Genomic DNA, 57,671 nt, shown 5'->3' with positions numbered 1-57,671 from the left:
ATACACCCTTTATTTTTCGAGTCAATACTTAGTTTTAAACTTTCTTTCGATAATTTAAAACCGAAGTTTTATTTAACTCTCTGAGTAGTTCGTGCCTCGCTATGCTTCGTCCGCTGCGCGTCGCCATATCCCGTCTCAGTGGGGTCGCATTATAGGGAGCGGCGGATTTTACGCAAGCGTTATTTACATAAAATAGTAATTAAAATTAAGCCCCAAGCAAGCACACATGATAAGCACAAGTTACCCACAAAACCCTGTTGATAACTCTGTTTTTGAACTTTAAAACTAAACACTTTTATCTTGATGTGATAAGTTGCGGTCACTTTTTTTAACTCATTTATTTAGGCAGTATCCATGACAGACATAATAAATAGTATAAGTGCCCTTCTATGGGGGCAAGTTCTCGTCTACTTATTAATAGCAGCGGGCCTCTTCTTTACTTTTCGACTAGGCTTTATTCAATTTGTGCAATTTCCACATATGTTCAAAGTTATGTTTGGCTCTCGTAAATGTGCCGACAACGAAATTTCATCTTTTCAGGCTTTTTGTACTTCATTAGCTGCACGTGTTGGCACGGGTAACATGGCTGGCGTTGCTGTTGCTTTATATTTGGGTGGCCCAGGTGCTATTTTTTGGATGTGGACTATAGCCTTAATTGGTATGGCTACAAGCTTTGCCGAGAGTACCTTAGCACAAGCTTATAAAACAAAAGACGCCGAAGGCAATTTTAGAGGTGGCCCTGCTTATTATATGCAAAATGGTTTAGGTAAACGCTGGATGGGCGTTTTATTCTCGTTATGTTTAATTTTAGCCTTTGGTTTAGTATTTAACGCCGTACAATCGAACTCTATTGCTGCAGCATTTGAAGTCGCGTTTGATGTACCTAAGTATATAGTAGGCATTTTGTTGGTTATTGGTTCTGGCATCATTATTTTTGGTGGCCTAAAAACCATTTCACGTTTTGCTGAAATGGTTGTGCCATTTATGGCATTAGCTTACCTGCTGGTTGCTCTTTATGTATGCGCCACTAACTTTACTGCACTACCAGATGTGCTAGTGCTTATTATAAAAAGTGCTTTTGGTATTGAACAAGCTGGTGCTGGTGCTATTGGATACGGTGTCACACAAGCGATGATCCAAGGTATAAAGCGTGGCTTATTCTCAAACGAAGCCGGTATGGGTAGTGCAGCTAACGCCGCAGCTACTGCGACGCCTTACCCTCCTCATCCTGCATCACAAGGTTATGTGCAAATGTTAGGTGTATTTATCGATACTATTGTTATTTGTACAGCGACTGCTTCTCTTATATTACTATCTCAGCAATTAGTACCTGAATCTGGTGTTATGGGGATTGAACTTACACAAGCAGCATTACAAGAACATGTTGGCGATTGGGGTACTTACTTTATTGCTATTGCTATATTGTTTTTTGCTTTTACTTCTATTGTGGCTAATTACTCTTACGCTGAAACAAATTTAATGTTTTTAGAGCACAACTCTAATAAAGGTATGTTTATCTTTAGACTGGTGGTTTTAGGTATGGTGATGTTTGGTGCTGTTGGTGAGCTTGGTTTAATTTGGACGCTGGCAGATATATCAATGGGCTTAATGGCCATTGTCAACGTTATAGCGCTATTTATGCTTTCAGGTGTTGTTGTATGGCTTTCAAAAGACTATAACGAACAACACAAAAAGGGCTTAATACCCACCTTTGACAAAAGTAAGCATCCTAAACTTGCTAAAGAGGTCGATTCTGAGGCCTGGAAATAAACAACAACCAGCGAGCTACGGCTCGCTTTTTTAGTTCTAAAATAAAAAGCACTTACATTAAGTCACTCTACCCTTTATAAATGAAAAGCAGTTACGGACGATATGTACTATATAGATATTATCTAATTATCAGCTTAGATAAGACAACCTACAAAAAATAGGTGTTCAATGCCAATAATTCTGCATAAGTGCTTTATTGATTGCCTATTTGGAGTTTTCACCATAACTCTAGACTTACTATTACCCGTGATTTTTAACTTCCAATGAACATGTATTACTAACCAATTCGGTAATTATACCAACCTGCATAAATCTTTGAGCAATTTAACAAATTAAATTGCACTATAACGTCGTTAAAAATTTTTATTTAGAACAACCAGATACAAAAACTTTTGCCTAGTTCTAGCGTAATTTTCTTAACGTTAAATAGATCCTATATATAAGCGGATTGGTATTACTTTATGCTATCAGTACATGAGTGCGTGATCTTTGCTTTCAAGGCTGTTTGCTCTAGATATGTAAATTGCTTTACTGTTTTAAATTATCTAAAGCTCACGGTCTATTTTACGGGTTGACATCATAAGCCTATGACGATTAGCCCAATTCAAAGTGCACAATTAGTATTAGGTGCCATACGTCACTAAGGGTTGTGTGGCTGGTTTATTTGAGACGTTATAAGATTGGGTTTAGAGATATTACATTATGCATATCAAGATAATATAAATCATAGAAATAGTAAATCAGGTTCTTGCTGGGTATTTTTTATATATTAGAAGGTGTATTAAATTTTTTTTAAGCGGAGTACTTAATATAAAGATGGTGCCCGAGGCCGGACTTGAACCGGCACGACTTGTTAGTCGAGGGATTTTAAATCCCTTGTGTCTACCAATTCCACCACTCGGGCATCGAGTTTGCTAATTAAAGCGTGTGGAGTAAATTATATGGAGGCGGAACCCGGAGTCGAACCGAGGTAAACGGATTTGCAATCCGGTGCATGGCCACTCTGCCATTCCGCCTAAATGTGTCCAAATAATTTGGAGCGGTACACGAGGCTCGAACTCGTGACCTCGACCTTGGCAAGGTCGCGCTCTACCAACTGAGCTAGTACCGCAAAATACTGTTTTATCAACTTTAAATTATCTTGGTAAAATAATTTAAAGTGGTGCCCGAGGCCGGACTTGAACCGGCACGACTTGTTAGTCGAGGGATTTTAAATCCCTTGTGTCTACCAATTCCACCACTCGGGCATCGAGTTTGCTATTAAAAGCAAGTGGATAAAACTAATATGGAGCGGTACACGAGGCTCGAACTCGTGACCTCGACCTTGGCAAGGTCGCGCTCTACCAACTGAGCTAGTACCGCATCATATTAATTCTAAATTAACTATTTTATAAATTACACTTGGTAATGCAATTAAACCACAAAGTGGTGCCCGAGGCCGGACTTGAACCGGCACGACTTGTTAGTCGAGGGATTTTAAATCCCTTGTGTCTACCAATTCCACCACTCGGGCATCGAGTTTGCTAATTAAAGCGTGTGGAGTGTTGAAATGGAGGCGGAACCCGGAGTCGAACCGAGGTAGACGGATTTGCAATCCGGTGCATGGCCACTCTGCCATTCCGCCCCTGTACGGGGTATTAACCTTAAGATAAACTTGGAGCGGTACACGAGGCTCGAACTCGTGACCTCGACCTTGGCAAGGTCGCGCTCTACCAACTGAGCTAGTACCGCATTTTATTTATCAGTTATTTTAATTATCACATGATTACTTATGTGAATCATTTAGGTAACTGATTAATTACCGTTTTGTTTATCTCGGGGGCTATGCCCTCTCAACACGGACGCATTCTACAGAGATTATTAAACGCGTCAATACAAAAAATGCTAGTTTTGAACTGTTTGCTTGTTTTTTATCTAAAACGGTGCGTTATTATACATTTAGAGTTAATTTTTAGTCAATTCACCCCATGCTGCACGTAAATATTGCATCATAGAACTCAAGGTTAAAAAGGTCGCAATGTACAGTAGTCCAAAACTTAAATAGTTCATCCACGTATCATATTGCCAAATCAAACCGATAATGGCTAACATTTGTGCAGCTGTCTTTATTTTACCCATATTTGATACAGCGACGTTACCACGCTTACCTTGCTCTGCCATCCATTCACGAAGTGCAGATATGATAATTTCACGACTTATTATAATAAGAGCGGGTATTGTCATATACATTGATTGGTACTGATCAGATAACGCTACAAGTGCAGCACATACCATTACTTTATCAGCAACAGGATCTAAAAAAGCACCAAAAGGAGTTGATTGCTCAAGCTTTCTTGCTAAATAACCGTCGAGTATATCGGTTATTGATGCAAGCCAAAAAATAAAAGCGGCAGCAAAAAAAGCCCAGCTATAAGGCAAATAAAATATCACCAAAAAAACGGGGATAAGAAAAAGTCTAAATGTTGTGAGTGTGTTTGGAATATTCCACATAACTACTTGGATATGTCTTTTTTTCTATATTCGCATGTAGGGCTAGCCCTTGTCATGCAAATGGTTAAATATCTTCTCAGCCATGTCAGGGCTGATCCCAGGAACTTTCTTTAACTGTTCTATATTAGCAGCTTTTACTCCCTGCATGCCCCCTAAATATTTTAATAATGTTTGGCGACGTTTAGAACCTACTCCATTTATTTCTTCTAATAGTGATTGTGTTCGTTGTTTTTGACGTTTATTACGATGCCCTGCAATAGCAAAGCGATGAGATTCGTCGCGTATATGCTGAATCAAATGCAGTGCAGGTGCATCAGAATCCATTGGGATAGTTTTTCGACCACCGTCAATCAATAGTGTTTCAAGACCAGGTTTACGACTCGTTCCTTTTGCAACACCGACCAATAATGGCATTTTAGTGTGCGGCCAATTAGAAAAGTACTGCTCCGCACGCCCCAGTTGCCCTTTACCACCGTCTATAAAGATAACGTCTGGAATTTTGTCTTCATCTACTAATTTGTTGTAACGCTTATTAAGCGCAAACTCCATTGCAGCGTAATCATCACCACCGGTAATACCCGTTACGTTATAGCGCCTGTACTCTTTAGTATTTGGTCCTTGAGAATCAAACACAACACAACTTGCAACAGTGTTCTCTCCCATGGTGTGGCTTATATCAAAACACTCCATTCGAGTAATATCGTCAAGTCGCAGTGTTGCTTTTAATTGTGCATAACGTTTATTAATAGAGTCTTGGGTACTTTGCTTAACTGCAATACTGTTTAATGCATTTTTGTTGGCCAGTTGTAAGTATTGAGCACGCTCACCACGGGTAACTACTTTAAGTATTACTTTGCGCTCACTTACTTGTGTGAGTGCTTCGCCGAGTGCATCGCTCTCTTCTATTTCAAACGGTAATATGATTTCTTTTGCAATACGCCCTGTAGCTCCAGGCGCTAAGTAGTATTGGCCTAAAAATGAGGTTAGGATTTCTTGCTCACTTGAATCTTTAGGTACTTTAGGAAAATACGTTTTACTGCCCAGTACTTTATGATCGCGGATCATTAATAAATGAATGCCATTTAATCCGTTTAAATGGGCAAAACCAACTACGTCCATTTCAGCAAAATTACCAGATATAGACTGTTGCTCCTGCATTTTACGAAGTAGCATTATTTGGTCGCGAACTTTTGCCGCCAGTTCAAAATTTAATTGTAGGCTGGCTGCTTCCATTTTTTTTATTAAATCAGCAATAACTTCGTGAGATTTACCCGTTAAAAACTTACGGACATAGTCAACTTGCTCGCTGTAATCATCATCCGTGACTTTATTTACACACGGAGCTGAGCAACGCTTAAGCTGATATTGCAGACATGGGCGGCTTCTTGCGCGGTAGTAGGCATCTTCACATTGACGAACAGGAAATATTTTTTGCATTAAGCGCAAGCTTTCAGATACAGCTCCTGCACTAGGGAATGGCCCAAAGTATTCGCCTTTAATTTTACGACTACCACGATGAAACGCTAAACGAGGGTGTTTATGGCTCGTTAGTAAAATATAGGGATACGACTTATCGTCGCGTAATAATATGTTATAGCGAGGCTGATATTTTTTTATTAGATTATTTTCAAGCAGCAGCGCTTCGGTTTCAGTATTAGTAAGTGTGACGTCAATATCACAAATATTACTCACTAAAACGCGTGTTTTACTGTCGGTAATGTTACTTCTAAAGTAACTGCTGACACGCTTTTTTAAATGCTTGGCTTTACCAACATAAATAACTTGGCTATCACTATCAAGCATACGGTAAACACCAGGCTCGCTTGATAGCGTTTTGAGGAAATGTACGTGATCAAATTCAGACATAAATTATAGGTTAGTACGACACGTCTATATCAATCATTTTATGACGAATAGCTAAGTGGGTAAGCTCAACATCACCACCTACATTAAGCTTTTCAAACATACGGTAACGATAGCTATTTACTGTTTTAGAACTTAGGTTCAAACGTTCAGCTATATCTTGTGCTTTTTCACCTTTGGTGATCATAAGCATAATTTGCAGCTCACGTTCAGATAAGCTCTGAAAAGGGTTTTCATCTGTACGGCCGGTCACTTGCGCTAGCGCTATTTGCTGCGCTATTTCAGGAGCTATGTATCGCTGACCTGCATGAACACAGCGAATAGCACGCACCATTTCGTCAGAACCTGCACCTTTAGTTAAAAAGCCATGCGCGCCAATTTGCATTACTTTACTAGGAAATGGGTCTTCGCAATTAACAGTGAGCACAATAATTTTTACATCGGGACAGTAACGACAAATCTTTTTAGTCGCTTCTAATCCGCCCATACCTGGCATGTTCATATCCATTAATACGATGTTTGGCGCATGCTGACGGCAAAACTGTACAGCCTCTTCGCCGGTTTTAGCTTCGCCAATTACTTTAAACCCTCGTACGTCATCAAGAATACGCTTGATGCCTGTTCGTACAAGTTCATGGTCATCAACTAAAAGTACATTAATCAATGGAACATCCTCATTTACCTAACAACATGCAATTTAATAAATTAATTTGCCACAGTAACATATATAAAGCGAGACAATAACTAATATTATTGTCTCAACCTAATAGTTTAAGATGATTTTTTATCGCTAAAACGATCAACCCATAATGCAATGATACCATCACCGGTTACATTACATGCAGTACCAAAGCTATCTTGTGCTAAATAAAGAGCAATCATTAATGCAACAGCTCCTTCATTAAACCCAAGCATGCTTGTTAATAAACCAAGCGCCGACATAACTGCACCACCTGGAGCACCCGGTGCTGCTATCATAACGACACCGAGCATCATAATAAATGGCAATATCCCCATTAATGAAGGTACTTCCATGTTTGGCGATAAAAACATAACAGCCATTGCACACGTTACAATAGTAATAGTTGAGCCAGATAAATGAATGGTTGCACACAGTGGTACGGTAAAGTTTGCTACATCTTCTTTTACGTTGTTTGCTTTACTTGATTGTAGCGAAACTGGAATTGTTGCCGCACTCGACATTGTCCCCAGTGCAGTAAAGTAGGCAGGTAGCATATTTTTAACTAATTCGATTGGATTACGTTTTAATAGTATACCTGTCGCTATATATAAAACGCTTAACCATAACCAGTGCATAACAAGCGCTGCAATTAGTACTACACCAAATGTTTGCAATGTATCTACCACTGTGCCTGCCACCGTCATTTCGGCAAATACACCTGCAATGTAAAATGGTAAAGCAGGAATAATTACCTTTGATAGAAGCCCATCAATAACATCACGCCCCTGATCAGACACTTCTTTCAGTGTACCTAGCTCTAATTGGCTCATGCCAATACCAAATACAAAAGCAGTTACCAACGCGGTCATTACCCCCATCAATGGTGGAATTTCTAAATCAATAAAGCTACCTATTTCAGTAGCAACTTCTGCTTCAAACGTAATGCTTCCACTTAAAAAAGGAATAACGGCACTCACTAATAAAAATGCAAGTGTACCGGCAATAATTGTAGAGCTATAAGCAAAGCCGACGGTTTTGCCAAGTAAGTGCCCTGACCCTTTTGGTAGGCCTGCAATACCCGATGCAATAAAAAATAAAATAATAAGTGGAATGGTAAAGGAGATAATTTGACCAATCAGCTCTTTTACTGTGAATAAAAGTTCAACACCCGTTATAGGTACGTAAAGTCCGACTAAAATACCGGCCACAATACCGGCAATTAATTTTAAGATTAACTTCATTGTGATTGCTTAATTGAATTTAGATACGTGTTTTTATCATGTTTTACCTAGCTTGTGTCATAAAACTGTTCAAGTGAAGTTCATTTGCACAAATAAACATCAATTGCACTTATTTTAAGTTAATTTTTAACTTAAATTACTCAACTAATCATCTCTCACTTACTTTAAAAATTTAGTACACACCTTTAATAACTAAAGTATCAGCTATTGTGGATTTTAATTTCACTTAGTTATAAGCTCAATAGATATATGTTATAGCCAAACTTTACTTTAGTTTTTTTAAACTCTCAGTAAAGTGTGTCTATATAGTTAGTGGCAAAGGCTATTAACACGTTGATCAGATTGTATCCAAAGGAACATTATGTCTACTATTTTTGAAGATAACTCACTAAGTATTGGTAATACGCCGCTAGTAAAACTTAACCGTGTTACAGGTGGGAATGTATACGCTAAAGTTGAATCTCGTAATCCTAGCTTTAGCATCAAATGCCGTATTGGTGCATCAATGATTTGGGAAGCTGAAAAATCAGGTCAGCTTGTTGAAGGTAAGGAGCTTATTGAACCAACATCGGGTAACACCGGTATTGCACTTGCATTTGTTGCAGCAGCACGCGGTTATAAGTTAACGCTTACTATGCCTAATACTATGAGCCTAGAACGTCGCAAGCTATTAAAAGCATTAGGTGCAAATCTAGTGCTTACCGACGGTGCTAAAGGTATGAATGGCGCAATTGAAAAAGCAAAAGAAATTCAAGCAACGGCACCTGATAAATATATTTTATTACAGCAATTCGAAAACCCTGCAAACCCTAAAATTCACTTTGAAACAACAGGTCCTGAGATTTATGATGCGCTTGACGGCAAAGTAGACTTTTTTGTAGCGGGTGTAGGCACTGGTGGTACTATTACAGGTGTTAGCCGCTTCCTTAAAACAGAAAAAGGTGTAAACGTTAAGTCTATTGCTGTTGAGCCAACTAACTCTCCTGTTATTAGCCAAACGCTTGCCGGTGAAGAAATCAAACCAGGCCCTCATAAAATCCAAGGGATTGGTGCAGGCTTTATTCCTGGCAACTTAGATATGGATTTAATTGATGGTGCAGAGCTTGTATCTAACGAAGACGCAATAGCTATGGCGCATCAATTAATGAAAAAAGAAGGTATTTTGGTGGGTATTTCATCAGGTGCAGCGGTTGTTGCAGCTAAACGTATCGCAGAAAAACCTGAAAACGCAGATAAAAATATTGTTGTTATCCTACCTAGTGCAACTGAGCGTTACTTATCAAGCCCAATGTTTGATGAAGAGTTTAGTGAACAAGAGCTAGTACAGTAATCTACACATGTTTAAAAAGGATGCTTATGGCATCCTTTTTTATTATTTATCGAAAGATCAGCCCTTAAATATTGCCTCCCTCTTTACATATTCATAATTTAGCCACACACTTTAAAAAGCTTAATCAACAACAATAATGATAACAATGAAAAAACTACTAACTATTCTAAGTGTCATAACTTGCCTATTTATTGTAGGTTGCGGCGACGATGCCAAAATATCTAGCGATAGTCCAGGTGATACAGCAACCGCTTATTTTGATGCACTTTATAACCAAAAAGACCTTCAAAAAGCCAGCAAAATGGCAACACCTAACCTAACTCGCATAATGAAATCTTACGGAACAGCTAAACAATTCTCTCGTAACTTGATAAACATGCAATATGATGAGGTAGTTATTGAAGTCGACATGTCAAATATGAGTTTACGAGAACAATATGGTGATAAAGCTAAAATAAATTTGATTTTTACTGGCACCCTAAATGGCGGGAAAATTGATGAAATGCGCAGTGTTAAAATGCTTCGTAAAAAAGGAAAATGGTACGTAGATAAAATAGTTGCCGACCCGTACGCTCGTTAAAATAAATGTATTACACATAAAAAAGGCCTTACATTTGTAAGGCCTTTTTCGCTTTAGCTAGGGCGTGTTGATCTTTGTGGATTGAAGTTTGTTCAATCTAGGGGCGATTTAATCGCGGCGCGAGGTTTGTAACCTAGTGGGCTAAGTAAAAACCGAGCAACAAAGAGTTAATCGTCCCTAGAAAGAACCCAAATGGCAGCGCATGTTTGGCATTTATGCTGCGTTATCGCCCATTTATGGGGAATAACCACACTACATAGGCTCTGCCTTGCCTAAAAAACAAACAGCCTGCTGCAAATTCAACCACGAAGGGTCAACACGCCCTAGTATTTAAAGTACTGCGCTACAGCTCACCTGGTTGAAAGTTATCAACTGCAATGGCTTTCATTCGTAACTTATTAGCATGATGCATAGCATCAGCATCCGTTTGCTCTAACAACTTATTTTCAAGTGCATAATTTATAGCGCCTTCAATATCAAGCGTTGCAGGTACACTGCCCTTACGCTGCCATTGTTTTAGGTCTTTAAACTGCGCTTGCATATCATGCATAGCTAAAAATGCACTTTCCATTACCCCTGTACCTGCATTTTCATCTACATAACATAAATGCGTTAAGCGGTTTCTAAATACTCCAGGTTGAGTCATACGCTCGCAAATACTTTGCGCTATTTCATCACTTGGTCTGTGGTAATGATTTCCAAGCGGGAACACGATACGTTTAAGGGTAAAATTAACAACCGGATTTGAAAAGTTTTTAAAGAAGCCATTAAACGCTTGGCCAATTTCAAATAATGAGTTCTCAATTGCATATTTTACAAATGGTAAATCAGCTTGTTGGCGCCCTTCGTCTTCATAACGTTTTAAAACAGTTGATGCTAAGTACAAATGACTTAATACATCACCCAAACGTGCCGATATCATTTCTTTTCGTTTAAGCTCACCGCCAAGCATTAACATAGCCACGTCTGTGCAAATAGCTAAGCCTCGGCTCATTCTGCTCAGTTGCTTATAATAAACAGCCGTTTCACCACCTACAGGCGCTTTAGCAAAATAACTACGTGTTAAGCCATGCATAAATGCCATACCTGCATTACTTGCTGCAAATATTATATGGTTCATTAATAAACCATCAAATTGTTCAAGTGCTGCGTCGTCATCTTCCATTGCAGCGGCTTCCATTTCTTTTAAAACAAATGGATGACAGCGTGTTGCACCTTGGCCAAATATCATTAAATTACGCGTTAAAATATTCGCGCCTTCTACCGTAATTGATACCGGAATCCCCATATAACCATGCGCCAAATAGTTATTAGGCCCTACTTGAATTCCTTTACCTGAATGAATATCCATTGCATCGTTCATTACCGTACGACCCATTTCAGTCATATGGTATTTAGCAATCGCTGTTACAACCGACGGACTTAATTTTAAATCAATCGCACCTGCGGTCATTAATCTGCACGACTCCAGTGTGTAAGTTAAACCACCAATACGCGCAAGTGCCTCTTGCACACCTTCAAATTGCCCTATAGATACACCAAACTGCTGGCGTACCATGGCGTATGCCGATGTCATTTTTGAAGCTAAGTGCCCGGTTGCTGCACTTAATGCTGGTAGCGATATACCACGCCCTGCACTTAAACACTCAACAAGCATTCTCCAACCACGTCCTGCGCACTCTTCTCCACCAATAATCCAATCCAGTGGTATAAATACATCTTTACCGTACGTTGTGCCATTCATAAAGGCCATATTAAGCGGATAATGACGCTCACCCGTTTCAACACCCGGATGATCGGTTGGTATAAGCGCACACGTAATACCCAGCTCTTTTTTATCACCTAATAAAGCATCTGGATCATACATTTTAAACGCTAAGCCTAGTACAGTAGCCACTGGTGCAAGTGTAATGTAGCGCTTTGACCAATTTAAACGCAGGCCTATTACTTGCTCGCCATTGTGCTCCCCCATACACACCACGCCTGAATCAGGAATGCTGCCAGCATCAGAACCCGCCTCTGGGCCCGTTAATGCAAAACAAGGCACATCTGTGCCATTAGCTAAACTTGGCAGCCAACGATCTTGCTGCTCTTTAGTACCATAATGAAGAAGCAATTCGCCTGGACCTAAGCTATTAGGCACCATAACAGTGACGGCGGCAGTTAGACTTTTAGTCGAAATTTTTGACACTATCGTTGAATTAGCAATTGCGGAGAACTCACGCCCCCCAAATTTTTCAGGAATGATCAGTGCAAAAAAACCTTCTGTTTTTAGGTAATCCCACACTTCTTTTGGTAAGTCTTTGTCTTTTTGTACAATTTGATAATCATCAAGCATCGCCAATAAGGTTTCTACTTGGTTAGCCATAAATGCGTATTCTTTATCGCTAAGCTCTGGTTTAGGAAAACGGTGCAGTTTTTGCCAGTCTGGGTTACCACTAAATAACTCACCATCCCACCAAACATCACCTGCTTCCATCGCCTCTCGCTCTGTTTGCGATAGCGGCGGAAGTACCTTTTTGAACATTTTAAACGTGGGTCTACTGATCAGATTAAGGCGTATATCTTTAACTGCAAAAATAACCACCACCACAACCAGTAAAATAATAAATACTGACATGCGCACATTCCTTACACATTGAATTAAATAGTAGCTCAATTATGACCCATCTTAGTTTAAATACAATCCTTGCGCAGTGACTCTATTGCCTCAACGCATTCATTCTATTATTCAAAAATTCACTACTATTATCTTTGATCTAAATAAGCTGGGTTATGGATAATAAATCTATCTCAAGCAGCTATTTTCAGCGCTAACTGTGTTGAATTTACTTGCAATAGGCCCGCTGTTGACGCGTAAATTCGCCTTGTTTTCACTGAAAACCTCTGGCTAGAGAAAATAAATTTAAATATCACCATGATTCAATACGTTACTAAATCTCTTAACCAGAGTTCAGGTTAAATAATAAATTAAGGAATATCATAGATACGAGAGATTCAACACAAATTAAAAAGCCGTAACTGCTTAAGATGCAAATGCATTTATAATAAAAAACAGAAAAAGAACTGAACCGTGCAGTGCGATACCAATTCCATTAAGTATGTGATCTAAATTTTACGCCGAAAAATAATTCAGTTCTAGGCGTAAATTGATGTAAATGGTTGTTCCCTTTGCGAAATTTACAACAAAGAAATGGGTTGTTTTTAGCAAGTAAAATAGATCAGCTATTTATTGGAATTGGTATGAATATACGCAAACTTGAAAAACTCAAAAGAAGTACACGCGAAGCAAAATGAAGGCCGTAACTGCCGCTGATAAATAGTGCTAAACGCAAAAGCCCGCTCAATTGAGCGGGCTTTTAGTATTATATTACTAATTTACAGCTGAATTAGAACTGTAAGCTTACATTTGCAAAGTAAGCATCATAATCAGAATCATCCCAGTTATTGCCATAACCTACTTCTAAACCAACATTGTTGTTGAAAAAGTGTTGAGCACCAAGAGTGTAATCATCATTTTTATTAACTGTAACAAAAACCGATGTTGCTTTGCTGAAATAGTAGTTAGATGCTAATTCCCAGTTACTTGAACCGCCATCAACATCTTCAAATTTACCTTCAACAGTTAAGTAGTTACCTTGTTGTAAATCAACAAAGTACTTTGCTGCTACTGCACGGTAATCAAACTCATCATCTGATGTTACTGTAAAGCCGATGTAATCAGTGCTGTTTAATTCGTGGTTATATGCTAAGTCAAACATAAAATGATTGTCAGCATCTTCGAAATCTACAAACGTTGCTTTTAGTACAAGGTTTGGATTAAAGAAGTAACCAGCAGAAAGTTCAATTACATCCGTGCTTGAGCCAAAATCACTATCGATATTATTGTACTGTGCACCTAATACAAAATCTTCTACAAAATACTCACCGCCAACGCGAGTAACATCTCCAAAGTCATTATCACTGTATGCACCATAAACATTTGTTTGCTTATTGATGTACTCAAATTGATCGTAAGGACCTAAAGTCGCTTTTGGAGAAAAATAATAAGTTGAGTCAACGCTCACCGTGTCATTACCATCAGTGTCCATGTATCCTACATGGCTGATTGATTGGTAAGTATCTGCGGCCATTGCAGTGGTTGCAGCGCTTGATAATAAAATGCTCGAAATAATAACGGCTAACTTTTTCATTTTTAATTTCCCTATGTATATTACTTTTTACGCTCTAGCTGTGTTGCTAAAGTCGGGGCACATCCTAGCGCCTAAAAACTGAATCAAAACTGAACGGCAGCTCAACTAACCACCTGTATTTATTAGATAAATTATAAATTATTGTTACTAAATGTTAACTTAGAGTAGTTGCTACATTTAGTCAACAACTACTTAAAATATGCATCAATGAAAAAGCCAATAAATACAATGCAATTTGTACCTAAAGTGCATGTTGACTAATAATTCGATAAACATCATTAATGTTATCGCCAGACTTAAATTCTTTACTAATTGGTGTAGGATCAGAGCCAACCCATATTTTTAGCTCGGCATCTAAGTCAAAATGGCCTGCACTTTCTTTACTAAACTTCGTTATTTTAGAGTAAGCAATGCTCACCATTTCCATTTTAGAGCCGGTCATACCTTGCTTATCAATTAAAATTAAGCGCTTATTAGTAAAAATAAACATATCACGTACTACTTTATATGCTTTTTCTACTTGCTCGCCGTCAATTAATGTATTGGCGAGGATTTTTTCTAAATCAGAATCGTCAACTTCACTTGCATTACCCATAAGTCCGCTAAGTAAACCCATTATACTTTCTCCTGTTTAAATATTTGATTCTCTAATGTATGACCATTAACTAACTGCCTGTACTGCCAGTGTTGTTGATGACAAAAATTCAGTAGTGCAATATCAAGTGGATCGCTCGTTGGCTGATACTCAACTACATATTCTTTATGTTGGCTCATATACACACGACTCACACCTGCAATTGCTTGAAGCTGTTGCTCAACATTTTGATAAGCCTCGCTTAGCATTAATGTATAAAAGTGTTTATCTGTATTATTAGTTTTTGTTTGATGTTCGCTTAGTACGCCTTTATCTAAATGAAGTACCTGTGAGCATAGTCGCTCAAGCTCTGTTAAATCGTGAGAGCTTAAAATAAATGTAGCCTGCTCACTTAATTCAGATACAAGCTCACGTACTTCTCTGGCATGAATCGGATCAAGCCCTGCGGTTGCTTCATCAAGCATTACAATTTGTGGCGCGCCAATAAGTGCTTGCGCTATCGTAACGCGCTTGCGCATACCGTGCGATAAGTCCCCTGCACGCTGCTTTGCAATTTCTTTTAAGCCAACCAAATCAAGTACACGTAGCGCCTCAGTTTGGCTTTGCTTTGCCCCCATACCTTGTAGCTTTGCATAAAAGGCGAGTTGCTTGTCTATGTTAAAGCGGGGGTCAAGTTGTGCGTCTTGCGGTAATGCACTTACTTTATTAAATAAAGCAGCACTACCAGGTTTATGCCCTAATATTTCAAGGCTGCCTTTACTTGGTGCTATATAGCCGCACAACAAACTAAATAAGGTAGTTTTACCCGCACCATTTGGCCCAACAAGCGCCACTGGCGCGCCTTTGTTAATTTCAAAGTCCACATTATTAAGCGCAAGTTTTGCACCATACGATTTACTCAAACCGCTAGCTGTAATTAATGGTCTCATAGTGAGCTCCTTGCAAAAATACGTTGAGCAACGCTTAGTAGCACTGCAGTTTGCACAAGGGGAATAGCCACAGCGCTCAATAATGGTAAATTTTGCCCCGCTAATAGCTCTATTTGCACACCCGGAAATAAATAATCAAGCAAGCCTAATGCGGGTATTTGCCATTGTAGTATTCCCACAACAATACCGCCTGCTGCAAAATATAAAATTGCCAATACAATAGATAAACGCGATGAGCGAGCAAAGGTATTAATTAACGTCATAAGTGCTACAAATGGGCACAGAGTAATCACTAATATTAAAAAGATAGAAAGCGCACGAGCAAAACCACCAGCCAGTAAACTAGGATCTCTAAACCCTAGTACCGCGAGCGTAGCCACAAGCGTTATACCCACTAAGCAGGCTAATACTCCTAGCTGCCCTAAAAAACGGCCAAACAGTATTTCAAAGCGAGTGGAGCGCAGTGATAAAAACCTTAGTGTGCCGCGCTCTCTGTCGCCTACCGTTTGGTCGCTACAAATAAATAAACCAAAAACAGGAAAGCTATACAGGGCTATTAACCAGTACATAGCAAATTCGGCCTCAGGCCAATCCAATAATTTACTTAAACCAATAGAACCTGATATATCACGGGCTATTTGCTCAAAATCGGGCGCACTTACAATGCCTACTGCCTGCCCTATTGGGTAGCGCAGTATTATTAGCCACACCAATGCAAAGGCAGCTAATGCAATAAGTCCACGTTTAGTTAAAAACATACGTACAAGCTCAAATCCCGCTATTTGCGTTAATCGCCCTACGTTTATCGGTAATGGTGTTGCCATTGACTATCCTTAATGACTTTTTATTTTCTGTGTATTTATCCACACTAAGTGTAAACACCTTGAATTACCAGCAAAAAAAAGCTCACCTGTGGTGAGCTTTGTAACAATACATTTAAATGTAACAACATAAATTGCGATATAAATTATAAATACTGCTTATAAACCTCAAGTGCTTGGCTTAAATCGCTAATTAAATCTTCAACATCTTCAAGGCCTATGTGCAGGCGAATAACCGGCCCTAAATCCCAGCCTGTATTTGAGCGCAGCCCTTTCATAGTTAAATTAGCCGTTACTAAGCTTTCAAAACCGCCCCACGAAAAACCCATTTTAATATGCTCAAGGCTATCTAAAAATGCATCAATCGCTTTTTGATTGCCGGTTTTCATAACAAATGAAAACAACCCATTACTGCCATCAAAGTCACGTTTAAAGAACTCATGCCCTGGGCAGCTTTCAAATGCAGGGTGTCGAATATGATCAACAAGCTCATGTTGCTCAAGCCATTTAGCTACTTCTATTGCTGCTTTTTCATGTTGATTTAAACGCACACCCATTGTACGCAGCCCTCTAAGTGCTAAATACGCATCATCGGCACTGGTACATTGCCCTAATAAGTATGAGTTTTCGCGCAAGGTTGGCCAATACTTTTTATTAGCAACAGCCACCCCCATCATCACGTCTGAATGGCCAACAATATACTTTGTTGCAGCTTGAATACTAATATCAACACCGTGCTCTAACGGGCGATAATGCAAGCCATTTCCGTAGGTGTTATCAAGCATGGTCATTACATTATGCTCATTGGCTACTTTTACCATAGCGGGTACATCTTGCACTTCCATCGTAATAGAACCTGGAGATTCTAAAAACAACACTTTGGTATTTGGCTGAATGTAATCTTTAATACCTGCGCCAATAGTTGGCGGGTAGTAGGTTGTTGTAATGCCCAGTCCCACTAAAATTTTATCGCAAAAATCGCGAGTTGGTTCGTACACGTTATCAACCATTAAAATATGATCACCGGTTTTTAAAAACGATAAAAATACTTGGCTAATCGCCGCTGCGCCACAAGGGTATAGTGCACAGCCTTCGCCGCCTTCAAGTTCTGTAATCGCTTCTTGTAGCGCAAAGTGTGTTGTTGTTCCTCGGCGCCCATAAAATAACGTTTTATCGCCACGGGTTTTAGCTGCTTCTTTTAAATCGGCTACAGTATCAAATACAATGGTAGATGCACGCTGTACAACGGGATTTACTACGCCATGTGTATAGGCTTTTTTTCGCCCTGATGATACCAGCTGAGTGTTTTTATTACTTTTACTCGACATTGTTAATCCTTAAGGGTTTGTGCGCCAATGCTCAATTAAATAACGAGAGATAGAATCGGTTCTAGGCAGCTTTAAATGCTCCCCTTCTTCGTGCCAATTACCAAATTGCGCTAAGTCTTCACGGCTAAACCATTTTGCATCGTCTAGCTCTTCTTTATCTACGTTAATTTGCTCAGATGTCGCCTGTGCAAAAAAGCCAAGCATAATTGACGATGGGAACGGCCATGGCTGAGATGCAACATAACGTACGTTATCAACCTCTATGCCTGCCTCTTCTTTAACTTCACGCGCAACAGCTTGTTCCAGTGTCTCCCCTGGGTCTACAAATCCAGCAAGCGACGAATACATACCAGTGGGCCACGCAGCTTGGCGACCTAATAAACAGCGTTCTACTCCGTCAGCAAAGACTTTAGTAACGACCATAATTACCGCAGGATCGGTACGCGGGAATGTAGGATGCTTACAGTTTTCGTTTTCACATATACGAGAATGCCCTGCTTCCACTGAACGGTTTTTACTACCGCAGCGCCCACAAAAACGGTGCGTGGCGTGCCAATAACATAACCCTCTCGCAAGGGCGGCTATTGAGGCATATTTAATGGTTACTTGAGGCCCATATTGGCGAATATCAAAAAACTGAGCGCCCTCTATTAAAGGCGAAAGTACGCTTTCATCCAGATCAGAAACATCCAATGCAAACACACCATGTTTAGCATTGTTTAAACCAACAAAAATAGCACTCGTTAAATCTAAATGTGCCACTTGCTGATACGTTAAATAGCTTACTTTAGGGGTATCTTTAATAAATAGGGTTTGATTATTTTTAACTAAAACCCATTTACTTTGCGCCGACATTTGCGCTTTAAGCCACGATGGGTCTTTACGAAAATTTGAGCCTCTATCTAGTGGCATGTTGCTGTAATGAAGCATGTAAGTCCTTGGTAACTCGTTATGCTTTAAAATTACCATAATCATTTAGCAAACCCAATTGATTACAGTAATAAAAAAGCCTATATAAGGCTTAATTCATCTATTACGGCTTTGTATTAAAATCTCTCATGTTGCAGGCACTTAGCTTGCACTTTTTTAACTATTTTTTACTGTTAAAGTAGCAAGGTATTATCAATTAAATGAAATTGCTCAGCGCTTTGTTTTAATACCTCTGCAGTTAATCGGTCAGCACCGTATACATCGCACGGTACATTATATTGATTTTTTAAATGCCCAAGTAACAAAGCAAAGTCACCATCGCCAGAGAGCAAAATAACTTTATCAAGATTTTTACCCTGCTCTAACATGTCTATTGTTATGCCTACATCCCAATCGCCTTTAGCACTTCCATCACGGCGTTGAATAAATGGCTTTAGCTTTACCTCAAAACCAATCGCACGCAAAATATTTTGAAACTGATTTTGCTTTTCATCTCCTCGATAAATTGCATACGCAAAAGCACATTCAATATTATATTGCGCCTGCATTACCCGCCAAAACGCATTGTAGTCAAAGTTTTTTCCGTAACTCTCGCGGCACGTGTAATAAATATTTTGCACATCAACAAAAATACCGACCCGTGGTTTAGTGCTCTGCTGCTCGTTTTGTAAAGTCATTTAGTGTCCTAGTGAGGATTAATAGCAATTAAAGTAACGTTATAAAATAAGTGTACCTTGCAATTTATATTTAAGTAACCTAAATTAGTTACTTGGCTTTATGTAACCAATATTGGTTACATATTAAAAAGTAACCATTTTGAGGTTTTTATGATTGGTGTGATCAGCGGCGATATTATTAAATCGCAAACAATCCCTAAGCAGCAATACGATGCCATGCTTTATCAACTAGAGCAAAGTTTACGAAACATTTCGGGGGAGCAAACACTTTGGAATATATACCGAGGCGATGCCTTTCAGTTACAAGTTAATAATCCTGAGCTCCTTTTTAAAAATGCCTTACTTGTATATTTACACCTTAAATCGTCAGGTTATGAACTACGACAAAGCTTGGCGCTTGGGCAAATAGATAACCCACGCAGCGATATAAAAACAGCAACGGGTTCAGCTTTCACTCTTTCGGGACAAGGCCTTGATAAAATAGGCAATCAACGCTTTGTTTTTAATATTAACGAGCAGCAGCTCGATGAAAGCTTAAATCTTAATTTAGCTTTTGCCGACGTATTGCTCACTAAAATCACACAAAAACAAGCAAATGCCCTGTATGTCTATTTAACATCACCAGACAACAGCCACGCGGCACTGGCTAAAGAGCTTAAAACAAGTCGCGAAAACGTAACCAAACTACTAAATTTAGCGCACTACCAACTTATAGAGCGCTTTATTAAGCACACACAACACGTTATAGAAAATATAATTAAAGGAGGTGAATAATGGAATTTTCACTTTTACTGGTCGCGCTTATTATTGGCCACTTACTCGCTGATTTTTACTGGCAACCTATGAGTTGGGTAAACGACAGAAATACCCGTCACTTTAAAGCCAGTAAGCTTTATTTTCATGTACTAGTGCATGGTATAACAAGTGCACTCATCATTACCGTGTGGGAATACACCTTTGGGTGACAACAACTAAGCAGTGTTTTAATTACCACGGCGAGCATTATGTTGAGCCATTACTTTATTGATATAGCTAAATCGTATTCTAATAAAGGCGTGGTGCCTTTTTTACTAGATCAAATAGCGCACATACTCGTTATTATTGCGCTCAGTATTTGGCTAACTGATAACAATAGCTTTATGGCTGCAATTAATAATATGCTCACTGATCCCAAAATACTGTGGGTGGTATGCGGTTATTTAATTATTTTTAGCCCCTGCGCCGTATTTATAAGAATGATGTTAGAGCGTTTAACAAGTAACTTTTCAAGTACTGGTAGTTTACCGCTTGCAGGGCAAAGCATAGGTATGCTTGAGCGCGTACTTATGCTGAGCTTTATATTGCTTGACCAATTTGCAGGGCTTGGTTTTTTACTTGCGGCAAAGTCGGTATTTAGGTTTGGTGATTTAAGTGCAAGCAAAGATAAAAAACTTACCGAGTACGTTATGCTCGGCACATTACTTAGCGTAAGTGTGACTTTATTTGTCGGCTTGGGTATTAACTATTTAATCAGGTAGGCAATACAGTAAGTACAAATTACAGGCAATAAAAAACGCGCTACTTCTATTTAATTAAAGAAGGGAGCGCGTTTTTTGTATCAGCATTTAACTAAATTAATTATACCAATTCGCTTAATTAAGTGATCTATTTTGAGGGTGGAAAAACGTGTTGATAGCTAGGCAAAAAAATCGCTATTTAGTTGTTCTAAATGAGAATTTTTCAACGCAGGTAGCGACACGTTTAGCCCCGCAAAATGATTAAGTATTATTGCGGATTGGTATAAACGCCAATATGATCATTAATTGTTATTTGTGCGACGACGGCGTTGGCCATTACCGCCAACAGATTCACGCTTTGCCCATGGGTTTTGCGCGCTGTCATCTGTTTTAGCAGCTGGCTTTTTAGAACCACCACGGCGTGGGCCGGTACCATTACCACCATTGTTCGGCTTTTTACTGTTAGGCTTGCTGCTATCAGATTTAGGCTTATTAAAAGGCTGCTTTTTCTTAGGCTTTTTAGCCGGCAGTGGGCGAGCATCTAATGCGCGTTCAGCTACTGGGTTAATAGGCTCAAAACCGTCTTCCTCAGCACGTGGAATAAGCTCACCAATAAAGCGTTCAATACCGTATAAGTCAACAGCATCATCAACCGTTACAAACGAAATCGCATGACCCGACGCACCAGCACGGCCTGTACGGCCAATACGATGAACATAATCTTCATATACATTTGGTAAGTCGTAGTTAACAACATGCGGTAATTCAACAATGTCTAAACCACGTGCAACAATGTCTGTTGCTACTAGTACGCGTACTTCACCACTTTTAAAACCATCAAGTGCTTTAACACGTGCGCCTTGCGATTTATTACCATGGATAGCCGCGCCTACAATGTCATCGCGCTCTAGTTGTTTAACTAAGCGGTTAGCACCGTGCTTTGTACGGCTAAACACTAATACTTGTTGCCAATCGTTAGTGCGAATCAAGTGGCTTAGCAATGCTGTTTTACGTGTTTTATCTACCGCGTAAACGCACTGAGTAACACTTTTAGCTGTAGTATTTTTTGCAGCAACTGAAATTTCAACAGGGTCATTAATTAACCCTTTTGCTAGTGCACGAATTTCATCTGAAAATGTAGCCGAAAACATCAAGTTTTGACGTTTAGCAGGCATTTTAGCAATTAAGCGTTTAATGTCATGAATAAAGCCCATGTCTAACATGCGGTCAGCTTCATCGAGTACAAGCACTTCAACGCTATCAAATTTAACTGCATTTTGATTATGTAAGTCGATTAAACGACCCGGCGTTGCTACTAAAATATCAACACCTTTACGAAGACGCTGCATTTGTGGGTTAATTTTAACGCCACCGTAAACTACAAATGAGCTCACATCTGAATGCTTAGCGTACTCTTCAACGTTTTCGCTTACTTGCAAAGCAAGCTCACGCGTAGGCGTTAAAATAAGTGCACGTACGTGGTTACTTTTAGCTTTAGGGCCAGACGACAAGCGCTCAATAAGGGGTAATGTAAAACCTGCTGTTTTACCTGTACCTGTTTGCGCTGCTGCCATAACATCACGGCGTTCAATAATTGCAGGAATTGCTTGAGCCTGAATCGGCGTTGGCGTTTCATAGCCCTTTTCTAAAACCGCATTAACCAAAGACTGTGATAAACCTAAACCTTCAAAACTCATATAAACTCTCTTTTAAATAAGGCTACATTAGCCAGTTGCGCGCATTATACCTGTAGTAGCTAAGAATGCATGCCATTATTTACGTTGCAGGCAATTGAGCATAGTTTATTAAAATTAAACCTGTGATCAAGTTGCTCAAAAATGCAAAAAACGGCCATAGGCCGTTTTATATTTATACTTAATTACTCTAAGCATTAGAGTTACTTAACACCTAACTCACGCAAACGTTCTTGCAAGTAGCTATCTGCCGTGTAGCGCTCTGAAAGCACAACATCTGGATGCGGGTGTAAAAATAACGGTAGTGAAATACGCGATTTAGTAGATGCTTTACCCGTTGGGTTAATTACACGGTGAATTGTCGATGGGAAATACCCGCCCGACGCTTCTTGTAGCATGTCGCCGATATTAATAATTAAGCTGCCAAAATCACATGGCACGTCTAACCAACCGCCATCTGTTTTTTGAACTTGTAAACCAGGCTCATTAGAAGCTGGTAATACAGTCAATAAATTAATATCGCCATGGGCTGCTGCGCGAATAGCACCAGGCTCTTCATCACCCGTCATTGGTGGGTAATGTAGGATACGTAACAATGTTTGCTCAGAATCGGCAATCATGTCTTTTAAATCAATTGAAAACTTAGCACGCACATCAGCTGGTGCTTCAGCCTGAACCCAGCTCAACAATGTGCCAGCAAATTCACTTGCTAAACGGTAGTATTCACGTACGTCAGCTTCAAGCTGGGCAGGAACGCGACCTTTAGGATACACATGGAAGTACTCTTTAATGTCTTTTATTGTAAAGCCTTTCGCTACTTCTGATACTGAAGGCGGAAAGTAACCGTCTTGAGTTTCTTTAGAGAATAAAAAGTCGTGCTTTTGCTCTGAGTTAAAAAAGTCTTGCCAATTTTTGTAAATAGACTCAACTAAAGACTGTGGGATTGGGTGGTTTTTTAAAACGCCAAATCCAGTATTTCTTAACGATTCAACAAATTGTGCAGCCGCATCGGGAGCTTTATAATCAACAGTAGGTAATTGCATTGTACGTTCCAGTGAATAGGTTGTGTGAAGTGAGTTGCTTTTAATAGTGCTAAATTACTTATATAAAGTAGCAAAGCCTTCATTATAGCGCTATGCGAGGATAGACAAATGACCTCAAAAACATAAGGACATATGTCCGCAAAGCATAGTCAACGCCACTTGGCTTGATCAAGATCAACTCATAAAAAAACGTTGAATTTGCAAGGTTTAGTACTTATATCTGGTCTACTATTGTAATGTATTTTATTTGTGTAAATAAGGCCCCCCATGCGACAAAAAGTATCTTTTAAAAGCGGCGATTTAGAACTTGCCGGCCAACTTGAACTTCCCTCTGGTGACGTTAAGTTTTACGCGCTATTTGCACACTGCTTTACCTGCGGTAAAGACATTGCAGCAGCTACACGGATTAGCCGTGCACTCACACAACAAGGTATCGCCGTGCTACGTTTCGACTTTACCGGTTTAGGTAATAGTGATGGCGATTTTGCTAACAGTAACTTTTCATCAAACATTCAAGATTTAGTATCTGCGGCAAATCATTTACGTGAGCATTTTGCGGCGCCACAACTACTCATTGGCCACAGTTTAGGTGGGGCAGCCGTTCTTGCTGCTGCTGAGCATATTCCTGAAGTATCGGCTATTACAACCATTGGTGCACCGTCAGATGCGCAGCACGTAGCGCATAACTTTGAAGCACACCTTGATGAAATTAACGCAGCAGGTGAAGCAAAAGTTAACTTAGCTGGTCGTGAATTTACCATTAAAAAGCAATTTATTGACGATATAGCCAAGTACGATAAAAGCCACATTAGTAAGCTTAAGCGCGCATTATTAGTAATGCACTCCCCTATTGATGCAACGGTAAATATTAGTGAAGCTGAAAAAATTTATGCATCAGCTAAACACCCTAAAAGCTTTATTAGTCTAGATAACGCCGATCACCTTTTAACAAATAAAAACGATGCTGACTACGCTGCACAAATAATTGCAACGTGGGCAAACCGTTATGTTAAGTACGACAAAACTAAATACACAGCAAGTTTAACGGGTGGCAATGTACTCGTTGAAGAAAAAGACCATGTATTTACTCAGCACGTGAGCACTAAAGATCATACTTGGCTTGCAGATGAGCCAATAAAAGTAGGCGGTAAAAACTTAGGTCCCGATCCGTATCATCACTTATTAGCGGGGCTTGGTGCCTGTACGGCCATGACACTGCGTATGTACGCTACACGTAAAAACTTACCACTGGAGCATGTAAAAGTAGAGCTTGATCACACTCGCGATTACAACAAAGATTGCGACGATTGTGAGCAAACCGGTAACCTTGAAGCCATTACCCGTAAAATCACCTTACGTGGCGACTTAACAGAGCCAGAGCGTCATCGCTTACTCGAAATAGCCGACAAATGCCCAGTGCATAAAACACTACATAATAACCCAGTTATTGTAAGTGAACTGGTAGAATAACTGCCGTAAAATTAATATAGCGCAGGTAACACTGCGCTATGATTTAACTTTTATAGACCTAATTTTTACTATCTAAAAATCCCTCTACCTCTTTACTCATTCTATCCACCAGCCATTTTGGCCCGCCATCGTACATATCGTTATGGCGCGATTTTTCTATTAGAGTTTGTGTAATAGGAAACTTATCCAGCTCTAAATCATTTAACAACACATTCGCATCAGCTGGGTAATCACTACCGCGTAGAGTAAGTACGCGAATGTTTTTATTGCGCGGGACCAACATGCGGCGATGATCGAGCGTAATAATAGTGCTTACTTCATTGGGGTAAATAGAGCCATATAATGCGGAAATATCACCGCCATTAGAATGCCCAAATAAGGTGAGCTTTGTAAAATCATACGCTGGGTATTTACTCGATATCTCATTAACTAAAAACTTAAGCGTTACTACGCCACGATGCCAGTTTTCCATGCGAGTAGTTAAGTAAGGCTGCTCACGATTAAGACCAGGGTCGCTTTTTAGTTCATGTGCAACTGCTATTGTTAAATATCCACGCTGATTAAACGCATTACTAGCAAACGTATATTCGTTATGGCTAATACCGTAGCCCGCATTAATAAACGCTACAGGGCATTTTACTTTTTCAGTGCACTTAGCATTGTTACTTGGTAGTGTGATATTTATAGGAATAGTGCGATTACGGCTTTGATCAGTTATAAGGCCATCGTTTGCATAGCCTGTTGCGCCGATTACTGATTTACTTATTACTGGTGTACTTAGAGCTAGTGCACTTAATATAAAAAGCTTTTTAAGTGTTTTTTGCATATTTAAACTTATATAAATTATTGTTTTTAATTAAAAATAACTTTTACTTTATAGGTTTGCATTCTCTATTGTCAAACTATGCGATAATAGCCGCCATTGTTTAAATATATTTAGTAAAAGATCCAATAAATGAAATCATACAATAGCATTCAAGAACGTATAGAAATCCTAGAAGGCAAACTAACGGCAATACATGACGAAATCGAAACACTAAAAACCCCTGCTAAAAACAACAATGAACGTATTATTTTTAAGTTCATCGAAACAGGCAGCACAGGTAAAACGAAGGATTTTGTTCGTGAGTTAGGTATTAAATCACCACGTGACGGTTTGTTTTCATCAGGTGACGTTACAAAACTAATTAAAGACGGCGCTGAAGATATTTCACCCGCGTTATTAGCAATCGCAAGACAGCTTGCCAGTGCACGTAATAAAAATGGCCCTAGCCGTTAATTACGAAGTCACGCAGTATCTAGAAGCCCAGCTAAGCTGTCGCTTCTAGTTAGTAATCATATTAAACTAAATTAATCACAAAGCTCTATATTAAGGCTGGTAAGCAAATTAAGTGCTTCGAAGCGATCAAACTTAGCATTCGCTAACATATTATTATTCAAATCTATATTAAATGCTGTCGCACCTACAAAATCACATTTTGTTAGGTTAGTTTGAAAAAACTCACTATCGCGAAAATCTGTTCCTGTAAATTCACTACCGCTTAAATCAGCATGTCTAAAATCAACATTTTTGGCAAAGCAGTGTGTTAGTTTGAGGCCTTTGAGGGTTAATTCAAAAAAAGAACTATTACTGAGCTCGCAATAATTAAAGCTCACCGGTGCGTTAATACTAAGCGTTGGCCAATCCACGTCAGTCCATTGCAGACTATTTAATTTGCAGTGGCTAAAACTTACATCTTCAAGCGAGCTGTAGTTCCATTTAAGTGACGATAAATTACAGTTTTTAAAGTTGCACTGTATAAATCGGCAATTTTTAAACTGCCCGCCTGAAAAGTCGCAATCGGTAAATGTGCACTCTTCAAACTCAGAATTTTCAGTTAGTTGCTCTTCGTGCTGCAAAGCATTAAATTGCTCGTCGAAGTAGTGATTATTATTTGAAATTGACACTATTGACCTAGTTTTTAATGGGCGTAGACGTTATTTTTAGGTAAATCTTTTTTAAGCGCAAGCACTGCAATAAAAATCAAAGCAAATAGTGGAAATAGCGCTAAACAGCCACCCACAAAAGCTAAAACTCCAGGCATAGTACTTTTACGCTTACCTATTTTGTAGCTAATTACAGCAAAAATAGGAATACTCAGCACAATAAAAAAAACTAAAAATTCACCAAGTAAGGTAGCATTGATCGACATAATAATTCCTTTTTCGTCTATTCGATTAAAATACATGTTGCTGTAAATTTAACCACAAAAAAACCCTTAAGCATATAACTTAAGGGTTTTTAAATTTAGCTCAATGAGCTAAACAAAAATTACTCTTCGCTAGGTATCGCTTTTTCAACAACACTAATTGCAAGCTCAGCTAACGAATCCATATTAGGCTTACTAGGCGCGTTAGTTAATAAACACGACGCTTGTGTTGTTTTTGGGAAAGCAATAACGTCACGAATGTTATCGGTACCACATAAAAGCATTGCTAAACGGTCAAGGCCAAATGCTAAACCAGCATGTGGTGGTGTACCGTATTTAAGTGCATCAAGTAAAAAGCCAAATTTGTCTTGTTGCTCTTGCTCGTTAATACCTAAAATTCTAAATGCAGTTTCTTGCATATCTGCATTATGAATACGTACCGAACCGCCACCCACTTCGTAGCCGTTTAATACCATATCGTAGGCATCTGAAATAGCTGCAGCAGGGTTTGCTTCAAGCTCACTTGCAGTAATATCTTTTGGTGCAGTGAATGGATGATGCACAGCATGTAATGTGCCCTCGTCATCTTCTTCAAACATTGGGAAGTCTACAACCCAAAGTGGTGCCCAACTATTAAGGTTAGTGATTTCTAAGTCAACACCAATCTTAACGCGCAGTGCGCCCATTGCTTCATTTACTGTGTTGCGCTTATCGGCACCAAATAAAATGATATCGCCAGACTGTGCATTAGTACGCTCAAGTAATTTTGTGATTACGTCTTCGCTTAAAAACTTAGCCACTGGTGATTGAACACCCTCAGCGCCTGCAGTGTGGTCGTTTACTTTCATCCACGCCATGCCTTTAGCGCCGTAAATACCAATAAACTTAGTGTAATCGTCAAGCTGTTTACGAGAAAGCTTAGCGCCACCCGGTACAGTTAATACAGCAACACGACCTTTTTCGTCATTAGCCGGACCTGAGAAAACATTAAACTCTACGTCTTTAACTAAATCTGCAACATCAACTAATTTCATTGGGTTACGTAAATCTGGCTTATCAGAACCGTAAAGGCTCATTGCCTCGCTGTAAGGCATGATTGGAAAATCGCCTAAATCAACGTTTAGTAATGTTTGCCACATTTCACGGATCATTTTTTCAGTCATACCACGGACTTGATCAGAGCTCATGAACGAGGTCTCTATATCTATTTGGGTAAATTCTGGTTGGCGATCGGCACGTAAATCTTCATCACGGAAACATTTAACAATTTGGTAGTAACGGTCAAAACCCGACATCATCAACAATTGCTTAAATAACTGTGGCGACTGCGGTAATGCGTAAAAACTACCTTTATGAACGCGGCTTGGCACTAAGTAATCGCGTGCGCCTTCTGGCGTTGCTTTAGTAAGTACAGGTGTTTCGATGTCTAAAAAGCCGTTTTCATCTAAAAAGCGACGAACAAAGCTGCTTGCTTTAGCACGTAATTTAATACGGTCACTCATTTCTAGACGACGTAGGTCTAGGTAGCGGTATTTTAAACGACGCTCTTCTGAGTTTACTTGGTTAAAATCAAGCGGTAATGGCTCAGAGCGGTTAATAATTGTAAGCTCAGTACCTAAAACTTCAATTTCACCTGTTGCCATGTCTTTATTTACTTGGCTATCAGGGCGTGCACGTACAGTACCTTTTAGCTGAACACAAAATTCTTGGCGAAGTGTGTTAGCTGAACTCATTAACTCTTCAATATCAGAGTCGAATACAACTTGTACTAAACCTTCTCTATCGCGTAAATCGACAAAGATAAGTCCACCAAGGTCACGTCGTTTGTTGATCCAGCCACATAGTTCCACTTCTTGATCTACGTGAGTTTTATTTAGCTGTCCGCAATATATAGAGCGCATAGTTTTCCTGTCAGATAAAAGGCTTAAACGGTTATATTTATTTGTTTTAAGGCGTGTGATTTAAAAAACAGGTCACCACAATACAAATAAAGCCGCTAGCAATCTAAAAATAATCAAATTAAGCCCTGCATTATACTCAACTAACATTAAGATGCTAGGGCGTGTGTTTAGCTTTGTAATGTTAATTTGCAGCAACCACCGCATGGATTTGGTACACTTGCGCCACGAAGTAATTTATCAGTCATTTATATGTTATATATTGGATGCCCTCAGTGGTCGAGCAACGCATGGAAAGGCAATTTATTTTCAAGCCAATGTAAAAACGCCGATATGCTTAGCCAATACGCCCAACATTTTAACTCAGTTGAAGGCAATACCAGCTTTTACGCTGACCCATCGCCAAGTACCGTATTGCGCTGGGCAAACAGCGTACCCGATGATTTTAAATTTACGTTTAAGTTTAATCGTCGCTTTAGCCACGAGCTGCACCTAACTAATGTTCAAACCGAGCTTGCTGATTGGCTAAACTTGTTTACCCCTATTTTAGAAAAAACAGGGCAAATCATGCTGCAATTACCTAAAGCATTTGGCCCTGGTGACTTACCCAAACTAGCTCAATTTATTAGCCTGTTACCAAAAGAGGTTAATTACGGTGTAGAGGTACGTCATACTGCGTTTTTTCAAAAGGGTGAAGCCGAAATAGCGCTTAACCAATTATTAATGGCAAACAACATAAATCGTATATCGATGGATACTCGCGCCCTATTTGCGGTAAAACCAACAACCGAAGCGCTAATAGATGCACAGCAAAAAAAGCCCCACTTACCGGTACATGCAATAGCTACTGGCTCAGAGCCTATGGCGCGCTTCGTAATAGCCGATTTACAAAACGACTATAAACCCTTTTATAAACCGTGGCTAAGTAAAATAAAACAATGGCTTGATGAAGGAAAAACGCCCTATGTGTTTTTTCATACGGCAGATAACCGAGAAGCGCCATTATTAGCAAGGCAGTTTTGCAAAGACCTTGGTTATGATCACAAAGCATTAAACCCATTTACTGGCGAAAAAGAAGCCCACCAGCAAGCACTTTTTTAAAAGTAAAACGACAGAGAAACAATAATGAGTGAATACGCACGTTACTTTACCGGCTACCCAGCTAACATTGTTGAGCAAGTATTAAGCCTTATAAATAACAAAAAGGTATGTGACTACTTATTTAAAAAGTATCCGCAAGCACACACTATTACCAGCGATAAACTACTTTATAGCTATGCAACCGAGCTTAAAAAACAGTATTTAAAAAATGCACCACCGTTTGGGCGCGCAGCATTTAAAAAGCAAGGCGATATGGTCACCAACGCACTGGGTACACATACGTATCGAATGCAAGGCAAAACCCGAAAGCACGATTTAGCCATAAATAGCGACTTGCTGCGCGCCCCCGAGCCATTATTAAAAGCGTTAGTGGTACATGAGCTCGCCCACTTTAAAGAAAAAGACCATAACAAAGGCTTTTACCAACTTTGCTGCCACATGGAGCCGAGTTACCACCAATTGGAATTAGATTTAAGGATATTTTGTGTGGTAGTGGCGATGGGAGAGAATCCTTATTTATGAGTACTCTTAGATGCTTTAGCTGGACGTTGGCTAGGAAAGTGATTGAAATATTCTTTTGTATGTTTCAAAGTATTTTGATATTGAAATGAATTTTCATAATTGATTTGGTTAATAATAGTTATATCCAATCCAACGAACATAGGGTGATTATAATCAACCGAAGATTTTAAAACAGACAACCGCGGATCATCAATATACATATGAATAACAAGTCCATCATGATAGAAGCGATATATATTCTCACCTCCATTAATATCCATCTTGTGCTTAAATGGTGCTAAATTGACTGTATGACCTTTTGTAGATAACTGAACCAAGCTAATTGGAAAAATAGCTCTATTATCTTCCTTCTCACCAACTATAATCTGTCTAAGAAGTTCAATGTTTTTTGCATTTAAATTAACTTCACTAAATGCCGAAATTTTTGTTACTGCAGCTCTCCACAAAAGGCTAAGAAAGTATTTTCTAATTAATTTGGGTCTTTGAATTTTACTAGTCTGAGGCTATTTAGCTGTTTGGCAGAGTTTGCTTTAAATAAATGACTAGACCAAACCAAACCTAAACCTCGAAGCTCCTCAATAGCTAAGGTATCTAAATACGCTAAAATATCTTCACCTTTTTGGGTCACTATATTTGGGTCATACCAGCTATCACTTGCTTTGCCATAAAAGGGTCCGCGATTAGTCACTTTCTTTTCAATAAATTTATTCCCTGAAATGTTTGGCCTAGTTAGGGATTTCGGTATTATGTGCGACTTTACAAACCTCCCAACTTCTTTTGTAAGCTTGCAATCACCGTTTTCCGTATCAGTCATTTAAAATATCCTTACTAATACTAAAGAGAATTTATATTTTGGTTAATAAAAAACGCGATATCAAATCGCGTTTTTATGGGTCGTATCAACCTACTAAAAGCTGATAGCGAAGAGTTGATAGAGCAAACATTGGGTTTCGTTTCACTCAACCCAACCTACATAAATAAACTTAAAGCCCTAAGCCTGCCATGAAGTCGTCATCGTCGTCATCTTGTCCAGAAGACGCAGCTGCTTTAGATTTTTCAGCTTGTTGTTTGGCTTCATTTTCGATAATGTCATCAGGGTCTATAGCTTCTACAATGTCAAAATCATGCAGTTTAATAAACTCAGTTTTATCCATAGCAAGTTCTAGGTAAAAGATATTTTGCTTACTGGTAGTAAATGTTACGCGACGTGCTTGTGGGCGATCCATCGTGGTATCTACCGATATTTGCACTTGTTTGTTAATTGCCATCATTTTTGGCTGATTTTGCGTAATAGAAGTGTGTAATTGTTCGCGTACTTTAGATGTAAAGTCGCCAACAATTTGGTTCATTAACTCACCTAATACGTTAGACACATCGTCTGATAAATGGCTATGCGCTATTTCTTCTTCTGGCATCCCCATATTACGCATATAATCGCCATAAATTTCCATTGCTGCTTGCGAGGTGAAGTTAGTAATTACCAATCCGGTAAAGCCACCATCAAACAAAACAAAGCAACCAATATCTGGGCGCATACATGTTCGCGTTATTTTTTGTACCATTGCAGAATAGCTAATGCTGTTGCCGCTGGCTGAGGTAAGTACGCCTGTTACAGAATGACACAGGGTTGCTAAAATATCGTCGGTACTAATCACCTTACTTTTACTCATTTAATAATCTCTTTTTGTGCTTATTATTCATAATTCTAGTCAAGCTACTGAATTTATCACTGACTATCCAGTATAAAATGTTAAAATAACACTATTATTTTAAAAGAGACTGCTTTCGTGACCATAAAAGACAGTATTTATGCCTCTGAGCAACAAGTAAAAGATTTTAGCTTTGACCAAAATGTAGTCGAAGTATTTCCCGATATGATTCAACGCTCAGTACCGGGCTACGCAACTATTGTCAGTACAATGGGTAAACTCGCCGGTGAATACGCGCAAAGTAACTCAAATCTTTATGATTTAGGCTGCTCACTGGGCGCCGTAACACTTAGTATGCGCCGTAATATTCGTACCGATAACTGCCATATAATAGCGGTAGATAACTCTCAAGCAATGGTTGAACGTTGTAAGGTACATTTACAAGGTTTTAAATCAGATGTGCCTGTTACTGTTACTTTAGGCGATATTAACGAGCTTGAAATTCAAAACGCGTCGGTAGTAGCAATGAATTTTACGTTGCAGTTTATTCCACACGCGCAGCGCCAAGCTGTGCTTGAAAAAATATATGCTAATTTAAAACCTGGTGGTGTATTGCTGCTAAGCGAAAAAATTAAAGCTGAAAATGAGCAATGCGACAATTTATTGATTGATTTGCACCACGACTTTAAACGACACAATGGTTACTCTGAGCTTGAAATAAGCCAAAAGCGTACCGCCATCGAAAACGTTATGCGCCCAGATACACTAAGCGCTCACTTTACTCGCTTACAAGATATTGGTTTTAGCCAAACTCAAGTGTGGTATCAATGTTTTAATTTTTGCTCAATGGTAGCAATTAAATAAAGAGAGTCATCCATGTCTCAATGGTTTAACCAATTTTACGCATCTATTGCACAAAGCCCACTTAGTCACTGGCTAGAAACACTGCCTGCACAATTAAAACATTGGCAAAACGAGGCTAGCCACGGTGATTTACCTAAATGGCAAAAAGTACTTAAAAACTTGCCTGAGGTTTCAACAAGCCATGTTGATATTTCTACTAAGGTAGAAATTGGCGCACCAGGGGAGATGAGTGATGGCGAGCAAAAGCAAGCCATGCATTTATTAAAACGCATGATGCCATGGCGCAAAGGCCCGTTTAATGTGCACGGTATTGAAATAGATACAGAGTGGCGCAGTGATTGGAAGTGGGACAGACTCCTGCCTCATATTGAGCCATTAAAAGGCCGCACTGTTTTAGATATTGGTTGTGGCTCAGGTTATCATTTATGGCGTATGCGCGGTGAAGGCGCAGAGTTTGTCGTGGGTATTGATCCATCTGATTTATTTTTATGTCAGTTTCAGGCAATTAAACACTACAACCCAGATGAAAACGTGCATTTACTGCCACTCGGCGTTGAAGCATTACCCGAGCTTAAAGCGTTTGATACGGTTTTTTCGATGGGCGTACTTTATCATCGTCGCTCACCTATCGACTTTTTAGCACAATTAAAGGCGCAGCTTCGCCCAGGCGGCGAACTCGTACTTGAAACCCTAGTAATTGAAGGCGATGAAAACACAGTATTAGTCCCAACTGATCGCTACGCTAAAATGCGCAACGTTTGGTTTATTCCAAGTACTGCAGCATTAAAACTGTGGATGGAACGCGTTGGCTTTAAAGATGTGCAAATAAAAGATTGCGCTATTACCACGCTTGAAGAACAACGCAAAACCGATTGGATGGAAAACGAATCGCTAATCGACTTTTTAGATCCAAACGACACAAGTAAAACAATTGAAGGCTACCCTGCTCCACTTAGAGCAATATTAACTGCAAAAGCATAGCGGTTAATTTAACGCCTTAAATACTAAAAAAACGCCTGGGGGCGTTTTTTTGTTTATTTAAACAACAAGCAGCGGACAAGTGTCCTTGTTTATTATTTCAAAATTACATTTGCGCTAGCCGCGACCTTGCAATTGTTGTAAAATACGCGCGTTTCTAAGCAACCCAAAACAACTATTTTGAGGAAAACCTGTGAGCGAACAAAAACAGTCTCTAAGCTATAAAGACGCGGGCGTAGATATCGACGCTGGTAATGCACTTGTTGAGCGTATTAAAGGCGTAGTTAAAAAAACTCGTCGTCCTGAAGTAATGGGCGGAATTGGTGGTTTTGGCGCACTTTGCGAAATTCCTGAAGGCTACAAGCAACCAGTATTAGTTGCAGGCACAGATGGCGTTGGTACTAAACTACGTTTAGCAATCGACTTAAAAAAACACGATACGGTTGGTATTGATTTAGTTGCAATGTGTGTAAACGACTTAATTGTTCAAGGTGCTGAACCCCTGTTTTTTCTAGATTACTATGCAACGGGTAAACTAGATGTAGACACAGCAGCTGACGTAGTGACAGGCATTGGCAAAGGTTGTGAAATTTCAGGTTGTGCCCTAATTGGTGGCGAAACAGCTGAAATGCCAGGTATGTATGATGGTGAAGACTACGACATGGCAGGCTTTTGTACAGGCGTTGTAGAAAAATCAAAAATTATTGATGGCACAAAAGTAGCAGCAGGCGATCAGCTTATTGCACTTGCTTCAAGCGGTCCTCATTCAAATGGCTTCTCTTTAATTCGTAAAGTACTTGAAGTGTCAAACGCTGATACCAGCGCTGACTTTGAAGGTAAAACATTAGGCGAAACTCTACTTGAGCCTACGCGTATTTACGTAAAACCTTTACTTGAGTTATTCAAAAACGTTGACGTACATGCGCTTTCGCATATTACTGGCGGCGGTTTTTGGGAAAACATTCCACGCGTATTACCCACTTCAGCAAAAGCTGTAGTTAAAGGTGATAGCTGGCAGTGGCCACCAATTTTTAATTGGTTACAAGAAAACGGCAACATTACTACACACGAAATGTACCGTACATTTAACTGTGGTGTAGGCATGGTTTTAGTAGTCCCTGCAGACAAACTTGAGCAAAGCTTAACAATGCTAAAAGACTTGGGCGAAAATGCATGGCACCTTGGTGAAATTCAAGATGCAGCAGCTGGCGAAGAGCAAGTTGAAATTGTAGGTGGTGCTAAGTAATGGCACCGACTCGTCTGGTAGTTTTAATCTCAGGTAGTGGCTCTAATTTGCAAGCCATTATAGATGCCTGCGAACGTGGCGAGATAAACGGACATATAGCGGCTGTTATTAGTAATAAAGCAGACGCTTATGGCCTAGAACGTGCAAAACAAGCAGGTATTGCTACAAAAGTGCTCAGTCATAAAGATTTTGACTCGCGCGAAGCGTACGATGCGCAATTAATGAACGTTATCGACTCTTTTATGCCAAATCTAGTTGTATTAGCTGGATTTATGCGTATTCTTACTCCTAGCTTAGTGCAAAAATATGTTGGAAAAATGTTGAACATTCATCCATCTTTGTTGCCTAAGTATCAGGGGCTGAATACCCACCAAAGAGCAATTGATGCAAAAGATAATGTTCATGGCGTAAGTGTTCACTTTGTTACTGAAGAGTTAGACGGCGGTCCCGTTATTCTTCAGGCGCAAATACCTGTACTCAAGGATGATACAGCAGAAACATTAGCAAAACGCGTGCATGAGCAAGAGCATGTAATTTATCCTTTGGTGGTCAAGTGGTTCAGTGAACACAGACTTACTATGGAAGCAGATTATGCAGTTCTTGACAAAAAACAACTTCCTGCACACGGCGCGCACTACCCACAATAAAAAAATAAGTGCCCTGTTGTTATGTGCGGGCGCTTTACTTCCAACTAGCCTAATTGCAGGCGAATTGACCCAATATCAAGCTAACTACGATATTTTACGCAAAGGTAAAAATCATGGTGAGGCTGTTCGTGAGCTCAAAAAAATGGGCGACGATACTTATGAACTAACATACCACAGCAATATTGAGTGGATGATTTTCTCTGATTCTCGTGAAGAAACATCAAAGTTTACCTTTAAAGATGGCAAGGTTACCCCGCATCATTACAATATGATCCGCACCGGTACAGGCCCAGATAAAGATTATAAAATTGATTTTGATACAACAAACAAAGTAGTGACTAGCAGCGCTAGCGAATACCCACTTAAGTGCGAATGGACTGATGAATTTCAGGATGCTATTTCATACCAAGTGCAAGTGCGCGAAGGGTTGAAAAAAGGCGAAACGAGCTTTTCATTCCCGCTTATAGACAAAAAAGGTAACCGCCGCGACTACAACTTTGAAGTTGTTGAAAAAGAGATGATCTCTCTACCTATCGGTAATGTAGAAGCCATTAAAGTTAAACGTTTATACGATAACGATAAACGCCAAGCAATTGCATGGTTTGCGCCAGAAATGGATTACATGCTGGTACGTATGTGGAAAGGCGAAAAAGGTATGGAGCAGTTTGAAGTTCAAATGAATTCATTTACTGTTACTGCACCAACAGCTATTGCGCCTGCTACAGCACAACAACCTCTAGAAGCTAACTAAATTTAATTAAACCAAAGTTAATATTTAAAATAGGTGGGCTAAATTAGCTCACCCATTTTAAACAATGCAAATTCCCCCGGCTCCATTTTTTGCCAACGCTCATCATTCGTCAAAGGCCTTGTGGCTATAACTGTTACTACATCGTTTGGTGTGGTCTCTTGTTGAAAATCGACCACCATGTCGGCATCAATCAACGTTGCTTTACCAAATGGCGCACGGCGCGTTATGTAATGTAAGTTATTAGTGCAATAGGCTAAAACAAATATGCCATCGGTTAGCAGCATATTAAATACGCCTTTTTCACGAAGGGTATGCGAAAGCTTAGCGGCGTATCTAAAAACCGACGCCATATTAGATGGACGCTTTGGGTATTTTTCGCGAATTTTATCAAGTAACCAACAAAAAGCGAGTTCGCTATCGGTGTTACCTACTGGGCGATAGTACTGTGGTTTTAAATCGTGATAATTAGATAGCTGCCCGTTATGAGCGTAAGTGATTTCACGCCCCCATAACTCTCGCGTAAAAGGATGAGTATTTTCAAGGCATACTCTACCGCGGTTACCTTGGCGAATATGGCTAACAACCGAGACACTTTTAATTGGGTATGCTTTAACGAGCTTTGCAATTTCAGATTGATAACTCGGCTGCGGATCTTTAAAGGTTCTACAGCCTTTACCTTCGTAAAATGTAATACCCCAACCATCTTTATGTGGTCCCGTGTTTCCGCCACGCTCTAAAAGGCCTGAAAAACTAAAACAAATATCGGTAGGCACATTGGCTGACATGCCAAGTAATTCACACATTAATAAAATAACCCTCAAAAACCATACATTAAAATAAATAGCGTTATATTTGTGTATTAAGCGTACACTAATTTGCAGCCCACTATAACGGCTATATTTACTTAAAAAGTGTCATTTTGCTATTAGATTTATTTATTTTTACGTTAACACTGCTTACGGCTAATGCTTTGACTATACGATAGTTATTAAGCCTCCCTCTATCGGGTAAGTAAATATCGTATTTAAGTTACTTTCTACTACAATTTAACATCGTTATGTACTTGAAAATTACTGTGACTAGCGCTACTCTAAGTGAGGTGGTCTGACCTCTATTAAGGAATAAAAATGACACTCATATTTACACTCGGTTTAATCGTGCTGCTTTGCACAGCGATTTACCACAGAGCGAGTTGGAACACAGCACTTGGTGTTTCTGCCGCAACCCTACTTATAGGTACCTTCGCCGGTGCTTTTGGTTTAATTAGCTGGTTGATCTTTTTGATCATCGCGGTTCCTCTTTCTGTTACTGGCCTTCGTCAGCAATATATCATCAAGCCTATTTTTGCTGTGTTCAAAAAAGTAACGCCAAGCATGTCTGATACTGAAAAATCAGCTATTGATGCCGGTACAACTTGGTGGGAAGCTGACTTATTTTGCGGTAATCCAGATTGGAAAAAACTTCACCAATACCCAGTTCCTAAACTTACTATTGAAGAGCAAGCCTTTGTTGATGGCCCTGTTGAAGTAGTATGTGGCATGTTGGACGATTGGGAAGCAACGCACGAACTAACCGACCTTCCTCAAGATGTATGGCAATATCTAAAAGATAATAAATTCTTTGCCATGATCATCAAAAAAGAATACGGCGGTTTAGAGTTTTCTGCATTTGCACAGTCATGTGTACTTCAAAAACTAACAAGTAAATCAACATTACTTTCGTCAATTGTTGGTGTACCGAACTCTTTAGGCCCAGGTGAATTATTACAACACTATGGTACAAAAGAGCAAAAAGATCATTACTTACCGCGCTTAGCGAGCGGTCAAGAAATTCCATGTTTTGCGTTAACTTCGCCAGAAGCGGGCTCTGATGCAAGCTCAATTCCAGACTACGGTGTGGTATGTAAAGGGCAATGGAATGGTGAAGAGGTTGTGGGTGTTAGTTTAACGTGGAATAAGCGTTACATTACACTTGCCCCAGTTGCTACCGTACTTGGTCTTGCGTTTAAGTTACAAGATCCAGATGGCCTAATTGGCGACAATAAAGAGCCAGGCATCACCTGTGCACTTATCCCAACGGACACTCCTGGAGTTGAAATTGGTCGTCGACATTTCCCGCTAAACGTACCATTTCAAAATGGTCCTACTCGCGGTAAAGACATTTTCGTACCACTTGATTATATTATTGGTGGTCCAGATATGGCTGGTCAAGGCTGGCGCATGCTGGTTGAGTGTTTATCGGTTGGTCGTGCAATTACATTGCCGTCAAATTCTGCTGGCGGCATTAAAATGATTGCCGTTGCAACGGGTGCGTATAGCCGCATTCGTCGCCAGTTCCGTTTACCTATTGGTAAAATGGAAGGTGTTGAAGAGTCACTAGCAAAACTTGCTGGTTACGCTTACAGCTCTGATGCTGCGGTTAGTATGTCTACAGGTGCGGTTGATTTAGGCGAAAAGCCATCAGTTGTTTCTGCCATTATTAAATACCACCTGACAGAGCAAATGCGTGATGCAACTATTCATGCAATGGATGTACTTGGCGGTAAGGGCATCATGCTTGGGCCAAATAACTATTTAGGTCGTGGCTATCAAGGTGCACCTATTGCCATTACCGTTGAAGGTGCAAATATCTTGACCCGTAATATGATTATTTACGGTCAAGGTGCAATTCGCTGTCATCCATTTGTACTTACCGAACTAGGTGCGTGCGAAATTGAAGACCGCGAAGAGGCGCTTAACGTATTTGATAAAGCGCTAATGGGTCACATTGGTTTTACTATGTCGAACCTTGTCCGTACAAAGTGGCTTGCACTGACTGGCGCTCGTTTTACAAGTGTGCCGTACAACGACGAAACCGCTGAATTTTACCGTATAGCGTCGCGCTTTAGTGCATCACTTGCTCTTATGTCTGACATTAGCATGGCAGTATTTGGTGGCTCACTTAAACGTAAAGAACGTATTTCAGCACGTTTAGGTGACTTACTTAGTTACCTATACTTAGTATCTGCAACGCTTAAGCGTTACAACGACGAAGGCCGTAAAAAAGAAGATTTTGCTCTAGTAAAATGGAGTTGCCAAGATCACCTTTACCATTGCCAACGTGCACTTGCTGATTTAATTAATAACATGCCTTCGGCTCCACTACGTGCCGTGTTAAAAGTATTGTTATTCCCGTTTGGTCGCCCTGTTCGTAAACCAACTGACCAGCTTGAGCATAAACTTGCGCAACTATTACAAGTACCTAGTGAAACGCGTAACCGCTTAGCAAGCTACGTATACTTAAAAAATGAGCCGCTTAACCTTGTGGGTCGTCAAGAGCAAACGCTTAAAGACATCCTAGACGTTGAGCCATTATTTGAAAGAGTATGTAAAGAGAAAGGCCTTAAACTGCCATTCTTCCAGCTTGATAAAGTAGCGCAAATGGGACTTGAAGCCGGTATATTAAGCCAAGCAGAGGCTGATAAACTAGCTGCCGTTGAGCAATCTCGTTTAGATGTTATTAACGTTGATGACTTTGACCCTGCTGATTTACTTGCAGGCAAAGCAGCACGAAATAGCGTTAAAAAAGAAGCTGATGCTGCTTAACTAAGTAAGCATTTGAATACTAAAAGCCAGCGCCTAATGCGCTGGCTTTTTTGTGTAAAATCAATTCTTATATATCAAATCGCACATTTCAAGCAATCAAATACTCGACGAAAAGTGTAAATTAGCGCTTAGTTATCAATCGCTTCCATGCTAAAACTATGCCTGTATACACTAAAAAACATGCGAGCAATGATGCCAAACCAGCTAATGTTTGCCCTAAAAAACCAAAGTATTCACCGGTATGTAAAAATCGAGATGTTCCCCATGCTTGATCACCTCGCGTCCAATCCGATTTTTTTAGCGTTTTAGTTACATCCCCCGTGCGAGTATCTAAAAATAATGAATACGCATATTCTTGACGATTCCCTATACTGGTATCAATATAAAAACGTGCTTCGTGTTTTTTGTCACCTAATTCTAACCACATTGAATACCAATCAGCGGCACCATTGTTAATTGCATGTACTTTAGCTTGTTGAAATAAAGTATCGTACAGTACTTCATCTGCCGATAAATCGAATACTGGTAGATGCTTTTCTCGCTCGGGTACGTTTTGCCCAAACGCGCCATATAACGCTTTATTCGCCCAGTCAAAATGAAACAAAGTAGCCGTTAATGACAAAACGAGTAAAACCGGTAAACACCAAATCCCAAAAACTAAATGCCACTGCCTATTTCGATGATGTGATGATTTGTAACTCTTTGCTAGTAATAAGTATCCTTTTAACGCAGAGCGGTTAAATCGCTTTGGTAACCACAGATAAGCACCCGATAGTAATAAAAAGATAAAAAATAGATTAGCGTAGCCATTTATATTTTTACCAATCACCTGCGAATCGCCATGCAGTAATAAATAACGATGTATATCAGTTACAACGTGAAAAAAGTCAGCCGCCAACCCCTCTCCTTCACGAAGCACGTCTCCTGTATAAGGGTGTAATAAGTAGCTATGCTTTCCAGCCCAGGCAGGAATGGCAGCCCCTTCTCGATTAACCCAACGAATATAAATATGTGATTGACTCGGATGCGATTTTCGCAAAATATCCACAACATCATCAGCCGATAGTCGCTGTTGAACATAGGTGTTATTTACAGTAAATCGCATTTCATCTAGCTCAACAATCTGTCGTTCATAGGTTAATAGAAAACCCGTGAACGACATGCTAAAAATAAATAAACCGGCGATTAGACCTATAATTAAGTGGGCCCAAAAGACCCACTTTTTAAATAGTTTTAAGAACATAAAATAAGTTACTTATTCTTAAAACTGGTAGGAAATCGATAAGCGAATATCGCGCCCAGATTCGTATGGACCAACAACAGTACCAAATACTTCACTGTAATCACCCACACTTGAATGATCGATATATAACTCATTAAATAAATTAGTAACAGCAACATTCAATAATAATGAATTCGTCACATTCCACTGTCCATATAGATCAAAAGTGGTATAGCTTGGTTTATTTAGGGTATATAAAGAATCGGTCCAACCAAGATCAACGGCTTGATGAAGAGTATCAATATCAAGCGAATCGACTTTAGTTACACTAAAACCAACCTTTGCATCGGTGTTAACATCGTAATCAACGCCGGCAACCCATGTATTACCTCTGCTATTACCTAAACCGACAAACTCATAACCATTAATATCAATTGCATCATAGCTTACAGTATATAGACCATTACGAGGGTCAAGCTCTGTATCAGTAGCTGAAAATCCAATGAAGAAATCAAATGAATTTAAGCGATATGCTAGGTCAAACTCAAACCCTTTAGTATCTAACGTGCCTATATTGTTATAAACCGAGTCTCCTTCATATCCTTCAAATATCACATCATCTAAAGAAGAATTGTAAATACTGGCCTTAGCGGATAAATTTTCACTTGTGTACGTTATGGATGCCTCAATATTGGCGACTGTCTCAGGTACTAAACTTTCATCCGCCACGGGAATATCTGAGCCATCATATAAATATCCATCGATGGTAAAGCCATCGCCTATTTGTTTTCCACGCGCAGTTTCAGCATACCCAAGCCCTACTGTCCAAGCATCATTTATGTCGTATGCTAAACCTATATTAAAACTTACTTCACTATCGTCTAAACTCGATGCACTTTCTGTAATTGCAGTGCCATAATATTCATCTAATAAGATGTCTTGTTTAAACTTATAACTATCAAAACGCACCCCATAGCTCAGTAAAAGTTGTGGGGTAATATCACTATAACCTTGCGCATAAACCCCAAGTACACTGCCTTGTTCTGCATTTTCTTTTGTACCTGCTGCAGATCCGCTCGACACTTCATCGTTTCTATAATCAACACCATAAATAAATTTATGTTCATCAATAATACTTGTATTGCGAATATCTAAGCCATATGTATCAATGTCAGCAAGCCAAGCAAAACGACCACCATTAAAAGATGATTCGGTTTTGTATGCTGTCGCTTCTAAATACAATAAGTTATTGTGAGAAAATATATAATTAGCAACGTAAGTATCTCGTTTTGCTTCGCTTGGGTACAAAGCATCACCTTCTTGCACCGCCCAGTTAGGACGTGCCGAAAAATCCCCTTCTTCGTCGCGTTTTTCAATACTTAACGATAAATGATGATTATCTGCTAACTCACCACTGACTTTAATAAACATCATATCTTGATCAGCAGCTGTACCATAAATAGTATCGCCATCACCATCTTCCATGTTATCGCGATCCACAGTACTGAAATATCCTAATAACCCCCATGTATCACTTAATTTACCGTATACACTGGTACTGAAACGCGTGCCGTCATTTGAAAAATAACTTGCTTTAACACGCCCACCAAATTGTTCACCTTGGTTAAGTAGGTCTTGTGCGTCTTTAGTTTTAAAGCGTATAGAGCCACCAATCGCACCAGGACCACTTGTTGCTTCACCGGCCCCCGCTTGTACATCTATTTGTTGCAGTAGGTCTGGATCTATTGTTACACGGCCAATATGATGAAATAACGTTGATGTTTGTTGTGCACCATCAACCGTTATATTTAATAAAGAATCTTCAACACCACGAATATAGATCTTTTGCGCAACGCCTACCGAGCCACCCACGCTAACAGAAGGTGAATGTCGAAAAATATCAGCCAGATCACTTGCTTGATATTGTTCTATTTCTTCAGCTGTAATACTCAAATTAGTTGCAGAGCCAACTACAGATATTTTTTCAACAGATGCTTTACTTTTAGCAAGTTCTTGCGCGGATATAGGTGAACTGAATGATGTACAAATGGCACTCACTAAGGCTAACTTTTTCAAGGGGAACGTTCCTTCTTAATAGTAAATAAGAAGGATTATCATTTTCTTTTAATGAAAAGCATAGCAACTTTACATTTGTTACATTTAGCGTGAATAAAACACAGAAATGAAACCTACTTAAGCTATAGGATTAATTAAAATGCTGATTTAATTATTCATTAATTGGATGTATTAACAATAATAAATATAATTTCATACACCTTTAGGTACTGTTACCGTCATGATTAAGCCACCGGCAATGCTATTTGTAGCAAATACTGTTGCTGCGATCGCGTTTAATTGTCGCTGTGCTAAAGCAAGCCCTAAACCAAAACTATCACTGTTGCACGAACGGGCTGAATCAATCCGAAAGAAAGGCCTAAAAATAGTATTTAAATGCTTTTTAGGCACTCCAGGGCCTTGATCTGAAATAATAATTTGATATTCATATTCATGATCAATGAGACTAACGCGCACTTGTTTATTAATGGGTGTGTAACGTAGTGCATTTCTAAGTATATTCTCAAGTGCTTGACCTAATGCCCTATGATTACTGTTTTCAATATGAGCTTGATTAGGTAAGTCAGCAGAAATCAGTTTATCTGGGTACTCAAAACGTCCATCTTCAATGAGGATTTCGAGTAAATCGACTAAGTCCAAAGATTCAATACGTAACTGAGGTGATTCATTATCTAACCAAGACAAAGTTAGCGTGTCATCCACTAACTTACGAATGTGCTGTGACTCTTTATGAATACGTTCTAATTTAATTTGTGTGTCCTCTACGCCCTCCTCCCTGTGAGAGAGTAAGTTATCCGTTGCGATATCTAAGCGTGTTAAAGGTGTTCTCAACTCGTGGGAGAGATCCGTTAATAATACACGTTGGTGCATAATTTGCTCACTGATCCGCTCAGCCATTAAATCAAATGTTTCAGCTAATTGAGACAGTTCGTCGTTACGTGAGCCCAACTGCTCCCGAACCCTGACACTAAAGTCTCCTTTACTAAATGCCCTACTTGCTAAGTCGAGTTCTTTAATTGGATGCATGATATGACGATATAGCACAATAGATAAACATACCAATATAGACATTGGTAATAAAACTTGTAACGACAAGCGTGTTAAATTCCAAAGCGACCCCGGACGCATTCTTTGCGGCAACTGCACAACAAGGCTAGTTGTACCATCTTTAAAAGGTAACTGCATAGCCGGTGCACGGTCGAAGTACAGATGGATTTTCCAATCAATGCTACGCCCTAAATTATACCCGGTATACTCATAACGATGAGAGCGATTACCAGCTAACTCAACCACATTCGCTTTGGCAATTACAGCCCAAATATTTTCTTGTTGCTGCAAGTTATCGACCCAACGCTCAAGCTCGCTCATATCGCCTTGATCAAATATAATCTCAGCCTTTGTTTGCCAATCAGTTAATTCTGTTCGGCTTGAATCACTTAACATACTCATATCATTTTCAAAGTGATTAACCGCGACATTAATTAAATAGAACATCGCAACAACACCGGTACCAATAATTAAGCACAGCTTCCAAAATAGACGTCGTGTCATTTAATACAGTATCCTTGGCCATGCACTGTGTGTAAACGACTGCCATCCCAGCCAGCATTATTTAACTTTTTTCGAATACGACTCATATGCATATCTAAACTACGATCGTACTGGCTAAAACGTTTGTTTAGCACCACTTGATATAAGAAAGGTTTTAACAGTATTTGTGCTTGGTTTTTCATTAAAATTTGCAGTAAGCCAAACTCAATAGGCGTAAAAGTTAATAGCTCACAATGTAGAAAAACCTGTTGATGTAAGCTATCTATCTCAAGTCCATCAATATTAGCAATATAAGGAGTATTAGTGTCTTGTTTAAAAACACGTCTTAGTACTGAATCTACGCGTAATAATAATTCTTGGCTATTAAAGGGTTTCGCTAAATAATCATCCGCACCGGCTGATAGACCTAGAATGCGCTCTTCTTCAGCATGTTTTGCCGATACAATTATAACAGGGGTGCTATTACAACTACGTAAAATATTGAGCACTGCCAAGCCGTCTTTTCCCGGCAACATAACATCTAATAAAATAAGGCTAAAGCGCTGAGCAACTGCTAAATCAAGTGCATGATTACCATCAAAACACTGTGTAACAGAGTACCCTTGGTTAGCTAGTAATTCAGTAATTTGATCATTAAGTAATGTATCGTCTTCAACAACTAAAATATCAAAATCAAATTTGTTGCGTTGATAGGCCTGTGGTGCAGACATAGAAAGCCATAATTTTTATAGTATTAAAACAAATTAAAGCAAATGGTAATACAAATCAATATCAAAAATGGTGCAGAGGAAAAAAGTTAACTATTTGAGTGTTTTGAGTGTTTGAGTGTTTGAGTGTTTGAGTGTTTGAAATCATAAACTTGTTATTGAGGAAATAACAAGTGGCGGAGTGGACGGGACTCGAACCCGCGACCCCCGGCGTGACAGGCCGGTATTCTAACCAACTGAACTACCACTCCGCAGTGGTATGTGCATGGGGTAATGCACTTACTAATTTTAATCATGATATCAAATGGCGGAGTGGACGGGACTCGAACCCGCGACCCCCGGCGTGACAGGCCGGTATTCTAACCAACTGAACTACCACTCCATATTTTCGTTGCTGTTTAGGTCTCCCTGACAGCGGCGTGAATAATACGAACCAACCCCTATTTCGTCAAGGGCTTTTTTGTTTTTTTATAGGTTTTTTAGTCATCTGTCATCGAAAGGTTTAAAATTTCACCTGATTTGTCACTTTTTGAGCCATTTTTACCGACTTGATTTTTTTCTGAGTCAGTAACGTCATCTTCACTTGCTTTCTTTTTCTTTAAAAAAGGCAGCCTGACGTTAAATTTAATCGACTTTTTCTGAACAAATATACGAATTAACAGCCAACCAACCAATAATATGAATATATTACAGCCGACAATCAAACTAATTATTGTTGATGTGGTCATTTTTCCTTCATCAGGATCGCTTTTAATCATTTCATCAGGCGTAATAATCGTTGCAGGGTCAATTTCGGGCACCGCTTCTATGGGTCGTTCTATCTCAAATTTATATGTGGGTAGCGTTGCCATAAATTCACGATCATTTATATTAGTGCCAAAAACAGACAGTTCAACACTATACCGACCCCAGTCATAATTTTTTATCGTAAGCTGGCGTGATACATTTGCCATTGCATCAATAGTAAACATTTGTTCTTCATTATTGGGATAATATATTTTGCCCTGAATTATCACGGTTTCAGGTTTAACAATGTTTGCATCAATAGTTATAGCTAAAATATGATCATCAAAATCCTCTTTAGCTAAAGCTATATCAAACTCAAAAGGCGGCTCATGAATAATAAGTGCTTTTTGGGTTATACGCCTTTGTAGCAAAGGAGTCGCAATGTAAAGTTCTGGTGTCCACTCTCCTGCAGGGAAATCTAATTCAAATTCACCGGTAAATACACCATCTTTTGGTCGTTCATCAAACCCACGACCATCATCTTTAAACTCAGCAACTTCTTGTATACCAGCACCGAAATTCGCAAAACTCTCGTTGTTAGTACTGACAAAATCGACATGTAAACTAACCACATCTTTAAATAAGTTAGCATTAATTGGTTCGCCATCATTTAATACTCTACCCGTAACCTTTACAGATTCGCCTCTAAATAACACCGATGGTAACGACTCTGCCTGCAACGACACCTCACCTAATACCACGATTCGACTATCTGGTAATATGCTGCCTATAACTTGCCAAGGCCCAGGCGTTGGCTTTTTAATTGTAACGAGATCGTAGTTAAGTTCATCAAACCATTCAATGTTAGGATCTTTAACTGAGTCGGGAGCAAAGTATTTACTGCCATCTGGCCTTACTAAAATAACAGCAGGTGTACCTGCCTTTCTAAAAAAAAGTAACGTTATTTCATCAATTTGACTATCTATACGAAAACGATTTTCTAATAAAGGTATTTCATTTTGTTGGCCATCGCGTTTAAGTACTTCCACTTGCTTAGCGCTATAAGCATTATTTGTAAAACAGCTAACCGCTATTAGCACAGTTACAAAACACATCGTTTTCATATTATGGCCTTATTCAGCGCGCCATAAACATTGGCCGCCTTCTTTATTTACAAGATCTAATCGGGCTTCGTGTGCGCTTTGCTCAGCATCGCTTGCTCGCAATACAACTAGTGGGGCTCTGTCACTATTTAAACGCTTTATACCCCCCTTTCGCTGCTCGCTGCCGTCATCTTTGTTTTGATTCAAATTAAGTTTTGTTTGACCGCCCGTCATGGCAAGGTAAACATCAGCTAAAATCTCAGAATCCAGTAACGCACCGTGAAGCGTTCGCTTGGCGTTATCTACATCGTAACGACGACATAAAGCATCAAGATTGTTCTTTTGACCTGGATGCAAGTCACGCGCCATTTTAAGCGTGTCAAGAACTTCACAAAACGTACTCGTTTTAGGATAACCCTGATTAAGCAACGCAAATTCGTTATCCATATGACCAACATCGAACGGCGCATTATGAATAACTAGTTCAGCCCCTTCAATATAGTCGAAAAACTCTTGCGCGATTTGATGAAACAGTGGTTTATCACGTAAAAATTCGTTAGTGATACCGTGAACGTCGATTGCTTCTTCTTCGCTTGGGCGTTGTGGGTTTATATAAACGTGAAAGTTATTGCCTGTTAAACGGCGATTTACTAACTCTACACACCCAATTTCTATAATACGGTGCCCTTGTTTAGGGTCGATGCCGGTGGTTTCTGTATCTAAAACTATTTGTCTACGTGCCATATCGAATTTAGCCTGATTCTGGTATCTTTCTATAATCACTTTATTGTACATAAGATCAAGGTAAAACAGTGCAAAAAACCGTAGAGATTTACACCGATGGCTCATGTTTAGGTAATCCAGGCCCCGGCGGTTATGGTATTTTTATGATTTATAACGGTCACGAAAAAGAAATGAGCCAAGGTTATAAACTCACAACGAATAACCGAATGGAAATGCTCGCGGCTATTGTAGCCCTAGAATCACTCACTCGAGAATGCGAAGTAAATCTAACAACCGATAGCCAATATGTTAAGCAAGGTATTGAATCGTGGATCACTAACTGGAAAAAACGTGGCTGGTTAACATCAGCTAAAAAGCCGGTTAAAAACGTCGATTTATGGAAACGCCTAGATAAAGCCTGTAGCGAGCACAATGTAACCTGGAAATGGGTTAAAGGGCATAGCGGCCATAAGTACAACGAAATAGTTGACGATTTAGCGCGCGATGCCGCAGGCAGTAAAGATTTACTAGAAGATGTAGGCTACCAGCCTTAAATTTATTCTAAGCTAGTTGTTATACCAATTTATTAAAAACATGTTCATTCTATCGCATTAAATAACTCACTAACTGCGTTAAAAATTATTCATATAGAACAACTATATGTCACAATTTTCGCCTTGTTAATGTGCTATTTTCTTAGCGCTATAATAGATCACTTATTTAATGCAATTGGTATTATTTTTTTGGTCACACGTTTTGTAATGCTGCTTAGAGGTTTGCCTAAGCCCTGCCCCTTTTACGGGTGCAAACTGCGGCCTTGCATGCCACTTAGGTTTTATCGGCGTAAGTGGCGCAACTCTTTTTCGTGCCACCAGCATATAAACACTGCCCATTGGTTTTAAATACTGTTTTGCAAAAGTCCGCCAAAACTCAAATCTTGATAACCTGTTACCTCTTGCCAGTGATGAATAAATAAAACGTTCGTCACTTACAATTTCAAAACCCAATAAATTTAGCCAATCTTTAACCCTCGCAGGGGTAAAAAAGCGCCCTGTCCATGGTAATTTCTGACCACTAAAAGGCAGCATTTGTGCAAGCCCGCACAAACTAAACGGATTAAAACCAGTCACGAGTATATAACCGCCCGGAATAAGCGTGCGATGTGCTTCTCGTAAAATATGATGCGGGTCTGAATGATACTCTAAGCAATGGCTTAGTATGCAAGCATCAATACTGTGCTCGTAAAATGGCAGTTCATCTATGTCAGCAACTACCCCGGTGTAAGGTCCTGGCTCTGCAACACACACTTGATGTTTAATCGTACTTATACTTGTGTTTAATTCGCCACTTAAATTACCCAACTTAAGCATATGATAGCCAAACATACGCGGCAGCCATTGCTCCATTTTGCGTTCAATATCTGCACGCAAATAATCCCCATGAGGAAACTGCTGCCACGACAGTGGTTTGGGTCCTTCTTGAAAACTAAGGGCTGGTTTCATTTTTTGAGCTCGTTATACTATGCGATAAGTGTCACTTTATAGAGCAATTTACCATGGTGCAAGTCAAAGCAATTAAAGCCTTTTCTGATAATTACATTTGGTGTTTAACTACCGATAACAGTAACCAAGCATGGGTCGTCGATCCAGGCCAAGCACATCCCGTACTAACGTACTTCGCTGAGCATATACTAACGCTTGGTGGCATTTTAATTACGCATCATCACTACGACCACACCGATGGCGTAGCTGAATTAGTTGACGCCTATCCAGATATATCGGTTTATGGCCCTGCAAATAGTCCATTTAAAGGCGTCACTCACGCACTCACTGATGGACAAAGCATCAGTGTGCTTAATATTAACTTTACTATTTTAGCAACTCCTGGGCACACGCTTGATCATATTTGTTACACAAATGATGAACTTGCTTTTACCGGCGATACATTGTTTAGCGGTGGATGTGGGCGCTTATTTGAAGGCACGCCAGAGCAAATGTGGGAGTCTTTTAATAAACTAAGAGAGCTGCCTGCAAGCTGCAGTGTGTATTGCACGCACGAATACACGCAAGCTAACCTTGCCTTTGCCAAAGCCGTTGAACCACGTAACCCAGAACTCCTTGCCTACAGTAAAAAAGTAGATGAATTACGCAGTAATAACCAAATCTCCCTACCCACTTCTATTGGCCAAGAGCTAAAAATAAATCCATTTATGCGTAGCGATTTGCCAACCATTACAGAGTTAGTGCCAGAAGAGTTTACCTCGGTTACAAAAAACAATGAACCTTGGGGGAACTTTGCTAGTCTGAGGCAGTTCAAAGACAATTTTTAATGCACAAACTAATACTTTAACATTTATTTTATTAGAATCATTAACTTAAGATATAGTGATGATTCTATTTCTGCGTTTTAAAAAGTCATTCAGTGGCAATGTTAACTCATAACAGGTAGTATTCGCCGAGTTTTTTACCCGATGTATTGGTATTTATGAATAAATCTCCCCTATTAATAGCCTTGGCGTTAGCGCTAAGTGGTTGTCAAACTGTGACAACTTTAGACTCAGACTCTCAAGTCGCCACGCAAACAAACCAACAACTCGAAGGCGCAAGTCCTAACGACATTAACAATGCATTGATGGTAAACGCACAATATCAGCAAGTCGACCCTGATGAGCAAGAAGCTCCCGTGTTTGATGATGTGTGGGAGCGAATTCGCTACCAACTTTCTATCGAAATACCGCAAAACCGCCCTGTTGTTACTGAACGTAATTATTATGCTCGCCACCAAGCCTATTTAGATCGTATTTCTAAACGTGCAGAGCCTTACTTACACTTTATTGTTGAAGAAGTAGAAAAGCGCGAAATGCCAATCGAAATTGCACTACTGCCTATTGTAGAAAGTGCATTTGACCCGTTTGGTTATTCTAATCGCAGCGCATCGGGCATTTGGCAGTTTATGCCTGCAACCGGTGAGCGATTCGATTTAAAACAAAACTGGTGGTACGACGGTCGTCGCGACATAGTGCAGTCGACTCGCGCAGCACTTGATTACTTATCGTATTTACATAAAACACTTGAAGGCGATTGGCTAAATGCGATTGCTGCTTATAATTCAGGTGAAGGGCGTTTAATGCGCGCGATTAAAAAGAATCGTAAAAAGCATTTACCTACCGATTTTTGGTCTCTTGATTTACCAAGCGAAACAACAGCCTACGTACCAAAGTTATTAGCACTTGCCGATTTATTAAAACGCTCAGATGATTTTAACGTTACATGGCAACCAGTAATTAATGCACAAGTGGTTGAAGTGGTTGATGTTGGCTCGCAAATAGATTTAGCACTTGCTGCTGATATGGCTGATATGACGCTTACTGAGCTATACAGATTAAACCCCGGTTTTAATCGCTGGGCAACTGATCCCAATGGCCCACATTCTTTATTATTGCCTGTTGATAAAGCAGAGGAATTTAGCCAAAAACTAGCAAACACTGATGTTAAAAACAGATTACGCTGGCAGCGTTATATTGTGGCTCGAGGCGACAGCTTATCGGTAATTGCCAAAAAGTTTACAACAAGCTCAAGCGCAATCCGATCGCTTAATAAACTCAAATCAAATACGATTAAAGTAGGCCAAGAATTATTAGTCCCGCTTACTGATGGCGCTATAAATAGTGAGCATTTACCAAAGCAGATGCGTTTAGCTGCTAATAAAGCAACTCGCACAAAGCTTTCGCACACAGTTAAAAGTGGCGACACGTTATGGGACATTAGCCGCGAATATGACGTAACTATGGATGAGTTGGCTAAGTGGAATAAACTAAAGAAAAACTCTGTATTGCGCCTAAATCAAAAACTAACTGTTTATAAGTCAGCTAATAAACCACAAGCAACGGCAAGCACCAACCGTACTATTACATACAAAGTACGCCGAGGTGATTCACTTGCACGTATTGCGTCTAAGTTTAATCTAAGCGTTAACGAAATTATTAAGTGGAATAATTTAGCCGGTCAAAAATACTTACAACCTGGCCAAAAGCTAAAACTTAAAGTAGATGTTAGAAGTAGTTAATTTATAAAGCTATAAAAGCAAAAAGGAGCGCATGCGCTCCTTTTTTAATACCTTAAAGTTAAGGATTAAGCAGGTAGTTTTTCTAGCCATACTTTTAACCAAGGCTCAGTTACTGGCCATGGTTCAAAATCTTCACATGCATCTATTTCTAGGCGGTTGCCCACAGGCTTTGCTTGTAAATCGCGTAGTAGCTCGTCAAAGCTTCGCCCTGCGCCACAAAATGTATCGCCGTAACATCTGTCACCCATTGCAATTACACCAAACGGTTTATCGGTAAGCATTGGGAAAGTGCTATTCATTGCAAAGTACAATCCTGCCAAATTACTCGGTACATCACCTTGCCCTGTTGTGGAGGTGACAATTAAAATATGCGATGCATTTTTTATATCATCAAGTGATGCTTCAGTAATTACTGTAGCAGTATGACCCGCTTGCTCAATTGTGGCTGCAACTTCATCGCTTAAACGCTCAGCACCGCCATTAACGCTGCCTACAAAAATACTAATATGTGCCATTAATAATCCTTTTCTTGCTCTGGCCAACCTAGCTGCTTACATATTTTAAGCATGTCTTCACCTAGTGGCGCTTTAATTTTTATTGATTCATTACTATAAGGGTGCACAAAACTAAGCTCTGTTGCAAATAACATTAACCGTCTTAGCTCAAAATGATCCCTAAAAAATTGATTATGCTGGTTATCACCGTGATTTACATCACCAATGATAGGCAGTGATAAGTGCTTTAAGTGCCTGCGAATTTGATGCTTGCGCCCTGTTTTTGGAAAACACTCAACTAACGAGTAACGCACTGTTGGGTACTTACCAATAGGAATAGGCAGTGCAACTTGGTGCAAGCAATTAAACTGGGTTTGCGCTTCTTGTGGTGCTTTGTCTTGATCTGCAAATTTATCGGCTATTTTATCCAGCTCTTCTTTAAGCGGTTTATCTAAAAATACTGACTCTGGCGCAAAACCGCGCACTAAGGCTAAATAGCGCTTAGCAATGGTACCTTCAATAAATAGCTGGTTCATATCGCGAGCAGCTTCCGAGCTCAATGCAAACAGTAATACGCCCGACGTAGGTCTATCGAGCCTATGTACTGGAAATACATGTTGCCCTAGCTGGTCGCGCAACATTTGCATAGCAAACTGGGTTTCGTGTTTATCTAAAAACGAGCGATGCACTAATAAACCTGAAGGCTTATTTATAGCCACATAGTTTTCATCTTGATACAAAATAGTCAGCTCGCCATATTCAATAGGCGCTGGACGCTCACTCATTTGGTTCTCCTAAAAAGGTATCAAGGGCTGTTAGTAATTCAATTATTTCATCGCTTCCGGCTTTATGCACAAGTGTCATTTGCGCCATAGGGGCAATAGCAAAGTTACGCGGCAGTGGTTGCCTATGTGTTATTAGTTGCTGTATTTTTTCAATAAATACAAACTGTAACCACTGCTCAAATGCCATTGTATCGTGACAAAAAGGAGTATTTGAAAGCAGTGCCTCAGCGTCTATTGGCTCACTTTGCCAAAGCGCGTGCTTTTGTAAAAGTGCTGTTAGCTGCACTAAATAAGTTTGGGTTTGCTGGTACATAACCACCCTCTTTTATATATGTAATGCAATTATACCCTGTTCCCTCATAGGCGGCTATGACGTATAATTAATGTAATTTTGCAGTAAAAACAGTTGAGAAAACAATGAGTGATCAAATAGCTACATTAGGTCAGCTTTTAGATGGTGCGGGTACTCAGTGGCGTGCTTTTGATATTGGCAGGCACATTACTAAGCTTGATAAAAAACAATTTTTAGCTATTGAACAAGCTCAAGTGCCTTACCCTTACCCACTTGCTGGTCATGCATGGCTCGCTATTCAATTTTGGGATACTAAAGCCAGTAAAGAACCTTATGTATGGTTTTTAAAGTTTCCACTTGATGAGCAAAGTATGCTGGTAAGTGCTAGTCGCGATCACTTTGCTGATATGGTTATTCAAGCGCTAGGCACTGAAATTACAGGTGAGCAAGCCGATGGAAAACTTGATAATAATCCTTATGTTTTTACGCCAAACGCAAATAAATTAGCGGCATTTAACGCCCAAGTAAAAGTACTATTAAAACAGCCTGCGTCGCAGTATTACGAGCATGCACAGCTTTACTTTAGCGGTAAAATTGGTGCACAGCTTTACTTTAGCGGTAAAATTGGTTTTGATAATTGGCAAAGTGTTGCACTGCAGGGTATTGCCGATTTTGCACTACGCTTGGGCAGCGATACAAACTTAAGTAATCTGCAAAAAGCATGGGCGCATTTACCTATTGAAGTACTGCAACCACTCAGTGCCATGCTTGAACACGTTGAAATACCAACATCAATGAGTGAGTTACTTGTTGATTACACGCAGGCCGCAATTAGTAATAACGATACATTAGCTATAACCGCAGCACTAAGAGCTGTTTCAAAAGGTCAAGCTCAAGGGCTATGCGCTCAATTAGTTGATACTGTACTAAGCTCACCTGCAGGGCAGAATTCAGATGTGTTATTAACGATAGCTGGGCGTTGTTTTAAACAATTAGAAAACCCTGAACGCTTACATGTATTTATGGATAATTGCGCGCATCATCAAAAAATTGAAGAATTGTTTCCAAGTATTTTTGCTGATTTAGTTGCAATACCGACTATTCGCCCGCATTTATTAGGCTTATTACGTAAAGAAAATCGCAGCGAAACCCTCGCGCGTGCAATTGGAAGGTTATTCTCTTAAATGGCAAGTTTATGGACGTTCATACTTATTGGTAGTGTAATTTACTTATTTTGGCTTAACCGAAAGGTGGCAGAAGCGGCGAACGTTCATGCTAAACGCCAAAGTGAGCAACTGCAGGTGCAGTTGATGAGTGTTGCTTGCACAAAACGCCGCTTTGGTTTTTTAAAGAGCGGCAAGCCAGGTATCAAAAGTGAATTCATATTTGAATTTTCAAGCAATGGTGAAAATGCTTATCAAGGCGTGTTAATTATGGAAAATGAGTTTTTGAAAAGCGTGGTTGTTCCACCACATAAAATATAAATGGATTTAATTTAGGGCTAAATTAAATTTACTCAAACACAAAAAACTAAGGCGTAACTAAAGTTACGCCCCAATTGGACTGCATCCTGCTAGATATCCGTTATCTATTAATCCGTATTATCATCCCCTGAACGAGTAAACAGCCTTATTTACCCTCACATTGCATCCTGCAATATCCATAACCATCTTGGCAAATCCACGCAAACTAACGCTTAGCTACATCCTGTAGCATCATCCCTGGTAATCCTTTGAAGTAGCTCCTGCCACTTTTGCATCCTGCCATGTCCTCTCGCCACCTTGGCCTATGCGTAATCTAACGCTTGGCTATATCCTTTAGCATCATCCGTGGTAATCCTTTAAGTAGCTCCTGCTACTTTAGCGCACCTTGCACTTCCTATTCGTCCTTGCTTTCCTTGTTAACTTGTCCTTTTTGCTTCCTGCTAGCGTCCGCTACGTTGCCTATTCCATATCCTTGGCAGTAACTCAATCATTGAGCTATGTCTTCTTGACAAAGTAAAGTTTAAAGCAAACGAGTGTGAGTAATAGGACTTAACATTAAATAAATAAGCGTCACAAAAATGAAAAAAACAAAATAAACATTTAATAACAGCAACTTAAATTAAAAAAAGCCACTTAATAGTAGCCTTAAACTGATTATGCTCACAACAATGTAAGAGATGTCTCACGGCCTTATGTCCGTTTGGGCGCATTGGCTTACATTATAATTTTAAATAGCTGGCTCAATTATTGATTTAAACAGTAATTCGCCCTCTACTTGGTTAAAAGTAAGGTGTTTAAATGCTTCAAACTTTTCAGTTTTAAAAAACTCAATGTGTTCTTTACGCGTTACAAATACAGCCATCCCTGTTGACTCAGCGTTACATTTAACTAAGTCATCCAGTCCACGTAGTAAGTAACGGCCAAATCCTTGCCCATGAAAATGCGGATCTACGGCAATAAAAGCTAAAAAATAGTAATTACCTTTCTGTTTAAGGGCGTCTCTAATTGTTTGTTCTTTATCTATTAATTGATTTGTTTGTAAATAGCCTGCACTCAGCATTAATTTTAAGCGCCAGTGCCAATAACGCTGCGCTTGTAATTGGCTATTAGATTCAAATACACACGCTACTGCTTTTAATTTGTCGTTGCGGTATAAACCAATTAGTGGCTGTTTTTCTTGCCAAAAACTACTGAGCTCTTCGCGAATTAATGATCGTAATTTTTTTTCGTATACTGATTTATTTTCGTCATTGTAGCTAAGCATGTTTTGTAATACAGGATCGTCATGGTAAGCCTGATAAATTAGGCTTGCTGCGGTGCTAATATCTTCTGCGGCTAAATACTGTACGCTGAACGTATCAGCTGGCGTGGTTACACTCATTGTATTTCCTTTATTATTTTAGCTGTAGACTGTTTAACTTTATACCTAACTATATACCTAAAATTATTAACCGTAAATTCAGCTAGAGTTTAACTAGCTAGGAGTAGAGTTAATCCTTAGAATAAGTTTTCATTCATTTAAAGGAGCAATATCATGGATACGACAAAACACGACATTAACACACTTTTTGCACAGCTTGGATTACCAAATAGTGATGAGCAAATAGATGCGTTTATTGCCTCACATGAATTAGAAGACACAACATTACTCCAAGAAGCTTCTTTTTGGGATGAAGCACAACAACACTTTTTAGCTGAATCCCTTGCAGAAGATGGAGATTGGAGTGAAGTAATTGACGAGTTAGATGTACGCATTCGTCAAAGTAAGTAATTTTATTTAATGTACCCTCCCTTATTTATTGCTAACATAGCATTTGCGCAGCATTTATATGCTGCGTATTTATTTTATTAAAGAGTTATATATCTAATGAATTCAGTTGTA

General features: G+C 39.5%; 54 protein-coding genes, 10 tRNA genes and 1 pseudogene (1 of these 65 only partly in view). 22 read left to right on the top strand and 43 right to left on the bottom strand.

From position 1 onward, the window contains the following. Positions 1-354: 354 nt before the first annotated feature. Positions 355-1,770: a sodium:alanine symporter family protein gene (locus tag NRL14_RS01975; protein WP_306723852.1), complete on the top strand. Its 1,416-nt coding sequence runs from the start codon at positions 355-357 to the stop codon at positions 1,768-1,770. An 817-nt stretch (positions 1,771-2,587) separates the two neighbouring features. Here NRL14_RS01975 and NRL14_RS01970 read toward each other — a convergent pair. The 12 genes from NRL14_RS01970 to NRL14_RS01915 form a co-directional block, all read right to left on the bottom strand. Further along, a tRNA-Leu gene (locus NRL14_RS01970) sits at positions 2,588-2,674 on the bottom strand. 38 nt (positions 2,675-2,712) lie between these two features. Next, a tRNA-Cys gene (locus NRL14_RS01965) sits at positions 2,713-2,786 on the bottom strand. A 19-nt stretch (positions 2,787-2,805) separates the two neighbouring features. Beyond that, positions 2,806-2,881 (bottom strand) — tRNA-Gly (locus NRL14_RS01960). 49 nt (positions 2,882-2,930) lie between these two features. Further along, a tRNA-Leu gene (locus tag NRL14_RS01955) sits at positions 2,931-3,017 on the bottom strand. Between the two features lie 39 nt (positions 3,018-3,056). Then, positions 3,057-3,132: transfer RNA gene (locus NRL14_RS01950), tRNA-Gly, on the bottom strand. A 64-nt stretch (positions 3,133-3,196) separates the two neighbouring features. Then, positions 3,197-3,283: transfer RNA gene (locus tag NRL14_RS01945), tRNA-Leu, on the bottom strand. Positions 3,284-3,320: 37 nt separating this feature from the next. Beyond that, a tRNA-Cys gene (locus tag NRL14_RS01940) sits at positions 3,321-3,394 on the bottom strand. 31 nt (positions 3,395-3,425) lie between these two features. Further along, positions 3,426-3,501 (bottom strand) — tRNA-Gly (locus NRL14_RS01935). 213 nt (positions 3,502-3,714) lie between these two features. Continuing rightward, positions 3,715-4,260: a CDP-diacylglycerol--glycerol-3-phosphate 3-phosphatidyltransferase gene (pgsA, locus tag NRL14_RS01930; RefSeq protein ID WP_032827134.1), complete on the bottom strand. Its 546-nt coding sequence runs from the start codon at positions 4,258-4,260 to the stop codon at positions 3,715-3,717. A gap of 42 nt (positions 4,261-4,302) precedes the next feature. Beyond that, positions 4,303-6,126: an excinuclease ABC subunit UvrC gene (gene uvrC, locus NRL14_RS01925; protein ID WP_007377971.1), complete on the bottom strand. Its 1,824-nt coding sequence runs from the start codon at positions 6,124-6,126 to the stop codon at positions 4,303-4,305. Between the two features lie 10 nt (positions 6,127-6,136). Next, positions 6,137-6,787, bottom strand: a complete 651-nt coding sequence (gene uvrY, locus NRL14_RS01920) for a UvrY/SirA/GacA family response regulator transcription factor (protein WP_007377972.1) — start codon at positions 6,785-6,787, stop codon at positions 6,137-6,139. A 107-nt stretch (positions 6,788-6,894) separates the two neighbouring features. Further along, positions 6,895-8,046: a dicarboxylate/amino acid:cation symporter gene (locus NRL14_RS01915; protein ID WP_306723851.1), complete on the bottom strand. Its 1,152-nt coding sequence runs from the start codon at positions 8,044-8,046 to the stop codon at positions 6,895-6,897. 361 nt (positions 8,047-8,407) lie between these two features. On the opposite strand from NRL14_RS01915, the gene cysK reads away from it, so the two are divergent. Both cysK and NRL14_RS01905 read left to right on the top strand, forming a co-directional pair. Beyond that, positions 8,408-9,376, top strand: a complete 969-nt coding sequence (gene cysK, locus NRL14_RS01910) for a cysteine synthase A (RefSeq protein ID WP_007377974.1) — start codon at positions 8,408-8,410, stop codon at positions 9,374-9,376. A 145-nt stretch (positions 9,377-9,521) separates the two neighbouring features. Next, positions 9,522-9,956 (top strand): hypothetical protein, encoded by a 435-nt coding sequence (locus NRL14_RS01905; RefSeq protein ID WP_033023777.1) that lies wholly within the window; start codon positions 9,522-9,524, stop codon positions 9,954-9,956. A gap of 343 nt (positions 9,957-10,299) precedes the next feature. On the opposite strand, the gene NRL14_RS01900 is transcribed toward NRL14_RS01905, so the two are convergent. The 8 genes from NRL14_RS01900 to NRL14_RS01865 all read right to left on the bottom strand — a co-directional run bounded on the left by NRL14_RS01900 (position 10,300) and on the right by NRL14_RS01865 (position 19,429). Further along, positions 10,300-12,576: an acyl-CoA dehydrogenase gene (locus tag NRL14_RS01900; protein ID WP_306723850.1), complete on the bottom strand. Its 2,277-nt coding sequence runs from the start codon at positions 12,574-12,576 to the stop codon at positions 10,300-10,302. Positions 12,577-13,345: 769 nt separating this feature from the next. Then, positions 13,346-14,149 carry a putative porin gene (locus tag NRL14_RS01895; RefSeq protein ID WP_007377978.1) on the bottom strand — a complete coding sequence of 268 codons (804 nt, stop codon included), beginning with the start codon at positions 14,147-14,149 and terminating at the stop codon, positions 13,346-13,348. Positions 14,150-14,390: 241 nt separating this feature from the next. Continuing rightward, the gene (locus NRL14_RS01890) at positions 14,391-14,765 is read right to left on the bottom strand and encodes a PH domain-containing protein (protein WP_007377979.1); all 375 of its coding nucleotides are present in this window, start codon (positions 14,763-14,765) and stop codon (positions 14,391-14,393) included. Continuing rightward, the gene (locus NRL14_RS01885; RefSeq protein ID WP_007377980.1) at positions 14,765-15,673 is read right to left on the bottom strand and encodes an ABC transporter ATP-binding protein; all 909 of its coding nucleotides are present in this window, start codon (positions 15,671-15,673) and stop codon (positions 14,765-14,767) included. Before NRL14_RS01885 ends, NRL14_RS01890 begins: the two co-directional genes overlap by 1 nt. After that, a complete protein-coding gene (locus NRL14_RS01880; RefSeq protein ID WP_008139071.1) occupies positions 15,670-16,497 on the bottom strand; it encodes an ABC transporter permease in 828 nt (275 codons plus the stop codon). The genes NRL14_RS01885 and NRL14_RS01880 overlap by 4 nt, the downstream gene beginning before the upstream one ends. A 143-nt stretch (positions 16,498-16,640) precedes the next feature. After that, complete coding sequence (locus tag NRL14_RS01875) at positions 16,641-17,822, bottom strand: cystathionine beta-lyase (RefSeq protein WP_008139073.1); 1,182 nt, start codon at positions 17,820-17,822, stop codon at positions 16,641-16,643. Between the two features lie 9 nt (positions 17,823-17,831). Then, positions 17,832-18,752: an NAD(+) diphosphatase gene (nudC, locus tag NRL14_RS01870; protein ID WP_008139076.1), complete on the bottom strand. Its 921-nt coding sequence runs from the start codon at positions 18,750-18,752 to the stop codon at positions 17,832-17,834. 173 nt (positions 18,753-18,925) lie between these two features. After that, positions 18,926-19,429, bottom strand: a complete 504-nt coding sequence (locus NRL14_RS01865) for an NYN domain-containing protein (RefSeq protein WP_010555312.1) — start codon at positions 19,427-19,429, stop codon at positions 18,926-18,928. Between the two features lie 150 nt (positions 19,430-19,579). On the opposite strand from NRL14_RS01865, the gene NRL14_RS01860 reads away from it, so the two are divergent. Together NRL14_RS01860 and NRL14_RS01855 are read left to right on the top strand one after the other, a co-directional pair. Further along, complete coding sequence (locus tag NRL14_RS01860) at positions 19,580-20,203, top strand: hypothetical protein (protein ID WP_306723849.1); 624 nt, start codon at positions 19,580-19,582, stop codon at positions 20,201-20,203. Further along, positions 20,203-20,946, top strand: a pseudogene (locus NRL14_RS01855) (DUF3307 domain-containing protein). Before NRL14_RS01860 ends, NRL14_RS01855 begins: the two are co-directional and overlap by 1 nt. Positions 20,947-21,227: 281 nt before the next feature. On the opposite strand, the gene NRL14_RS01850 reads toward NRL14_RS01855, so the two are convergent. Next, the gene (locus NRL14_RS01850) at positions 21,228-22,622 is read right to left on the bottom strand and encodes a DEAD/DEAH box helicase (protein WP_306723848.1); all 1,395 of its coding nucleotides are present in this window, start codon (positions 22,620-22,622) and stop codon (positions 21,228-21,230) included. 200 nt (positions 22,623-22,822) lie between these two features. Continuing rightward, entirely contained in the window at positions 22,823-23,662 is an 840-nt protein-coding gene (locus tag NRL14_RS01845; protein WP_008172584.1) for an isopenicillin N synthase family oxygenase, read from the bottom strand. A 267-nt stretch (positions 23,663-23,929) separates the two neighbouring features. Here NRL14_RS01845 and NRL14_RS01840 point away from each other — a divergent pair, with 267 nt between their 5' ends. Continuing rightward, positions 23,930-25,132, top strand: a complete 1,203-nt coding sequence (locus NRL14_RS01840) for a bifunctional alpha/beta hydrolase/OsmC family protein (RefSeq protein ID WP_306723847.1) — start codon at positions 23,930-23,932, stop codon at positions 25,130-25,132. A 58-nt stretch (positions 25,133-25,190) separates the two neighbouring features. On the opposite strand, the gene NRL14_RS01835 is transcribed toward NRL14_RS01840, so the two are convergent. After that, positions 25,191-25,958: an alpha/beta hydrolase gene (locus tag NRL14_RS01835; RefSeq protein ID WP_306723846.1), complete on the bottom strand. Its 768-nt coding sequence runs from the start codon at positions 25,956-25,958 to the stop codon at positions 25,191-25,193. A gap of 129 nt (positions 25,959-26,087) precedes the next feature. Between NRL14_RS01835 and NRL14_RS01830 the strand changes: the two genes are divergently transcribed. Further along, positions 26,088-26,411: a hypothetical protein gene (locus NRL14_RS01830; protein WP_306723844.1), complete on the top strand. Its 324-nt coding sequence runs from the start codon at positions 26,088-26,090 to the stop codon at positions 26,409-26,411. 71 nt (positions 26,412-26,482) lie between these two features. Here the strand turns inward: NRL14_RS01830 and NRL14_RS01825 are convergent, their stop codons facing one another. From NRL14_RS01825 to aspS, 3 genes are all read right to left on the bottom strand, one after another. Beyond that, positions 26,483-27,079 (bottom strand): pentapeptide repeat-containing protein, encoded by a 597-nt coding sequence (locus NRL14_RS01825; protein ID WP_306723843.1) that lies wholly within the window; start codon positions 27,077-27,079, stop codon positions 26,483-26,485. Positions 27,080-27,093: 14 nt separating this feature from the next. Continuing rightward, complete coding sequence (locus NRL14_RS01820) at positions 27,094-27,324, bottom strand: hypothetical protein (RefSeq protein WP_182672914.1); 231 nt, start codon at positions 27,322-27,324, stop codon at positions 27,094-27,096. A 119-nt stretch (positions 27,325-27,443) separates the two neighbouring features. Next, a complete protein-coding gene (gene aspS / locus NRL14_RS01815) occupies positions 27,444-29,222 on the bottom strand; it encodes an aspartate--tRNA ligase (protein ID WP_182675658.1) in 1,779 nt (592 codons plus the stop codon). A 249-nt stretch (positions 29,223-29,471) separates the two neighbouring features. Between aspS and NRL14_RS01810 the strand changes: the two genes are divergently transcribed. Together NRL14_RS01810 and NRL14_RS01805 are read left to right on the top strand one after the other, a co-directional pair. Then, positions 29,472-30,320 (top strand): DUF72 domain-containing protein, encoded by an 849-nt coding sequence (locus NRL14_RS01810; protein ID WP_149615422.1) that lies wholly within the window; start codon positions 29,472-29,474, stop codon positions 30,318-30,320. 24 nt (positions 30,321-30,344) lie between these two features. Further along, positions 30,345-30,842, top strand: coding sequence for a M48 family metallopeptidase (locus NRL14_RS01805; protein ID WP_306723842.1), 498 nt, complete (start codon positions 30,345-30,347; stop codon positions 30,840-30,842). Here NRL14_RS01805 and NRL14_RS01800 read toward each other — a convergent pair. The 3 genes from NRL14_RS01800 to NRL14_RS01790 all read right to left on the bottom strand — a co-directional run bounded on the left by NRL14_RS01800 (position 30,833) and on the right by NRL14_RS01790 (position 32,512). Continuing rightward, the gene (locus NRL14_RS01800) at positions 30,833-31,288 is read right to left on the bottom strand and encodes a hypothetical protein (protein WP_306723841.1); all 456 of its coding nucleotides are present in this window, start codon (positions 31,286-31,288) and stop codon (positions 30,833-30,835) included. The genes NRL14_RS01805 and NRL14_RS01800 overlap by 10 nt on opposite strands. 23 nt (positions 31,289-31,311) lie before the next feature. Then, complete coding sequence (locus NRL14_RS01795) at positions 31,312-31,656, bottom strand: hypothetical protein (RefSeq protein WP_306723840.1); 345 nt, start codon at positions 31,654-31,656, stop codon at positions 31,312-31,314. Positions 31,657-31,825: 169 nt separating this feature from the next. Then, positions 31,826-32,512: a DUF3334 family protein gene (locus NRL14_RS01790; protein ID WP_008139103.1), complete on the bottom strand. Its 687-nt coding sequence runs from the start codon at positions 32,510-32,512 to the stop codon at positions 31,826-31,828. Positions 32,513-32,629: 117 nt separating this feature from the next. On the opposite strand from NRL14_RS01790, the gene cmoA reads away from it, so the two are divergent. The 5 genes from cmoA to NRL14_RS01765 all read left to right on the top strand — a co-directional run bounded on the left by cmoA (position 32,630) and on the right by NRL14_RS01765 (position 36,977). Continuing rightward, positions 32,630-33,355: a carboxy-S-adenosyl-L-methionine synthase CmoA gene (cmoA, locus tag NRL14_RS01785; protein WP_007378000.1), complete on the top strand. Its 726-nt coding sequence runs from the start codon at positions 32,630-32,632 to the stop codon at positions 33,353-33,355. A gap of 12 nt (positions 33,356-33,367) precedes the next feature. Continuing rightward, a complete protein-coding gene (gene cmoB, locus NRL14_RS01780; protein WP_007378001.1) occupies positions 33,368-34,336 on the top strand; it encodes a tRNA 5-methoxyuridine(34)/uridine 5-oxyacetic acid(34) synthase CmoB in 969 nt (322 codons plus the stop codon). 190 nt (positions 34,337-34,526) lie between these two features. Next, positions 34,527-35,579, top strand: a complete 1,053-nt coding sequence (gene purM / locus NRL14_RS01775) for a phosphoribosylformylglycinamidine cyclo-ligase (RefSeq protein WP_007378002.1) — start codon at positions 34,527-34,529, stop codon at positions 35,577-35,579. Continuing rightward, positions 35,579-36,226 carry a phosphoribosylglycinamide formyltransferase gene (gene purN, locus NRL14_RS01770; RefSeq protein ID WP_033028281.1) on the top strand — a complete coding sequence of 216 codons (648 nt, stop codon included), beginning with the start codon at positions 35,579-35,581 and terminating at the stop codon, positions 36,224-36,226. The genes purM and purN overlap by 1 nt, the downstream gene beginning before the upstream one ends. A 16-nt stretch (positions 36,227-36,242) precedes the next feature. Beyond that, positions 36,243-36,977, top strand: a complete 735-nt coding sequence (locus tag NRL14_RS01765; RefSeq protein ID WP_306723859.1) for a DUF3108 domain-containing protein — start codon at positions 36,243-36,245, stop codon at positions 36,975-36,977. A 38-nt stretch (positions 36,978-37,015) separates the two neighbouring features. Here NRL14_RS01765 and NRL14_RS01760 read toward each other — a convergent pair whose 3' ends face one another. Next, on the bottom strand, positions 37,016-37,780 hold the full coding sequence (locus tag NRL14_RS01760) for a class II glutamine amidotransferase (RefSeq protein ID WP_306723839.1): 765 nt from the start codon (positions 37,778-37,780) through the stop codon (positions 37,016-37,018). A gap of 324 nt (positions 37,781-38,104) precedes the next feature. Between NRL14_RS01760 and fadE the strand changes: the two genes are divergently transcribed. Next, on the top strand, positions 38,105-40,561 hold the full coding sequence (fadE, locus tag NRL14_RS01755) for an acyl-CoA dehydrogenase FadE (protein WP_096793414.1): 2,457 nt from the start codon (positions 38,105-38,107) through the stop codon (positions 40,559-40,561). 121 nt (positions 40,562-40,682) lie between these two features. Here the strand turns inward: fadE and NRL14_RS01750 are convergent, their stop codons facing one another. From NRL14_RS01750 to dnaQ, 8 genes are all read right to left on the bottom strand, one after another. Further along, a complete protein-coding gene (locus NRL14_RS01750; RefSeq protein WP_033038127.1) occupies positions 40,683-41,804 on the bottom strand; it encodes a PepSY domain-containing protein in 1,122 nt (373 codons plus the stop codon). A gap of 18 nt (positions 41,805-41,822) precedes the next feature. Beyond that, positions 41,823-43,859, bottom strand: a complete 2,037-nt coding sequence (locus tag NRL14_RS01745; protein ID WP_306723838.1) for a TonB-dependent receptor domain-containing protein — start codon at positions 43,857-43,859, stop codon at positions 41,823-41,825. Positions 43,860-44,051: 192 nt separating this feature from the next. Next, the gene (locus NRL14_RS01740) at positions 44,052-45,410 is read right to left on the bottom strand and encodes a histidine kinase sensor domain-containing protein (protein ID WP_306723837.1); all 1,359 of its coding nucleotides are present in this window, start codon (positions 45,408-45,410) and stop codon (positions 44,052-44,054) included. Beyond that, positions 45,407-46,120: a response regulator transcription factor gene (locus tag NRL14_RS01735; RefSeq protein ID WP_007378009.1), complete on the bottom strand. Its 714-nt coding sequence runs from the start codon at positions 46,118-46,120 to the stop codon at positions 45,407-45,409. The genes NRL14_RS01740 and NRL14_RS01735 overlap by 4 nt, the downstream gene beginning before the upstream one ends. Positions 46,121-46,291: 171 nt before the next feature. Further along, positions 46,292-46,368, bottom strand: a tRNA-Asp gene (locus NRL14_RS01730). A 54-nt stretch (positions 46,369-46,422) separates the two neighbouring features. Then, positions 46,423-46,499, bottom strand: a tRNA-Asp gene (locus NRL14_RS01725). Positions 46,500-46,596: 97 nt separating this feature from the next. Next, positions 46,597-47,967, bottom strand: a complete 1,371-nt coding sequence (locus NRL14_RS01720) for a TIGR03503 family protein (RefSeq protein WP_306723836.1) — start codon at positions 47,965-47,967, stop codon at positions 46,597-46,599. Between the two features lie 9 nt (positions 47,968-47,976). Then, positions 47,977-48,690 carry a DNA polymerase III subunit epsilon gene (gene dnaQ, locus NRL14_RS01715; protein WP_007378211.1) on the bottom strand — a complete coding sequence of 238 codons (714 nt, stop codon included), beginning with the start codon at positions 48,688-48,690 and terminating at the stop codon, positions 47,977-47,979. Between the two features lie 68 nt (positions 48,691-48,758). Here dnaQ and rnhA point away from each other — a divergent pair, with 68 nt between their 5' ends. After that, positions 48,759-49,223, top strand: coding sequence for a ribonuclease HI (gene rnhA, locus NRL14_RS01710; RefSeq protein WP_007378210.1), 465 nt, complete (start codon positions 48,759-48,761; stop codon positions 49,221-49,223). A 162-nt stretch (positions 49,224-49,385) separates the two neighbouring features. Here rnhA and NRL14_RS01705 read toward each other — a convergent pair whose 3' ends face one another. After that, entirely contained in the window at positions 49,386-50,171 is a 786-nt protein-coding gene (locus tag NRL14_RS01705) for a class I SAM-dependent methyltransferase (RefSeq protein ID WP_008138494.1), read from the bottom strand. Positions 50,172-50,224: 53 nt separating this feature from the next. Between NRL14_RS01705 and gloB the strand changes: the two genes are divergently transcribed. Both gloB and NRL14_RS01695 read left to right on the top strand, forming a co-directional pair. Beyond that, positions 50,225-50,998, top strand: coding sequence for a hydroxyacylglutathione hydrolase (gloB, locus tag NRL14_RS01700; protein ID WP_306723835.1), 774 nt, complete (start codon positions 50,225-50,227; stop codon positions 50,996-50,998). 155 nt (positions 50,999-51,153) lie between these two features. Continuing rightward, positions 51,154-52,734 (top strand): LysM peptidoglycan-binding domain-containing protein, encoded by a 1,581-nt coding sequence (locus NRL14_RS01695; protein ID WP_007378207.1) that lies wholly within the window; start codon positions 51,154-51,156, stop codon positions 52,732-52,734. Positions 52,735-52,799: 65 nt separating this feature from the next. Here the strand turns inward: NRL14_RS01695 and NRL14_RS01690 are convergent, their stop codons facing one another. From NRL14_RS01690 to NRL14_RS01680, 3 genes are read right to left on the bottom strand one after another with little or no spacing between them, the layout of a single operon-like run. Beyond that, on the bottom strand, positions 52,800-53,249 hold the full coding sequence (locus NRL14_RS01690) for a flavodoxin (protein WP_010553680.1): 450 nt from the start codon (positions 53,247-53,249) through the stop codon (positions 52,800-52,802). Next, complete coding sequence (truC, locus tag NRL14_RS01685; protein ID WP_033037834.1) at positions 53,249-54,013, bottom strand: tRNA pseudouridine(65) synthase TruC; 765 nt, start codon at positions 54,011-54,013, stop codon at positions 53,249-53,251. Before truC ends, NRL14_RS01690 begins: the two co-directional genes overlap by 1 nt. Then, entirely contained in the window at positions 54,006-54,326 is a 321-nt protein-coding gene (locus NRL14_RS01680; RefSeq protein WP_096793420.1) for a YqcC family protein, read from the bottom strand. Before NRL14_RS01680 ends, truC begins: the two co-directional genes overlap by 8 nt. Before the next feature lie 104 nt (positions 54,327-54,430). On the opposite strand from NRL14_RS01680, the gene NRL14_RS01675 reads away from it, so the two are divergent. Together NRL14_RS01675 and NRL14_RS01670 are read left to right on the top strand one after the other, a co-directional pair. Continuing rightward, positions 54,431-55,489, top strand: coding sequence for a DUF3549 family protein (locus NRL14_RS01675; RefSeq protein ID WP_306723834.1), 1,059 nt, complete (start codon positions 54,431-54,433; stop codon positions 55,487-55,489). Beyond that, positions 55,490-55,789 carry a DUF3301 domain-containing protein gene (locus tag NRL14_RS01670; protein WP_306723833.1) on the top strand — a complete coding sequence of 100 codons (300 nt, stop codon included), beginning with the start codon at positions 55,490-55,492 and terminating at the stop codon, positions 55,787-55,789. A 727-nt stretch (positions 55,790-56,516) separates the two neighbouring features. Here the strand turns inward: NRL14_RS01670 and NRL14_RS01665 are convergent. Next, on the bottom strand, positions 56,517-57,170 hold the full coding sequence (locus NRL14_RS01665) for a GNAT family N-acetyltransferase (RefSeq protein WP_306723832.1): 654 nt from the start codon (positions 57,168-57,170) through the stop codon (positions 56,517-56,519). A gap of 153 nt (positions 57,171-57,323) precedes the next feature. On the opposite strand from NRL14_RS01665, the gene NRL14_RS01660 reads away from it, so the two are divergent. Both NRL14_RS01660 and NRL14_RS01655 read left to right on the top strand, forming a co-directional pair. After that, complete coding sequence (locus NRL14_RS01660; protein WP_096793422.1) at positions 57,324-57,560, top strand: DUF2789 domain-containing protein; 237 nt, start codon at positions 57,324-57,326, stop codon at positions 57,558-57,560. Between the two features lie 96 nt (positions 57,561-57,656). Further along, a protein-coding gene (locus tag NRL14_RS01655; RefSeq protein ID WP_007378199.1) for a hypothetical protein crosses the window boundary here: on the top strand, positions 57,657-57,671 show its beginning. The gene runs 252 nt beyond the window's last position; 15 of the gene's 267 nt are visible here — the first part of the coding sequence; its start codon is at positions 57,657-57,659; its stop codon lies off the right edge, out of view.

Source organism: Pseudoalteromonas sp. 20-92 (assembly GCF_030847595.1).
Classification (GTDB): Bacteria; Pseudomonadota; Gammaproteobacteria; order Enterobacterales; family Alteromonadaceae; genus Pseudoalteromonas; species Pseudoalteromonas fuliginea.
This window is presented reverse-complemented; position numbering and strand designations above follow the sequence as displayed.

What these genes read in the sequence shown, in the direction of transcription:
- fadE (WP_096793414.1), top strand. Translation starts at nt 38,105, where the DNA reads ATGACACTCATATTTACACTCGGTTTAATCGTGCTGCTTTGCACAGCG.
- NRL14_RS01760 (WP_306723839.1), bottom strand. Translation starts at nt 37,780, where the DNA reads ATGTGTGAATTACTTGGCATGTCAGCCAATGTGCCTACCGATATTTGT.
- NRL14_RS01675 (WP_306723834.1), top strand. Translation starts at nt 54,431, where the DNA reads ATGAGTGATCAAATAGCTACATTAGGTCAGCTTTTAGATGGTGCGGGT.
- NRL14_RS01705 (WP_008138494.1), bottom strand. Translation starts at nt 50,171, where the DNA reads ATGAAACCAGCCCTTAGTTTTCAAGAAGGACCCAAACCACTGTCGTGG.
- NRL14_RS01740 (WP_306723837.1), bottom strand. Translation starts at nt 45,410, where the DNA reads ATGACACGACGTCTATTTTGGAAGCTGTGCTTAATTATTGGTACCGGT.
- NRL14_RS01795 (WP_306723840.1), bottom strand. Translation starts at nt 31,656, where the DNA reads ATGACTGATACGGAAAACGGTGATTGCAAGCTTACAAAAGAAGTTGGG.
- NRL14_RS01820 (WP_182672914.1), bottom strand. Translation starts at nt 27,324, where the DNA reads ATGTCGATCAATGCTACCTTACTTGGTGAATTTTTAGTTTTTTTTATT.
- NRL14_RS01720 (WP_306723836.1), bottom strand. Translation starts at nt 47,967, where the DNA reads ATGAAAACGATGTGTTTTGTAACTGTGCTAATAGCGGTTAGCTGTTTT.
- NRL14_RS01690 (WP_010553680.1), bottom strand. Translation starts at nt 53,249, where the DNA reads ATGGCACATATTAGTATTTTTGTAGGCAGCGTTAATGGCGGTGCTGAG.
- purN (WP_033028281.1), top strand. Translation starts at nt 35,579, where the DNA reads ATGGCACCGACTCGTCTGGTAGTTTTAATCTCAGGTAGTGGCTCTAAT.
- NRL14_RS01665 (WP_306723832.1), bottom strand. Translation starts at nt 57,170, where the DNA reads ATGAGTGTAACCACGCCAGCTGATACGTTCAGCGTACAGTATTTAGCC.
- cmoB (WP_007378001.1), top strand. Translation starts at nt 33,368, where the DNA reads ATGTCTCAATGGTTTAACCAATTTTACGCATCTATTGCACAAAGCCCA.
- NRL14_RS01790 (WP_008139103.1), bottom strand. Translation starts at nt 32,512, where the DNA reads ATGAGTAAAAGTAAGGTGATTAGTACCGACGATATTTTAGCAACCCTG.
- nudC (WP_008139076.1), bottom strand. Translation starts at nt 18,752, where the DNA reads ATGCTTCATTACAGCAACATGCCACTAGATAGAGGCTCAAATTTTCGT.
- NRL14_RS01840 (WP_306723847.1), top strand. Translation starts at nt 23,930, where the DNA reads ATGCGACAAAAAGTATCTTTTAAAAGCGGCGATTTAGAACTTGCCGGC.
- NRL14_RS01885 (WP_007377980.1), bottom strand. Translation starts at nt 15,673, where the DNA reads ATGAGACCATTAATTACAGCTAGCGGTTTGAGTAAATCGTATGGTGCA.
- NRL14_RS01810 (WP_149615422.1), top strand. Translation starts at nt 29,472, where the DNA reads ATGTTATATATTGGATGCCCTCAGTGGTCGAGCAACGCATGGAAAGGC.
- NRL14_RS01890 (WP_007377979.1), bottom strand. Translation starts at nt 14,765, where the DNA reads ATGGGTTTACTTAGCGGACTTATGGGTAATGCAAGTGAAGTTGACGAT.
- NRL14_RS01915 (WP_306723851.1), bottom strand. Translation starts at nt 8,046, where the DNA reads ATGAAGTTAATCTTAAAATTAATTGCCGGTATTGTGGCCGGTATTTTA.
- dnaQ (WP_007378211.1), bottom strand. Translation starts at nt 48,690, where the DNA reads ATGGCACGTAGACAAATAGTTTTAGATACAGAAACCACCGGCATCGAC.
- NRL14_RS01880 (WP_008139071.1), bottom strand. Translation starts at nt 16,497, where the DNA reads ATGGCAACACCATTACCGATAAACGTAGGGCGATTAACGCAAATAGCG.
- NRL14_RS01845 (WP_008172584.1), bottom strand. Translation starts at nt 23,662, where the DNA reads ATGCAATTACCTACTGTTGATTATAAAGCTCCCGATGCGGCTGCACAA.
- NRL14_RS01865 (WP_010555312.1), bottom strand. Translation starts at nt 19,429, where the DNA reads ATGACTTTACAAAACGAGCAGCAGAGCACTAAACCACGGGTCGGTATT.
- NRL14_RS01680 (WP_096793420.1), bottom strand. Translation starts at nt 54,326, where the DNA reads ATGTACCAGCAAACCCAAACTTATTTAGTGCAGCTAACAGCACTTTTA.
- NRL14_RS01975 (WP_306723852.1), top strand. Translation starts at nt 355, where the DNA reads ATGACAGACATAATAAATAGTATAAGTGCCCTTCTATGGGGGCAAGTT.
- NRL14_RS01805 (WP_306723842.1), top strand. Translation starts at nt 30,345, where the DNA reads ATGAGTGAATACGCACGTTACTTTACCGGCTACCCAGCTAACATTGTT.
- NRL14_RS01900 (WP_306723850.1), bottom strand. Translation starts at nt 12,576, where the DNA reads ATGTCAGTATTTATTATTTTACTGGTTGTGGTGGTGGTTATTTTTGCA.
- pgsA (WP_032827134.1), bottom strand. Translation starts at nt 4,260, where the DNA reads ATGTGGAATATTCCAAACACACTCACAACATTTAGACTTTTTCTTATC.
- NRL14_RS01875 (WP_008139073.1), bottom strand. Translation starts at nt 17,822, where the DNA reads ATGTCGAGTAAAAGTAATAAAAACACTCAGCTGGTATCATCAGGGCGA.
- NRL14_RS01850 (WP_306723848.1), bottom strand. Translation starts at nt 22,622, where the DNA reads ATGAGTTTTGAAGGTTTAGGTTTATCACAGTCTTTGGTTAATGCGGTT.
- NRL14_RS01670 (WP_306723833.1), top strand. Translation starts at nt 55,490, where the DNA reads ATGGCAAGTTTATGGACGTTCATACTTATTGGTAGTGTAATTTACTTA.
- cysK (WP_007377974.1), top strand. Translation starts at nt 8,408, where the DNA reads ATGTCTACTATTTTTGAAGATAACTCACTAAGTATTGGTAATACGCCG.
- truC (WP_033037834.1), bottom strand. Translation starts at nt 54,013, where the DNA reads ATGAGTGAGCGTCCAGCGCCTATTGAATATGGCGAGCTGACTATTTTG.
- NRL14_RS01735 (WP_007378009.1), bottom strand. Translation starts at nt 46,120, where the DNA reads ATGTCTGCACCACAGGCCTATCAACGCAACAAATTTGATTTTGATATT.
- aspS (WP_182675658.1), bottom strand. Translation starts at nt 29,222, where the DNA reads ATGCGCTCTATATATTGCGGACAGCTAAATAAAACTCACGTAGATCAA.
- NRL14_RS01895 (WP_007377978.1), bottom strand. Translation starts at nt 14,149, where the DNA reads ATGAAAAAGTTAGCCGTTATTATTTCGAGCATTTTATTATCAAGCGCT.
- gloB (WP_306723835.1), top strand. Translation starts at nt 50,225, where the DNA reads ATGGTGCAAGTCAAAGCAATTAAAGCCTTTTCTGATAATTACATTTGG.
- NRL14_RS01905 (WP_033023777.1), top strand. Translation starts at nt 9,522, where the DNA reads ATGAAAAAACTACTAACTATTCTAAGTGTCATAACTTGCCTATTTATT.
- NRL14_RS01835 (WP_306723846.1), bottom strand. Translation starts at nt 25,958, where the DNA reads ATGCAAAAAACACTTAAAAAGCTTTTTATATTAAGTGCACTAGCTCTA.
- NRL14_RS01830 (WP_306723844.1), top strand. Translation starts at nt 26,088, where the DNA reads ATGAAATCATACAATAGCATTCAAGAACGTATAGAAATCCTAGAAGGC.
- NRL14_RS01860 (WP_306723849.1), top strand. Translation starts at nt 19,580, where the DNA reads ATGATTGGTGTGATCAGCGGCGATATTATTAAATCGCAAACAATCCCT.
- NRL14_RS01660 (WP_096793422.1), top strand. Translation starts at nt 57,324, where the DNA reads ATGGATACGACAAAACACGACATTAACACACTTTTTGCACAGCTTGGA.
- NRL14_RS01695 (WP_007378207.1), top strand. Translation starts at nt 51,154, where the DNA reads ATGAATAAATCTCCCCTATTAATAGCCTTGGCGTTAGCGCTAAGTGGT.
- NRL14_RS01750 (WP_033038127.1), bottom strand. Translation starts at nt 41,804, where the DNA reads ATGTTCTTAAAACTATTTAAAAAGTGGGTCTTTTGGGCCCACTTAATT.
- uvrC (WP_007377971.1), bottom strand. Translation starts at nt 6,126, where the DNA reads ATGTCTGAATTTGATCACGTACATTTCCTCAAAACGCTATCAAGCGAG.